The organism is Rickettsia endosymbiont of Polydrusus tereticollis (genome assembly GCF_964026385.1).
Lineage (GTDB): Bacteria > Pseudomonadota > Alphaproteobacteria > Rickettsiales > Rickettsiaceae > Rickettsia.
Genome location: NZ_OZ032142.1, coordinates 1,730,146 through 1,787,816, shown reverse-complemented (window position 1 = coordinate 1,787,816; position 57,671 = coordinate 1,730,146). Strand labels below are relative to the sequence as shown.

The window sequence follows — 57,671 nt, the reverse complement described above, 5'->3', positions numbered from 1 at the left end:
TTGTCGTCATCAGATGTTTGATTGGTGTGATATTCATAATATAAAATATATTGTAGGAATGCCCCAAAATAACAGACTAAATGAGTTACTGAAACCTACAATGGAGAAGTCAAAAGCAGCATTTATTATAACCCAAGAAAAGCAACGTCTTTTTAGTGAGTTTCCATATAAGGCTGGTAGTTGGAGTCATGAACGTAGAATAATTGGTAAGGCAGAAATGACAATGCTTGGAGAAAATCCAAGGTATATAGTAACTAATTTATCAGATAAACCTGAAGATTTATACGACAAAGTTTACTGTGGTCGTGGTGATATGGAAAACCGTATAAAAGAGCAACAACTAGAATTATTTGCAGATCGTACTTCTTGTCATAGATGGTGGGCTAATCAGCTCAGAATGATTTTATCGGGTCTTGCATACACTTTAGTAGAATATATCAGAGGTAATTTATTACAAGGTAGTGCATTAGCAAAAGCACAAATAGGTACAATACGTTTAAAATTATTAAAAATTGGGGTAGTAATTATCCGTAATACTAGGCGTATTAAGTTTTTGTTATCTTCATCATATCCTTACCGACAGGTATGGAATCATGTGATGAAGAAATTAGCATTAGAATAACCTAGATTAGCACTGTTCCCGGTGCTTAGAAAAAATGGGGTAAGGGGCATTACATCTAAAATTTGAAAATAACGGCTTCAAAGCACTTTTTGGCAAAATTTTTACAAAAGTATCATTGCTAATATTATAAATTACTCAATTTCTTACTTTAAATCTCACTTCATGCAATATCCGGGTTAACAATCCCTGACCTGTTAAATCTTTAAAACCTTGACGTTTTGTGTTTACCGCACCAAGAGACGTAAGTGTTAACCCTTCAACTCCTTTACTACTTGATGCAAGACCGCTTAACATACTACCGATAAAGGCATTTTTGATATGTCTATTGCTTGTGGCAATTACCTTGCCTTTAATACCGTTCATACCATCATCACCATGCACAACCCCTATTACGTCACTTGTAGTGACTAATTCCGTTTTTGGATCAATACAAATTAATTTCTCAGCCCGAATAATAACTCTCTCACTAGAGATATCCCCGTAACTACTACCTTGTATTCTACATTTGCTAATATCTACATTGATGTTTTTTGGTAAGTTGCCTCTACTGCTTAATCTTATTACTACCGGCGTTGCATTCTCACTTGCCGTATTAATCCCAGTAGAAGTCACAATTCCGCCTAAAGTATAACCGCTCACAAAACTAGTCTCTGGCACAAACTCGTGATCTGTCAACAGTTTTCCGGACAGTTTTTTACGCACATTTTTGTATTTTTTCGTATTGTACTGGTGATAGATAATCGTTAGCAGAATGCATTCTTATACGATTATAAAATACCTCTATATATTCAAATATAGCATGTTTTGCTTCCTCCCTAGTTTTAAATTTATGTTGATAAATTAATTCTGTTTTTATAGTATGAAAAAAGCTTTCAGCAACAGCATTATCCCAGCAATTTCCTTTACGACTCATACTCTGTATAATACCATGTTGTTTTATAAGTTTTAAATGACTATCAGAACAATATTGGCTACCTCTATCAGTATGCCAAATAAGCTTTTTAGGTGGTTTACGTTGCCATATTGCCATTAGCAAAGCATTATTAACTAAATCAGCTTTCATATTACTATTCATTGACCAGCCTATTACTTTTCTAGAAAATAGATCAATAACTGTTGCTAAATATAACCATCCTTCTCCAGTTGGGATATAGGTGATATCACCAACCCAATAACAATTAACATTAGAAACTTTAAACTGTCTATCCAATAAATTAGGAGCAACTTGCTTATTATGCTTAGAATCAGTAGTTGCTTTAAATTTATACTTAGTTTTACATACTAAGCCAGCTTCATTCATTAGTCTTGTAATTCTCCTACGACTAACAATTATGCCTTGCCTCAACAAAGCCTTTTTAATGGGTCTAGATCCATAATTTCGTCTACCTTCCTGAAAAATAGCTCTAACCTTACAGGTTAATTCTCTATTTTCTTTATCCCTATTGCATCCAGGGTTATTTAACCACTCATAATAACCGCTACGTGATACCTTCATACATTTGCACATAATTGCAATTGAGAAATCATCTTGATGCTTCTTTATCCATGCATACCTTACAGGGACTCTTTTGCAAAGTACGCTGCAGCCTTTTTTAGTATATCACGCTCCTGTGTTACTATCACCAGCTCTTTCTTTAATCTTTTTAATTCATCATACAGATGTTCATCTGTTCTTGTTATTGATTCTTCAAATTGTTTAGAATATTTATCTATCCAACTATATAAAGTATTCTTACTGATACCTAATTCTTTTGCAGTCTGAATAACAGGTCGCTTCGATTCAGTTGCCAATTTAACTGCTGATTCTTTAAATTCACTAGAATACATTTTTGTTTTTGTCATACTGTATTTCCTTTCTGTTAATATTGTCTCATACTAACTGTCCGGAATACTATAGCCACATCACTCGCGTATATTTTTTGGTTTATCCCACTGCACATTACTGCCAAATTTTATTGAATTGATCTCTCCTCCTCTAATTACTGCTTCTTGTTCATATCTATTACTTTCTTGCATATCACTGACTCTTTTTAACTCAAGTGCCGCACTTTTTAATTCATCCTGGGCAAATTTTAATTGCTCAGCCATTTTTTGCAGTTCTTGCTCCCGATGTTTTCTCTCCTCTGCTTCTTTCGCCTGCATTTCACGTATTAAACTTTCTACTTTCTCTTGCAGCTCATGCTGACTATTACGGAGCTTGTCTTCAAAATGATTCTGCCATATTTTATTCCCGTCCGTATTATCAAATGATAATGCTATATTACCTCTTTCGTCAGTCACTTTTTCCTCATGCTTAATCTTACCACTACTTCCGCCTTGTAACTTAATAGCAATGCCAAGCACTCCTAAAATACACAGACAGACATATAACCATCTCCTTTCCTGTGCTTTCCGAAACGTAGCAACAGTTGTGCTTTCAATTGCCTCACCTTCAGACGCTACGGCAACCGTTCTATTTTTTTTGATATTTTTAAATATTTCTTTTAAATTAATCACGCTCCACCTCCTTCAAGGCTACCAATACACCGCAATTACGCCCTGGGCGTAATATGCTACAATCCTTCCTGATCATTACATTCTCGCCTTCGAATATCTGCTTTAAAATACAATCAGTAAGCTCTATATTTTTGCCCTTTTTAAATATTCCTGCAGAGATGTTATAATGGTACCCAAAAACTAGACAAGAAAATAGAGAAAAGTAGGTATAATATCTCCTAGGAAAAGGAGCAAAAAATGAAAAAACAAGTTAAAAAATATAGTGCAGAAGAAAAAGCAAAAATAGCAATTGAAGCAATATCTGGAGAAATGACTATAGCTCAAATTACCAGCAAATATGGTGTTCACGCTAATCAGATTTATAAATGGAAGAAAGAAGCTTTAGATTTTATGGTTTCTGGATTTAAATCGAAATCTAAACAACAAGATACCGGCCAAGAAGATTTAATTAAATCATTATTTGAGCAAATAGGCCAGTTAACAGTTGAAAGAGACTGGCTTAAAAAAAAATCTAGTATCTTTGGATTTAGAGGTTAGGAAAAAAATGATAAGTTATGCTTCAAATTTAACCATAGCAAGACAATGCAAACTTTTAGATTTAAACCGCTCAAGTTACTACTACCGAGCTAGGAATACCTTAGATGATAAGGAGTATAGAGTACTGAACAGAATTGATGAGATTTTTACAGAGCATCCCTATTATGGTACTAGAAGAATGTCTCATGTCCTAAAATCCGAAGGGTTAAATGTTAGTCGTAAGATGATAAGAAAATATTATAAAATACTTGGTATTGAAGCAGTATACCCAAAGATTAATTTAAGCCGTAGGAATCAGGCTCATAAAGTATACCCATATCTATTAAATAATATAGAGGTGGTTTGCTCCAATCAAGTTTACTGTGCAGATATTACTTACATAAGATTAAAGCAAGGTTTTGTATATTTGGTTGCTATAATGGATTGGTATAGTCGTTATATTTTGAGTTGGCGGGTGTCGATTAGTTTAGAAAATGATTTTTGTATTGAAGCTCTAAATGAAGCAATATCTATACATGGCAAGCCTGACATTTTTAATACGGATCAAGGAGTACAATTTACATCAAAAGATTTTACTCAAATACTTGAGCAACAAGGCATAGCTATTAGTATGGACGGCAAAGGCAGAGCCTTAGATAATGTATTTATTGAACGTTTTTGGCGATCTTTGAAACAAGAGAAGATTTATCGTTTTGATCTTGAAACAGTACGTGAAGCAAAGATAGCTATCAGAGATTATATAGAATTTTATAATCAGCAAAGACCTCATCAATCGCTTGAATATAAGACACCTGAAATGATACATTTTGCAGAAAAACTAGAAAATTATCAAGAGGCTATATGACATAGAAAATGCAAACTTTACTTTGAAAAACCAATACATTAATACAGGAGAATTACACCTCTAAAATTTAAAAAATTTGTCTAGACAAAGGGTACCACCTCATGTTAGCTATAGTTAATTTGGCTCCTACATAAGGACCATATCTATAAGAAAAATCTTGTCTTATTTTTAGTCCTTGGGACTCTAATGTATGAATTTGTCTCTTATTGATATTTACAATGTATTTATCGACCTTGCCTGAATGCATATATCGCATTAATCTTGCTATTTCCCCCTTATCTGTACTCTTAGAATAACAATCTTTCTTCTCTTCTATAAAAATTAGCTGACCTGAACTATCTGATACCCTTAAACTTAAATCAATCGTACGGCCGCCAGCTTCTATGACAGCCATCTCTATATCTTCACCAATCGCTGCCAGTGGAGTGACAAACAAATTCATAGAAGATGCGTCTTGCAGTATCTTGTATTTTGTACTATCGCCTATTACTTCAATAATAGCTTTGCCTGAAAACCATATTCTATTTAAATGATCTTTGCTAACGACCGCTTTGATTTTTTGTCCTTGCTTATAACAATATATCTGCTCTGCAAATGAGCCTTGGCTTATTAAAATAATGAATGCATATATACTAAATACTACTACCTTAATTATTCTCATCACCCCCTCTTCTCTTATTTAGTTGCTCCTCTATTTTCTGCATATTATCCTCTTCAGCCTTTAATTCTTCTTCTTTTTTCTTAATATCTGCCTCGCTTTCAATATGATGAAACTCCTTTAATCTCAGCCTACTGCCTGCTAAATCAAAGCTCATAAAATATGATGCCTCTTTTATATCAAGGCCATGATCCCCAAACTTTGTAGTTAATACGCCTTTGGCAATTACACTGTTTTCTGATGAATTAACTGCTAAAGATTTAACCGAAAAATATGTAGATAAACCAAACTTCTTATATTGCTCCTTCGCATGCGAAAAATACTGTCTAATCGCTTTCATATATTTGGCACTACTATGACTTATATATTTGCTGATTAATGCTTCCTTATAACCTATGACATCTTTATTTAAATCAAGTAGCATTGATAGATACATTAAACTTATCTCCTCTATATAACTCTCTGATACTTTGCCTTCTCCGAGCCATACTTCTTGAGCAAGTCCCGGTACTAATATTGTCTTATCCCGGGTAGTGATTAGCTTCAATGTTAAACCACAACAAATGAAACTAAGCATCAAGGTTAAGATTAAAAATAAACCTCTTTGCTTAGTTAATATCTTCACTTGATCACTTAATATTTTTTCTTGCATTATGTTTTTTGTTTCTTATTTTTTGCGGATACTATTTGTTATTTAAAATATTCTTCGCTGGTATGATGAAGGTATATGCCCCCCAAGCACAAAACTTACTCCTAGCCACTTCCAATATAAATTCTTTTGGATATTGCCCCCCATATACTCCTTCATCAAAAAACTCCCGATAACTGCACCAACAACGCTCGCCGCCGCACCAAAAAGTAAATTCTTTAACGCCCAAACAGCAATACCTGTCACACAACTACCAAGAATTACTCCAATCGAGATGTTGAAAAATCGTATCTCTTTATTTAAGCATTCATTAAATCTTACTTTTTCCATATCTCTATGCTCCTGATATTGTCATACTATCTCTATATGCCGCTCATGGCTTTGATCACCTCAATTACACCGTAACCGCCTAAAAAACCAATGCCGGCTACTTTTGATCTTTCTCTTAAATCTCCTTGCGTTCCAAGAGCAAGACCTCCTCCTGCTGCCATCCCGATAATAACAGAAACCCAGTCTTTAAATGCTTTAGCTACAGGAGTTACTATACTATCCCCAAGCTGCTTACTTAAATCCCATGCTGCATTTGCATCAAAAGAAACTAATGCTATAAAACCTACCAATATTATATATTTTGCTATTTTCGTTGTTCTTTCCTCGCTACATAATGCTCTATTATTTTCTTTTTTTAGCTTTACACACATAGATTATCCTCTTTTAATTGTATTTTATTAATTTAATAAGTATTAATATGTTAGATATATATATTTACTAATGTCAATAGTAATATCTATTATATTAATAATCATTGTTAATTAAATTAAACTATCATGACCTTACCTAAAAAAATACAACAATTCTTATATAAAAAACTTTTTCAACTTAAATTAACACGTAAAGCTTTTGCTCAAGAATGTGGATTACCCTATACCTCACTTATTAATCTTATAAATGCTACACAAACTAATCCTGCTCTTAATTCTTTACTGAAAATTGCTAATTACCTTAATTGCTCTATTGATGAAATGGTAGGAAGGAAAAAATATGTACTTAAAAAATTTAATGAAATAATACAATTTCAAAATTTAACTATTGATGATTACAATACAAATTTAAGAAACTTTATTTGTCATAAAATGCAACAACATAATTTACCTGCCTATAAATTAGGCCTTAATATCGGCTTTAGTGCTGCCGTTATTGATAATTTTGTGAACCAAAATCGTAAAAATATACAGTCAAACTTAGGTACTGCTCCTATCGTAGCTCTTGCTGACTATTTTGCAATCTCAGTTGATGAAATGATTGGCAGAATATCCAGAAAAACCTAATTCGATACTTGCTATAGTCCTAAACTATAGCTGATTCCGCACAAAATACCCTGCAAAATATAGAATCACCCAAACAAGTTTCTGATCTACTCAAATCATATCCCAAATCTAATGCAGATATTGAGCAAGTTACCTCTAAAATTCCTAAAAAACCACAAAACAGAACTATTTAATAGGCAATTTGCATTATCGTTTGAATAGCTAAATCTCGATTAACATAATATACTTCCTCACTAGGTTCTAACTTAATTGCTTGTACAAAATCTTTTAATGCTTCCTTATATCTTCCTAGATCATACAAAGCTAAACCACGATAGTGCAAAACCTTCGCATTACTCGCATCAAGGGCTATTGATATATCATACGACATCACAGCTTCCTCAAGCCTTCTCATGGTAGATAAAATATCACCTCGTCCACTATAAAAATCTGCATTAGTTGCATCTATTGCAATCGCTTTATTAAACGACTCTAATGCCTCCTTATATCTCCCCAAATCATCTAATAAATATCCTCGATAGTAATAAACATAACCATTATCCGGCATTAAATTTATTAACTTACTGCATATAACAAGTCCCATATTTTGCTCCTGACATTGTGCGTGTTCTTGCAATAAGCTTTGAATTCCCTGACTAATCCCATCAATTATTCTTGGGTTGATATTGCCTCTTTGATTCTGCATATTTTACCTCATCCTTAAACCAAACTTCTTATTCTTATAATTTTATTACTTGTTAACTGATCTTACTTATTTTGATATTCTGTCTTAGGCTAAACATCTAACTTCTTTAATAAACACTTATTACCCTCCTTTTGTAACTCCTTATATATCAACCTTACATACATTTGTGTCTCCTCTGCATGAAACTTCATATGCAAGATATAATTCTCCTTCTTACTACTTATCTCTGATAATTCCTTAATCTCCTGAAATAATTTCTTTACCTCTTCTCTGCTACTGTCAAAAATTGCTGCAAATTCTTTACTAATCACATTGCTCCGGTGTAAATATTTTAGGGATATCAATACAACTACCAACTCTAAACTCATTAGTAAGGCTAGTATTATTTTGTATAACATTGTTCAATCTCCTTACCTTATTATTCGCATAAAGCCTGTCTTTTGCTTTGGAGCATTACTGCTAGCACTCCCAAGTAAACACAGTATTTCTGGGGCAACAGGTGGCATTGATGGTACTGGCGGATTTGATGGTACTAGATCAGGCAGAGGAAAACTAGGAACCACATCCGGTAATGCGTTACTTAAGCTAATTGTTTCAAATGTAGCTTCTTTCTTCCTACCTGCTGAGGCTTTGCTTTTCGGTAACTTGTCTCCTGCAAATACTTCTCCTGTTACCATTGATAAAAATATTAATGACACTGTAGCAACTTGCTTGAGACGTGATTTTAATGATTTGTGATTGGAAAAATTAGTGCAATATTGAGTAGTATTGTTTTGTACAGATGCTACTAGTTTATTGCGAATATTATCAAGATATGTTAGATTCATGGTACGATACCTTTGCTTAAGGTTAGTTACAGATCCAGCAAGTACATTAAACCGGCAAAAGTTAGATAGCACTTGCTAGGATCATTTAGTTATTTAGATTGATATTTCACATTACATCTAGTATTAATCTATTGTATTTAATATGTAGTGTCAATACAAAAATAATCCATGGCAGATTATTTTTAAATCTACTCTGGAGAATGTATGAATATTGCGTTTAATGTAAAAAAGTTTTTAGAGAAAAAATTCAAATTACATAAAATTAGTAGTAAGAATTTTGCAAAAGAAAGTAATATTAGTTATAACACTGTATGTTGTATACTAAATAGCAAACGTAATAACACTAAATTTGATACTATTATAAAAATAGCTAGCTATTTTTATAGCCCTATAGATGAAATCCTGAACCGTACAAATTACATCAATAATAATGAATATTATAATGTTAATTATGTATTAGAAAATTATAATCAAGAGATACATAATTTTTTATGTTTGAATATTGAGAAGCACAGTTTAAATCCTTATACATTATCTTGCGATCTTGGTTTTCATAACTCAGTAATTCAACAATTTATTACAGATACTACTGCAACAAGGACATTAACTACACCAGTCATTATTGCTGTAGCAGATTATTTTAAAATATCTATTGATGAAATGATTAACAGGATTTCTTCAGAAAACAGTATTAATAATTAATAAGTTTGTAGCATTATGTACAAGTCTGTACAATACAACACAATATAAACTAGTAACATAAAGCAAAATTATGGCTTATATAGTATCCGTTATACAAACTAAGGGTGGAGCAACTAAAACTACTACTAGTATTAATCTTCTTGGTGCCTTACTAGAATGTAGATACAAAGTGGTACTATGCGACATGGACAAAGATAAGCCGGATGCTATATATTGGTCTGACTTAGGAAATTCTTTAAGAGAACATGTGATACCATTATACGAAGATAATCCCAAAGACACGCTGCATAAATTAAGTTTAGAGTATGATTTTATAATAATAGATACTCCACCCAATATGCAGGCTGCATCACTAAAAGCTGCAATTCTCTCTGATTTCATTATAATACCATGCTCCGTTTCTGAACTAGATAAAAATTCATTGAACCAATCAGCATCTGTAGCAATAATGGCTAACAAGCCATATTCATTTTTAGCAAGTAGAACAACAAAAAATACCAAATCTACTAAAGAATTATTAAAACAGCTTGCTGAAACAAACTTATATTTTGAAACAGATATAAGTAATAGCGTAGATATGATAGAATGCCAGAAAAAAGGACAATGGATAGGAGAGTACAAACCTTTTTGCAATAATCATCTACAATATTCTTCTCTTATAAAAGAGTTGATAAGCAAAGTAAAAAACATCCCCGCTGCGGACAACAAGGTATTTTAGAAGAAAAATAACTGATAATCCTAATGTATGCAGTTTATTATATTCTTTGTCCTGACTAATTTCTCATTAATAACCGCTTATGTAGTTATATATGCGGTCATCCAGTAATCCTCCCTTTATATTATGTCACAAGCAGCGGAGAATACAGCCCAAAAGCGATTAAAGGTATAATTATATTGTACAAATGTGTATATTATTGTATTATACAGTACTTAATGAAACTGTTACAAAACGAATGTTTTGTTTCAAATTTTCTAATTTGAGAACGAAAGTATCAGGATTTCGGGGTCTATATTTTATAATGTTATCACAGTCTCTTAACACAAATACGAGGAGCTTATGTCAAACAGAGGTATAATTAGTACATTGAATATTGCAGAAAGACTAAAAGCTGCACAAAAAGAAATTGATAATCCAATAGAACATAAGGCTAACTCTTCCTTACAACCAATTTTATTTGTAAATGGCAGATTAAACAGAAAAAATTACCCTTATGTAGCTAAAAATTTTGCTATCTTAAAAGGAATAGAAGATGAAATAAAACATATATGCCGTGGACTTGACTTAGTAATACTCAATTATTTACTGTTTAGGGGTATAGAATCTATTAAAAAAGAAAAGGATTTATTATCTATAGATTATCCCGAGATTGAAAAATTATATAATTCTATAAAGGATAAAGTCGGGGATAATCTGCCGTAGATTATTTTGTATTGACACTACATATTAAATGCAATAGATTAATACTAGATGTAATGTGAAATATCAATCTAAATAACTAAATGATCCTAGCAAGTGCTATCTAACTTTTGCCGGTTTAATGTACTTGCTGGATCTGTAACTAACCTTAAGCAAAGGTATCGTACCATGAATCTAACATATATCCTTCACAAAATCAAGTCCCTGTTATCTTTTGAACATACCAAATTCTCAACAAATCATCTATTCAAGCAAAATTCTAACAATCTAGCATCTTTTACATCTAGATTACACTGTTGCTTACAATTAGTGCCTTTCATTTGTCGGTTCGTTTGCTTGAGCCATTCTTCGCAGTTTCAAGCTGCAGGAGGGTATTAATATGAGTCTTCCTGAAATCAACACCAAGTTACAGAATATAGAAAGCAGTATCCGTGCATTATCAGGTATGATGATGTCCTCCATGACTAGTACTGCTAACAATAATAGACGCTTTGAAACTTATTTAAGAATGATTGCTAAAACACAAATGGAGATGAAAAAAGATATTGGACTCCTTTTAGCTAATTTAGAGATCAGAAAAGCTTGGGATGAGGAAGAGGGATTGGATGAGTTCTTTAACAATTTTAACAAGGAGTTCAAATAATGAACTTATTACAAACTCAACTACCTATTTTACCAAATGATCCTGAATTATTCAGCTCTTTAAATCAAAATAGGAAAGAAACTCCTGATAATAATAAACAATATATCTCTATAATTCCTTGTTTATTTGAAGTGATCTTAAGGCAATACTCCAAAGAACTCTCACCTCGGGACATAGTATTTTTCTCTCAAGTGTTAGCTTTATATCAGTCAACCTTAAGCAAAGGTAAAGAATCGATCATCTATTCTTCAGAGAAAATAGCAGGACTTCTTGGATACAAGTCCAAGAATAAAAGCAATATGCGTAGTATTGCTTTAAGGATAACAAAAAAACTTGAACAGATAGGACTTTTGCAAGTTACTAGAGGCAAGACCAAAAAAGGCACAGATAAAATAAATGAAATAATCCCAATGCTGCCTGATGATCTATATGAGTACATTAAATATGAACCTGATAAGCATAACGGAGATAGTAGCAGACTTGCTAATGAATCTAATCTTGAGCATATCCTGCGCACTAAACTTTATGTACCTATTACCATAGAATTTGCTAAATCTTTATTTGATAATCCAATGTCAAATAAATATAAGCTCTTCTTCTTTAACTGTGTAATTACTGCTTATAAGAATTATAGGATTAATGGTAATTTATCTTTTGCTGCTACATCTCGCGAATTAATACAAAAAAATAATATCAGTAAACGTACTCTATTTAACATATTGCAATATATCAAAAACCAAGCTCCTGATTTTTTTATAACAGCAGAACACAAATATACAAATTCAGATGATATCGATAGCAATAGATATGATAAATCTATATTTACTATCTCTATTAATCCACTTGTAATACCTAATTGCCAAATTGAAGCTGCAGATTCTAAAAAATCTACTGAAAAACCTTATACTTATACAGCTTCTGAGACGGGAGTGCAAATTTGTAAGCCTAGTAGTGCAAATTTGTACGCCATAATAATAAAGAATAAAGAAAAAAGAATTAGTATTAAAAATATAGATTATATAAATGAGCAAACTAATGAAAATAATCTTGATAGTCCACCAACGTTAGAGCAAACATCAAATATTTGGCATTTAGAAAATGAGCTTTGCTCATTTCCATCTAAATTTTATAAAAATTCTATTAAGGATGTTATAGATACTTCACCTTCTTCATCCAACATTCACTCTGAGCTTGGTTCTAGAACCATCAATGATGATATAACAAAAGAAAGGAATAAAAGAAACAGAGTTTTCTGTAATGCTACAGACAAAACAAGAGACACGGCAATACGTACAGAAACAAACACCACAATAAAAAAAACCGCTGTAGAAAGTAATGCAAAGGCAAATAAGGTAAAACGTTACGATCAAAATAAAACCCTGAAATGTTACTATCCCCTAACCAAAGGAGAAGTATGTTCTATTAATTGGGATTCTGGTAGGGAATTCTCTACCAATTTTGCCAATCAGCTCATGCTGAAGCTTATCTCAAAATTCCCAGAGAATAAATTCGCCACGAAAAATCATATGAAAAAATACATGACCAAAGCTTTTAAATATGAATTACATCAAGGACCACTTGTTAACCACGAAACATTCAGACTTAGTTATAATTTGAATAATAATGCAACAAAAAACAATAATGAGCCTGATCTTAAAACTATAGAAAGATTCCTAACTGAAGTAGAAAATAGTTATGACACAAGTTATGAAATGCAACTCAAACGTAAAATAGCTGGTTTACTTGAAAATAAAAAAGCTTATGAAATACTAATAAATAGCTATTTTAGTTATTGTGACAGTGTCTTTAGTATCGAATTCCGTAACAAAATAGTCCTTACAACAAGAAAAGAAGAAATACTTAAAAATGCTATCAAATCAGTTTATGGAAACGATATTGATATTCAGATCATAAATCCAAATGAAATTAACGATAAATTCAATAGTATATCAGAAACAAACAAAAATAATTCTATCTTTAATTCATTTAAACGTAACAACTTAAGCTTGCGGGAATCAAAAGATAAAAGTAGCGATGAGACAAACCAATATCCATTAAGAGCAGTAGATAAGAATAGTTCTTGGTATAAGATTAGAAAAGGATTAATAGAGGAGCTAGGATTAGATATAGATAAAGCTTGGTTCTCTAAACTTATAGCAGAGGAAAATCTAGATACTAAAACTTTAATCTTAAAAGCTCCTACTAATTTTATGAGAGATTGGATAAGTGGCAAATATGGTTATGTAATTCGCAGATTATCTAATGAGTTCAATTTTCAATTTGTAGAATATAGTTATGATGATAATAGCTTATGAAAAAAACAAACTTTTTAAATCTTCTACATATATTATCAATTTTAACTTATCGTTAATAAAATGATAAAAATGTTACATATTTCCTTCTAACAGTGAAGCTCCTACTAAAAATTCTTATGTCATTGTACTATAATAGAATTAATATGGGTATATAAAATGTTTGAACGACTAATTGTACAAAAAACACCACAGGATAGTACTTTATGCAAACATATCATAAGATTGTGGAATCAATGATGAGAAGCTGAAAATGATGAAAATAACAGTAGATGTTAAAGAAGCAAATGATAATAGCCCTATGAATGTAGATCATATACCTAATCAACAGCCTAATAAACGTAAGTCATCTGAACATAGATCATCTTCAAAAAAGTTGAAAACATCAAATTTAAACATATCAAATTTATCAGATGAACAAACAAAAATTATTAAAGATCTAGTACAGAGCTTCAACTTCGATAATAGCAATATATCTATAGAAGAAATACCAAATTATGGTGAGTCTGCGAGATGAAAAATTTTTGATAAAATTATAAATATATACTTCTTTAACTTGAAAAGTTGGAAAATGAATATTTAGATGAGCGAATAATCAATGTTCTTATGGATAATTAATATCTAATACTACCAATTCTTCAGGTAAAAGAAGTATATACCCTAAAATCCTGATACTTTCGTTCTAAAATTAGAAAATTTTAAACAAAAAATTCATCTCGCAACAGTCCCATTGTCTGCGTTAATCTAATTTTATTTTGCAAAACTCATAATTATTTTGTTTCCAAAATATATTTTTTATGATTTTATTATATATGTTTAAAAAGTTCTGAAGGAGTAAATAATAAATTATCAAAGGTATGTGACTTTAACTGATATAATTTTTATTAACAAAGCTGGTGTATAATATTATTTATGACTAAGTAAGCACAGATAAAATTTAAAAAATAAAGAAAATTAATATTCAGCAACATTATCTAAGAGGATATAATGAAGAGAATAAGTATAGAAGATTTGAAAAAAGAGCAAGCTGCAAGTAAGTTATATAAAGAAGCCAAACAGATATCGCATGAAGCATGGGAATTTGCAATAGCTAAAGCTGATGATAAGTATGATAAAGAATTTGATGCAAAGTTTCAAAAATTCAAAAGTAAATTAGCTGAAGCAGATGCACTTATTCCTAGTAATAGTGAATATCAGAAGTGGACTATAGTCGAAAGGTTTTTAGCAAGTTCTGTAGCAGAGGATGATCCACATTGTGATGTAAAACGTTTTGAAATTAAAAAATGGTTTGAATATCATACACGTTTTCTTAATAAACAGATAAAACACCCAAGTGATTATATGGTTGAAACTATCTATAACATATTATCTGATAGTGAATGTTGGAATAATCTTGAGCTTAATAGAACTACTGTTGCAAAAAAATTAATGACATCTAAAATGTTAGATGGTGAAAAGTTGGAGGGTTTTGAGTTATACCATATTGCTTGTCAGTTTTGTTTAGAAGATGAGATTAATAATATATTTGAGGAAAGTAAAAAAGAAGGATATCCTATAGAAGAATATATACGTAGTGCTACTAAATTACCAAATCTGAAAATTTTTTGGTATTATCATGCAAATGTTATTAATGTTGAAAACCCTGATCCAGAGATGGTTAATAAGTTTAAGAAACTAGCAGGTAATATAGAAGATAAGCAAGTCTTGTATAGATATGGGATTGATTGTGCAGTAGAGCGTGGCAGCAAGGAAGCAGTAGAGTTTTTCTGGAATAAACTACCTAATAAAGATCCTGAAATTCTAATAGAGGCAGCAATAAAAACTAAAAATAGTAGTTATGCACCTAGTAATTCTTATATTGTAGCTTTTTGTGTTGATCAATTAGATTCTTATGGACAACCAGATATCTTTAGGAAGCTTATAAGAAAGGATTTGATAAAGAATAGTGATTATTATGATAGTTATTCTCATGTGATGGGTAATTTAAGGCCAGATCATTTTTATAAACATATAGAAAAAGTAATTAAACATTTAAATCCAAGTGATTTGCCTGAAAAAGAGTATGAGAAGTTAACTTGGAACACATGTGAGAGTATAGTTTCTGGTCCTAGGGCTGTATTTGACCAAGCAGTACATTTCTTAACTTGGCTATGGAATTTACCAGGTTATGAAAATCATCAACAACATTTTCACGATACTGTAGAAACAACATCTAGTATGTTAGGTGATCTTATAAAAATTGGGGTATTAGAACCTGTTCATAAAATCCTTGATCCAATGGATAGTTTTCATACTAAATTATTTACTCTAACGTGCCAAGAAGGAAATAATGTTTGTTACAGTTTATACACTCAAAATGAAGGAAAGTTATTACAAAAACTTTTAAGCTCTATTAAAACTACTGTTAAGAAACCTACTAAGAAGTTTTTAGAAAAACTAGACCAAGATGTACTGCAAAAATTAGAGAGCGTGTTATGTGATGATAAGAAACTAGCCTCCCATAAAGGAGAAGGTGATAGTTGTTCAAGTGATAATGTTTCAATTTCTTTACAAGCATTTAATTTTTACAAGCAATATGATAGGCAATCGCTAGAAAAACTATTATGTAATATACTTGGTGATGCTAAAGGAGGAAAACTTTTACACAAAATAGATCAAGTAATGTCAAATAAATTAGGTAATATGATTGCTAATACTCAGAAATCATATAAAGAGTCTCTATTTTATAACTCTAGTGATAGTGATCACCATGAAGATCTACAAGATGATAGTGATTCATTAGATTTTTCAGTATTAGTAATGGGAGAAGAAAATGTTGCTGAATTTACTAACAGTTAATAGTAAATAGTTTTAATAATGAGCTATTTTTATCTTTTCAGTAGATAGTGATTTTGTTTTCTTAATTTTAGTAAATACTATTTTTTCTTAAAAAATTAAGTTGTATTGTTATAGAATTTATGTGACACTCATATTAATAAGCATAACTTGTTGCATAAAGATATGGAGGTAGTTATGAAGACCATGGAGAGCAGTAGCTGGAATAAAAAATGGCAGCTAAAGGAAGGAAATATTGTCAATGATAATAAGGAGTTATCATTAAATCCCACCACAAAAAATAATCTCAATGATGACTTAGAATTTGCTGAGTCTCCAACACAAGAAAATCCACAAAATCTTATAAGGTATCGCCGTTCCAATGGTGATAACAATCAACCACCAAGCATATTTGTGCCTGTTGATGTACCAGGGGATGGTAGTTGTTTGTTTTGGGCTACTGCCTTAGCTTACTTAATTCCTGTTGAAGATAATTCTGTTGCTTTTGCAGAGAGGTTTAAAAGATTATTTGGAGAAGAAGAGTCTGGTAATATAGGGCATATAAGGGAGTTAATTAGAGAATATGGTCCACTTTCAAATAATGTTCGTAGTGATAGAATTTTTAATAGGTTAATTACAAGAATATTACGTAATAGGGTAGTTGATTATATATCATCTGATGCAGATAGATACAGAGAATTTATTACAGGTGATTTTAATCAGTACCTGAATAACATAAGAGATCGAAATAGTTGGGGTGGTGAGCCTGAAATCGAAGCCATGGGTCGTATGCTTGGTGCAACTATTAATGTAGATGCTGATGGAGTGGTGCATACTCGTGGGAATGGTAATATTCCAATAAGATTATATCATGTGAATGCAGCAAGAAGTGCGAGTCAAGGTAATGAAGGTAATCATTATAATTTTGGTTTAGAAAGCAATCTTCATCAACAAGTTACTAATGAGGTTGTGCCTGAATTAGTTGACCATCTTTTTCAAATAGATGAGAATAATAATTTTAAACAAAGGTTTCAATCATTTTTAGATCAAATACCAAGACCAAGTGGTGTAGGTGCAGCACCAGCAAAGAAAGGATTTTATGTGAATTTTTTTGCTGGGATGTTTACTACTTTAAAAAATACAGAACTTTTTGATAGGTTAGGATTAGCCGAACTTCATTTTAAGCTTTGTACTATAAGTGATGCTGATGAAGTACCATTTTTAAAAATTGTTGCTATTACTGAAGAACCTACTACTAAAAAATTAGAGGAATATGTTTTTGTTATTTCTGAGAAGAGATATAGCAGACAGATTATGGGAGCAATATTTAGTAGAGATGATAGAAGGTGGTTAGAGGAAAGTAGATTATTATTTAGTGAAGGAGATGATACGTATCATTTAAGATCTAGAGCTCACACAAAAGCTGATGATATAGAATTTAAATCTGGGGCTGCAATAATAATCAGTAAAAGAAATAACAAAGATAGAGTTAATGTAAGAGCAGAACAACTTACAGATCAGGAACTACCTGAAAGAATGAGAGTTAAATTTAGAAGAATAGAGCAGCATCGCAAGCATAAAATAGGTGAGTATAAATCAAATCTTTTAGAAGATATTGTTAAGAATCTTAGCAAAGAGACTATAAATGATCCTCGTAGAGATATAGACATTGTACAAGCAGTGCAAAGCAATGTTAAGAAACTATTTGAGTATATATATGATATTAATGGAATATATCATAAAAGATTACCTAATATTCAAGGAGCATTAGAGGCAGCTGATCATGGCTTTACAGCTGGTGCTTTAATAAACTTTAAATATCGCTATAATTTAGAGTTATATTTAGAACTATTATTAGGAATAGAGGGCTATATTGACATAGCTTTATTGGTACGTGGGAGTCAGCGTGTTAAGAAGGCCATGCCAATTCTTGTGGAAATAAAAACTGGGCAGGAACAAAATGGTAGGACAAATCCTCAGCAGGCGTTAAGAGAAGCTGAAAGTTATACGCAAGGTTTACAGCAGAATAATAGACCTTTTGTTACTCTTGCTGATCGAGTAGTGCGTGTTGGTTTTAATATGGATTATGCTAATCCTATTGAGACAAGTGTGGCTGAATTACAACCTCCAGCTCCTATTATTAGAAGCATCTTTAAAAGTGTTAATAGTATATTAAGAGGTCAAGAAAGACGTGATGATATAAAGACAAGTATTACAAATCAATTAAAGAAAATTTATAAGTTATCGCCAGCTATACAAGGTTCAAGTGAACCACAATATTTAAGTAGGCTGTTTATTGGACATTCAATTTTAAATTCAGTAGAAACTAGAGGAAAAAGAATAGATAAGCATATACTGACCTATAGGAAATTACAGGACACAACGAGGGGAACTCGTCGTAGCCATGATATTACTACATCCGTGTTTATTGAAAGAATAATAGCAGGAAGTAATACAGGAGATAGTAGGGTATTGGTTATACATTTTCATGAGGGAGGACGTGGTGACGTTGATATAAATGATCCAACACTAAGAGTTCCTCTTAATGGAATAATAAACCAGGCTAATTGCAAGGAAGTAATAGAAGTATATGTTGATGCTAGATCTGGTAATGATGGTTCTTTGAAATTTTTAGGAGAAGATAATGGTGTAGTAATTCAAGATTTTACTAATTCTGTAAATGATTATTTCCAGGCAAATGTTGTTAATCATTGGGAAATACATAATATGCCAGATTTCAATCAGGCTGGCAATCTAAAGAAAACACTTGATGCAACAGTGAGTTATCAACCTCAAAGAGGTCAGAACAATAAAGTAGATTTAGGGCCTTATGGTGATATGTTTACTAATATAGGAAAAAATCTATTCTCTGTTAAGTCTTTAATTACAAGTGAAGCGTATTTTGCAGCAGTTTTATCTGGATTGCTTAACAGTTACAGTGATATTGAATTTGATCAAGGGGACTTTAAAATTAACGTAAGACCTGAATTTCAAGTAGGGGGTGGTGAGAGAATTGATTTATTCATCAATGTGATGAGCAAGAACCCTGCTGATAGTGATGTGTTAATTGGTTTGGAATTAAAATATGGTGACGGTAGAGCCACTGTAGATAGTATGGATAGGGCACTTGAAAAAGCTGAAAAAGTGCAACTAAGAAGATATGGGATAAGTCGTAATATAAGAGCGATAACTGAAGGAGCCAATTTTTTTGTAACGTTACCTGTTGGTTTTGTTAGCCGTGCTGAAGCTCCTGATTCTTTAGTGATAACAAGGGAACAATTTGTTGCTTATGATATTGAGCGTAGTTTCCTTGGTCAGGTTCATCAACTAGGCAGAAGCGTACAGCGTAATGAACAAACTCTTGAAAGTGTGACATTACAACAAAATCCTGATTACAGATATTGGTTATCGGACCAGGACATTAGAAGGATTGCTCACCTAGATAATACATATAGCAATATGTTTGATGTACATGCGATGAATAATAATTATGACACTAGTGGTAGAGGAGTTGTTGTAGTTACAGACCGTGATCAAGGTATAAATACTGGAGAATTACGTGAGCAAATACGTCAATTTATAGATAATGTTGATAATAATAGAATAGTGCAGCAACAAGGGGTGCCAAGACGAACATTTATTGTTAACCAAGGAGGTGATCATTGGACTACTTTAGTTATTTCTCAGCAAAATGGACAATATCATGGATATTATGTGGACTCATTAGGTAGTGGGATACCAGACAATATTCGTCAAATTTTGCAACAAACCCAAATAGCTGATAATAATATTCATGATATTCAAATTAGTCAACAAGCAGATGGTTACAATTGTGGTCTTTGGGTACTCGAGAATGCTAGAGACATTAACACTATGTTGCAGGAGAATAGAGATGTGCAGTGGCTTAGAGCGCAACTAGCTCCTGAAAGACTTAGTAGAAATAGTGAACAATATTTTATAGACAAGAGAAAAGGATTTTCACAAGTCCTACATGATAATCAACCAAATGGAGATAGTTCTCAGAGTAGTGATACAGACTCTCCACCAACAAAGAAACGAAAATTAGACTTACAATGCTTACATGGAAGTAGGAGTAAGAGAAGTGTTAATGATTGTCTGTATTCATGGGAGGATGTAGATGAGTTTAATGCAGCAGAGCAAGAAGATAGGAGAAATAGAGACAAGATTAAAATTGATAGTGAGAAATTCTTGAATCACATAAGAAATACAGAAGATAATGATAAACGTGTTCAATTAGTTCAGTTTGCTGATGAGATAATTCATTCAGCAAGTGATGGTGAAGAGAAAGTTGTAGGTAGGTTCCAGAATCTAGTTAATAAACTTATTAATAATCATAAAGTTACTGATCATTTGGATAAAGTGGGAAGAATCTCAGGAATGACTATGTACGGAATGATGGGTAAACATGCTCTAGCTGATTTCTTTCAGGGAGACTATAAGGGAGTAGCAATTAACATAGGTTTTATTGCTGGTGGTCAAGGTTTAGCTAAAGTTTCTGAAATTGTGTCGATGAAAGGATTAAAATTAGTTTCAGGAGGAAAACTAATACTTGGAAGATCTCTAGGAGCAGCATCACCTTTTCTTGCCCGAGGAACTTCAGCCTTTGTTGTATACGATTTAGTGAATCAAGTTAAGGAACTAAAAGCTGGTAATAAAGATGCATTAGTTGGAGTAATAGGAGATAGTGTTTATTTAACTATTGATGTAGCTGAAGTTGGAGTAGAACTTGCTGAAGTTTTCGGGGCATTAGAAGGACTTTCATCAGTTACTGGTCCTGTTGGAGCCGCAGTAGGAGCTGTAGTGTTTGTTGGAACTGATATTTACTTTGCTGTAAAAAAAGTTGATAAAATTGATCAAGTAATCCATTTAACTCGATGGGAGAAGTTTAAAGAAGGATGGCGTGCATTTTTAGGTATGAATCCTGAGGGATATTTAGAAGAAGTAATAGAAGAAAAAGAGGCAAATAACCGGCTTGTTAGACAAAAAATTGAATTTTTAAAACAACATCCTGATATTCAAAGGTACGTTTTCCCTACTAATGAGGTCATTATAAATTGTAAAGAAGTTATAGATACAGAGTGGGATTGTAATGATCCTTGGGGTGGTGTTGGTACAGCTATGCAATCCTGTAGACCAATAGAAGTACCACATGAAAAATGTACGACCAAGATTCAGGAATACTTAGATAATACAGTTTTACTTGATGAAAAAAGAACTAATATAAAATGGATTAGAGCAAAACCTGATAATCCAAGTGGAGGAAAAATATTCTGTTATCCTGAAGGATATTACGAACAAGTACCAAGTGGTAGTGCTTATAAATGTAAAAATGCTATTGGTATTACTGATTCAGTAGTTAAATCAGGGAATTATACCCTTATTGATTTAGGAAAAGGTCATGATAAAGTAATAGGGTTCCCAGATAGTCCTAATATTTTTCTTATTGATGATGGAAGGAAGAATATATCTGGTGGCAATAAAAATGATGTTTTTATTCTACATGGAAATAGTACTGTAGGCTACATTAATGGAGGTAAAGGAGACAACGTTATAGATTTAAGTGATTTTGCCACAAGAGAAAAGGCGCTATTGGTTATGTTGTCTATTACTAGTTATCTATATACGTGGAATGATGATCATGATCTAAGTCTTGTTGAGGCATTGATATTAGAAAATAATCTAAGTCTTGATGAGGCATTGATATTAGAAAATATCAATAGTATTGTAGGTAGAAAAAATAAACGGGACATTATATACAGCGACAGCTGTGATACAAAATATATTAATAGCAGAGGTGGTAGTAGTTATGATGAAGAAGATACAATTATAATTGAATCTTTAAGTGGTTGTTTTCATAACATACAACTACAGTTAGAATATAACACTCAGGTGAATAACTATGCATTACAAGGAAACTTTTCTTATATTATTACAGCTGGAAATGGTGTAACTAATATTATTACAAATGGAACAAATTTAAGAAATAATTTCTTTTTTAATTATACATTGTTTGAGGTTCAGAATGTTACTAATACCAATAATAATATTACTATTTCTTTTTTAAATTGGTATAGAAATGATTCTTCCTTGAAAGTAAACATTTATCCGAATAGCAATAATAACTTTTATCGTTTAAGTGATAATACTGAAATGAAATTGAGTGGGAAAAATCTATATGCAATTCAAAACACTAATAAATCTGTAGACAAAATTATTCAAGAATATCCGGCTATAGCACATAGGCTAGAGATGTTTATGGTTGTAAGATCTTCTGTAAGTAATGAGACTGTGTCTATAGGACACGGAAACCATGAAGTAATTTCTAATGATGCTTTTCACAAGAGTCACTTAGTTGGTGGTAAAGGTGAAGATATATATGTTATTACTTCAGGTTATGGAAAACTTAATAGTACTGATGAACTAAGAATTCCTGAAACAACTATATATAGTTTTAATGGATCAAATCAAACAGATATCATAGATTTACGCCAACTGTCACAGCAGATAGAAAGATATCTGGGAGATGAGTTATTACTAGAGAGTGTGCGTAAAGATGGAAGAGATGTACTAATAGAACTATTTATACCAGGCAATGATCTTCAAGATATGAAGTATGTGACAGCAATTAGATTAAAGGATGCATTTGAAAGCAAGTGGTATGAAAAATTACAAGTAATTTTGAATAGTGTACCTATGAAGATAAATTATAGTGAAGATAAATTATCTTTAATACCAGAACCTATAGTTTTTGGCAATGATACACAAATTATTGTTATTACAGAAAGAGACATAGATAGAAACACGGAATTAGTAATACCAAAGAAAATAGGTCAATATAGTTTTTTTTATATTGAAGATAATTCACATAATTTTGAGAATGATTTGGTTGTAACTAATGTTTTTGATTCTAATATAGGAAAAGAAAACTGGTACACTATCTTATTAAGTAATTTTTATGAGAAACCTGATAAGATGCAGACACTGTACGTTAAATTTGTGGACAAAAGAATAGCATTAAAAGATGAACTCGAGAAAATAAATAATGCAACGGAATTTTTGGATCAGTTAGGTCAGTACGAGAGTGATATTTATAGTTCTATTTTTGATCAAATGGATAGTCAAATTGTTAATATTACGCCTGGTACTGCTGAATCTCATCACCATGGTGAAGGTAGTAATTACCGTCATTCTCGTGCAATAAGTGAAGGTGATGAAACTATTGCTCAATCTATGTCTTCTAGTGCATCTAGATTAGAATTTTGGCCGGTTAATTTAGTTAAAAGTATGTGGTCAACAGCGATAGATGCAGTGAACTATTTAAGTTCTAACTCTTCTGAAAAAAGAGCCCAATCTTTATCCAATACTAATGATACAACAAGATTAGGTAGCAGCTTTGAACCCTATCCAAGTAACATGGGGAATAATACAAAATCACAACAGAATAATATTACAACTCATCACCATCGTCATCTTCGAGCAATTAATGTAGCTGATGAATATGTCGCTAGTAGTTCAGCTATAACGCTCTCCTTACCTATAAATAGTAGGGTTAATTGGTTTAAAGAAGCAGGTATTGTGTTAATCAACGTAGTAAAACCAATAAATAGATGGTATAGTGTAGAGAATGATAATACAGAAGATAAAGTAAAAATTAATGGGAGTGCAAGTTTAGTAGAGAATAAAGCAGTAAAGGATATAAATGCAAACATGCCATTTTGGTGGACAAGTAATGTATATAAGGTAAAAGAGCAAATAGTTACACAACATCAACAATATGGACCAACTACCCTTGATATAGGTGATCAGTTAGTAAATCAGACCAATAAAAACGGTATTCTACAATTACTAGATTTATTTATCAGAAAATGGACTGGCCAAAAATTGCCGAGATGGAGAGTAGATGTTTCAGATTCTGCGGTAGAAGTTGTCGTACAAGCAGAGAGTATTATTGATGAGTTTATGCAACAAATTAAGGAAAGTGCAATGAGCTGCGGTATACAACCTACAGTCAAAAAAATTATCAATTCCTGTGATTTACAAGTTGTAAAAGCAAAAATACAGCAAAAGCTCAATGCTGGTCAAATAGAAGATATACCACAAATATTATATGACAAGATTGTACAAGCTAATATAGGAAGAATAGAGTTATATTCAACGCCAAAACAATCTAAAAAATTATCACAAGATATGCTTGGTAAGCTTTCTAAAATAAAACAATTATTATTAAACAAAGAAGTAGAGTTACCTATAACACAAAAAGCTATATTTGGTCACTGTACCCGTAATAGGTTTAATGGTTATATAGGAAGAAGGAGCCATAATAACCTATTGTCAGCTAAACTCAATAAAGATCAGCATGTTAAGCAAAATAACTCTATGAATATCAATAATGATGGTAATGATCAGGATAGTGATAGTATAATTTCAACAATCAAGAATAATGATTTGAAAATGCTAAAAGCATATCTTGAAGCAGGAAAAGATGCTAATACTTTTTCTCGTGGAGGTATGACTCTGCTTATGAGAGCTGTAAGTAATAATTGTAGTACTGATTTGGTAAAACTTTTAATAGAGTATGGAGCGGATGTTAATACAGAAGATAAAGATAGAGAAACTGCTATTAATATAGCTTCTTATAATGGGAATTTGGAGTTAATAAAAGTCTTGATATCTGAAGGAGCTATAATAAAAAATAAAACTGCAAGAAATTCTCCTTTCAATAGTGTTGCAGAAAGTTCTATGCCTCAAAATATTAAAAATAAAATAATAAAATTGCTATCTAATAATCTAAGCAGTGTAGATAGCAGTAATAATAAATTAAATAAAGATAATTATGTAATAAGTAATTTAGTAGAACAAATGTCAGCAATGAATAGTAGTAATGGTAACGTTGGATTCTCTACTGCAGAATCTACAAATGTAGTGCCACCATATTTAGGCCAGAACCCAAATTGTTATAATGAGGTTAAAGTATTTGCCTAGGTTTAGGTGTTATTAGCAAGCTAAGTAGCATGGGGGACAATATGATTTATATGTTACAGGTAGTATCAATAAATAAGGAGTACTGATCTTATTAGGTAGGTAATAGTTATAACAAAATGCTGTCAATATAACTTATGATTTATGGGGTGTATGACAGAAAATGTAAAAACAGCTATGGCATGTAGTAGGTTACTATTGCAGTTAGTGGGAATTAAGGTTACCGAGGATGTAATTCAGCACTCTAGTCAGAGTAGTGATTTGGGTTCTTCTCAGGATATCAGCACTAGTTTGACAAAGCTGAGTAAGACTTATAATGTAAAGCTACAACAGAAGAGACTAGTTTATAATAAATTAACTATTAAAAATTTACCGCTAGCATTTCTTGCTAATGATGGAGAGTACATAGTACTTGCTAAGATGGATCAAGATAATGCTTTAGTGCAACATCCATTTAAGTCTAATACTGAGTTATGGTCTAGGGAGCAACTATGCCATCAATGGAGTGGAGCAGTGATTATCTTATCTACTCCATCATTTAAATTCAATATATCATGGTTTGTACCAGTTTTTTGGCAATATCGTTATATTTTAGCTGAAATACTATTCTTGTCACTAGTACTACAGTTACTGGGATTGGTGTTACCTTTATTCTTTCAAATAGTGATGGATAAGGTTCTGGCTTATCAGGTTGTAGCTACACTAGATGTATTAGTGTTTGGTTTAGTAATTACTAGTATTTTTGAGGTTTTATTAAAGGGATTACGGGAGTATCAATATAATCATACAGCAAAACGTATTGATATTTTACTTGGTATAAAACTAGTAAAACATCTTCTTGGACTGCCGTTAATTTATTTCAAAAATCGCTCAGTTGGTTCATTAGTAGCTCGTGTTCGTGAATTAGATAGTATCAGGGAATTTTTAAGTAGCTCACTATTTACTCTATTTGTTGATATTAGCTTTATGGGTATATTTTTAGCGGTAATGTGGTTAATATCCCCAGCATTAACTGTAATAGTGCTTATTTCTATACCTTTTTATGTAATAGTAGCTTGGTGGTTTACTAAGCCGTTGCAAGCAAAATTAGAGACTCAGTTTCGCTATAGTGCAGCTAATACTGCCTTTCTCACAGAAACTATCGCTGGAGCTGAAACAGTTAAAAGTTTAGCAATAGAGTCACGTTTAACAAGACGTTGGGAGGAGCAAACTCGAAACTTAGTAAGTACTAGTTATCAAACGCAAATCTTCTCTTCTTTATCTGAACATTTAGTTCAGGGAGTTGGTAAAGTAACAAGTGCTCTAATTTTATGGTGTGGAGCTAGAGCAGTGATTAATCTCGAGATTACTCTTGGTCAATTAATTGCATTTAACATGCTATCGCAGCATTTTGCTCAGCCTTTAGCTAAATTAGTTGAGTTATGGCGTAAATTTATCCAAGCACGAGTAGCAATAGATATACTTGGTGATACTTTGAATTTACCAGTAGAACAAGAATCTGAAGGTAAGAAAACTAATTTACAAGGTGAAATTACCCTAAAGCAAATTAGTTTTCGTTATCAACCAACCGCTCCCTTGGTATTACAAGACATTTCATTATATATTCCATCTGGTGAGCAAATCGGTATAGTAGGTGAATCAGGCTCTGGTAAAAGTACACTAGCTCATTTATTATTACGACTCTTTTTACCAGAACAAGGACAAATATTATTGGATAAAGAGCTATTAAATAATTTAGATGCTTACCATTTGCGAAAACAAATGGCAGTAGTACAGCAGGAAAATTACCTCTTTAATAGTACTGTTCGTGATAATATAGCAATATCACAGCCACAAGCTTCTTTAGAGGCAGTAATTAGATCTGCTAAACTTGCTGGAGCTCATGAGTTTATTTTACGTTTGCCACTTGGTTATGATACAGTTATTGCTGAAGGTGGTAGTTCGTTATCAGGAGGACAGCGTCAACGCATTGCTATTGCTAGAGCCTTATTAATTGAACCTAAAATACTAATTTTTGATGAAGCAACAAGTAGTTTAGATGATGAATCACAATCTGTGATCCAAACTAATATGGCTAAAATAGCTTATGGTCGTACAGTAATTACTATTGCTCATCGCTTATCTACCGTACAACGATGTGATCGCATCATAGTATTACAGCAAGGAAGAATTATCGAGCAGGGGACACATCAGGAGCTGTTAATATTAGGTGGTAAATATGCTTATTTGTGGCAACTGCAACAAGATTTACGACAGGCAGTCTGATGAATATAATAAAACAATTATTATTGTTAAAAAATTACTGTCAGCAAGCTAAACTAAATAATAGGCTTAAAAATATCACTAGCAAAATTAAATTTTGTTGGTACCGAGCTAGGTCTTATTTTCAGACTCATGATGTAAAATATGAGTTTTTACCGTCTTATCTTGAGTTAATGGAATGTCCTCCTTCTGCTACTGCTAGAATTACAGCAATGGCAATAAGCATATTAGTATTATTAGCATTAATTTGGGCTTATTTTGGTCAGTTAGATATTCATGCCACTGCTACAGGTAGATTAATTTTACCCAGCCGTTCTCAGACTATTCAAGTCTATGAATTAAGTGAGGTAGCAGAGATTTTGGTCAAGAATGGACAATATGTTAAGAGTGGTGATAAGTTGTTGGTGCTTAACATAGTAGGTATTACGCAAGAAATTCGTCGTCTTCAAGAACAAAGATCTTTTCAGCAACTGGAATTAGCCCGTTATCAAGCATTACTTAGTGATGAGCCATTAAATGCACTGACAATGCAGGATAATATTGAAGAATCAGCTGCAATAAGGTCTAGAGCTCATCTTATTAGTATCTGGCAGGAACATCAAGCAATCTTAGCTAAATTTGATGCTGAATTAGCAGCTAATCAATCTGAACAAGTCGCTAATCACGCTAGTATAGTTGGGCTACAAAAATTGCTACATAATATTCAACAACGCCTTGCTCCAAGTCGTGAGTTGTTAAAGTCTAAATTTGTATCTAAAACTGAGTTATTAGCGAAAGAAAAAGAAGCATTAGAGACTGAATTATCAATTACAGTTAAGCAGCAGGAATTGGAAGTATTACAGGCTCGTGCTAACACCATACGGGAGAATAAAGCTAGCTATATTGCTCAAAAATATCGTGAGTGGCATGATAATTTAAATAAATCTCAATCTGTTTTGTTAATAACAGAACAAGAGCTAGCTAAAGCCAAGGAGCGAGATCGCTTACAAATCTTACGAGCACCAATGGATGGTATAGTACAACAACTAGCTGTTCATACTGTTGGTGGGATTGTGCAAGGTGCTCAGAAATTAATGATAATTACTCCTCATGATGCACCGCAACAAGCAGAAGTCAATATTGCTAATAAAGATGTAGGTTTTATTAGCCCTGGGCAACCTGTAACAGTTAAAATTGAAGCATTCCCATATAGCCGTTATGGTACTATTAGTGGTCAAGTACAAAGTATCTCTCTTGATTCAGTTAAACTTAATGAGTCAAGTGCTGAGTTAGTATTTCCAGCTCAGATTGAATTAGCTCAAGATCATGTCATGATAGATAATAGTTTAGTTACTTTAACCCCTGGTATGTCTGTTGTTGCTGAGATTAAAATTGGTAAACGCCGAGTTATTGACTATTTATTGAGTCCAATTCGAGAATATAAATCAGAAGCTTGGAGAGAACCATAATGGGTCAAAAGATGATTACTGGTACACATGGTATACCAGCAATTATTAGAGCTGTTAAACAGTTTCAAATATTAGTAACTGAGGAGTTGTTACGTCATAAACTTGGTATAGATTGCCAAGAATTAACATGGATAGATGTTTGCCGAGCAGCTCGAGCAGTAGGATTGCGGGCAAAATATTATGAAGAAATTAGTGGTGATCTGCAAACATTACCCTTACCTATATTGGTTTGTTTAGCTAATCAATGGAGTGTGATTGAAAAAGTTGAAACAGAATATTGGTGGCGTTATGATGTAGCTACTGGGGAGCTTAGTAAGGAGCTACTTCCTACAGCTAATAATAGTAAATATAACCTATCAATAATATTATTAGCAGAGCAAGAAGTGCAAATTACAGATGTTAAATTTGGCTTTAATTGGTTTTTGCCTTCGATATTGCGGCATATAAATCAGTTACGTGATGTATTAGCTTTATCATTAATGTTGCAGTTGATTGCTTTAGTAGGTCCTAAATTATTCCAAAATGTTATAGATCGAGTATTAGTTAGTCGTGGTATTTCAAGTTTAAAGGTACTAGCTATTGCTATATTAGCACTTGCTCTAGCTGAGCCTTTATTTAGTTATTTACGAGGTAAAATCTTTAGCAATTTAGCTAGTAAGATTAACTCTGAACTTTCCGGTAAATTATATCGTCACTTGTTAGTTTTACCACTAAGCTATTTTAGTAATCGACAAACTGGTAAGATTGTTGCTCGTGTGCGTGAAATGAACCAGATTCGCCAGTTTTTAACTGGTTCAGCTTTAATGTTGGTATTAGATATTATTTTTATTCTGATGTTTTTAGTAGTAATGTTTAGTTATGCTAAAATGTTAACTTGGATAGTACTTGGATCCCTAGTGTTATATGTCGTATTTTGGTTAAGTATTGGGCCGATATTAAGACAACGAGTTACCAAAGAATATGACGCAAGTAGTCTTGCTACAGCTTATTTAACTGAAACTATTACTGGCATTGAAGTATTAAAAACTACTGCTACAGAATCAGCTTTTTTAAAGCGTTGGCAGCAAGTTTTAGCTTGCCAGTTACGAGTAATATTTTCAGCTAAGAAGGTATCAATAATTGCTAGTCAGGGAATTAGCTTAATACAAAAATTAACTTCAGCATTGCTATTATGGTTTGGCGTTAAGATTGTACTACAACATGAGTTAACAGTTGGAGGGTTAGTAGCTTTTAATATGCTGGCTAATCATATAACTCAACCAATTCTAAGATTGGCACAAATATGGCAAGAGTTTCAGCATAGTTTAATAGCGTTACGTCGTATTGGAGATATTTTGGATACTAAGTCAGAAGCAGTTGGTAAGGGAGTTGCTACTATGCCAAAATTAACCGGAAAAGTAGAATTTCAATATGTGCGTTTTCGCTATCAAGCTGATACACCGGAAATATTAAGAGATTTATCCTTTATAATACAACCAGGAGAATTTATCGGCATTACCGGTCCATCTGGTTCAGGTAAAAGTACACTAACTAGATTATTACAACGCCTCTATATTCCTCAGCATGGTCAGATTTTAGTAGATGGTATGGATATAGCCATAGCTGATCCTACTTCATTACGTTGCAATATGAGTGTGGTATTACAGGATAATATGTTATTTGCCGGCTCAATATTAGAAAATATTAAGCTCTGTTGCCCAGAAGCTGGTGAAGAAGAAATTGTACAAGCAGCGAGGCTAGCTGGTGCAGATGATTTTATTAGACGATTACCGCAAGCTTATCAAACCATGATCGGCGAAAAAGGCAGTGGTCTATCTGGCGGCCAGCGTCAGCGAATAGCTATTGCTAGAGCTTTGTTAGTAAATCCAAGGATTTTAATTTTAGATGAAGCAACTTCAGCACTTGATTATGAATCTGAGGCAGCTATTATGGCTAATATGGATCAAATCTGCCGTAATCGTACAGTAATTAGTATTGCTCATAGATTGAATACTATTAAGTATGCTAATCGCATTCTGGTGCTAGATCAAGGCATGATTGTCCAACAAGGCAGTCACGCGGAACTATTACAGCAGCAAGGTATATATGCTAAGCTTTGGCACACTCAAACTAATAGTAAACCCATGGCATAATCTTAGTGTGGTAGCTCATGTATCTATTAAATCTAAACTTCTACACATGATTAGCCCTTTTCTTCCTGTTTATTAGTAGCTAAGCTTACGAAGCGTTGGCCTGAAGTATCTAGGGCTCGGCACGCTATAGATTGTACTTGTTGTGTTGCATTATCAGCTTTGGCAGTTAGCTCTTGGATAGTATTTTCCTGCTTCTTGATTTTATCTTCAAGATAGATTATGAAATGACAGATATGATTGCCGCGGGGTGACAGGAATCTTTGCCGCTGATAAAGTAGGCATCTGAACTAATTTTGGATTAAACAGATGCCCGGTAAAAGAATAACACACCAACAATGCAAGGTATATATGACATTAAGAAAAACAGGTTTAAATCAAACAATTTGTGCGGCTAAAGCAGGGTTTTCGCCACGCAGTGGTAGGAATGTAGAACATAAAGATATTTTATCTTTTGAATCGCAAAAAAAGGTTTTAAAAAAACATAACGATCCATTAGAAGGAGTATGGCAAGCAACACTAGTACCTTTATTAGAGCAAGTACCGTACTTAACCTCATGGACATTACTTGAGCATCTTCAAGATCAATATCCTGGACAATATCCAGACAGTATTTTAAGGACAGTGCAACGACGTACCAGTAAGTGGAGAGCATTATATGGTCCAGAGAGGGATATTATCTTCCGGCAACTGCATGCACCCGGTCGTCAAGGTTTATCAGATTTTACCAGCTTAAAAGACATAGAGATCACCATTAGCGGTCAATCATTCAAGCATCTTTTGTATCATTTTCGTCTAGCTTATAGTAACTGGTCATTTATAAAAGTGATTCAAGGCGGAGAAAGTTTTACTGCACTCTCTAAATCGCTACAGGAGGCATTATGGAGTTTTGATCTGTCAACAGTTTTCCGGACAGTTTTTTACGCACATTTTTGTATTTTTTCGTATTGTACTGGTGATAGATAATCGTTAGCAGAATGCATTCTTATACGATTATAAAATACCTCTATATATTCAAATATAGCATGTTTTGCTTCCTCCCTAGTTTTAAATTTATGTTGATAAATTAATTCTGTTTTTATAGTATGAAAAAAGCTTTCAGCAACAGCATTATCCCAGCAATTTCCTTTACGACTCATACTCTGTATAATACCATGTTGTTTTATAAGTTTTAAATGACTATCAGAACAATATTGGCTACCTCTATCAGTATGCCAAATAAGCTTTTTAGGTGGTTTACGTTGCCATATTGCCATTAGCAAAGCATTATTAACTAAATCAGCTTTCATATTACTATTCATTGACCAGCCTATTACTTTTCTAGAAAATAGATCAATAACTGTTGCTAAATATAACCATCCTTCTCCAGTTGGGATATAGGTGATATCACCAACCCAATAACAATTAACATTAGAAACTTTAAACTGTCTATCCAATAAATTAGGAGCAACTTGCTTATTATGCTTAGAATCAGTAGTTGCTTTAAATTTATACTTAGTTTTACATACTAAGCCAGCTTCATTCATTAGTCTTGTAATTCTCCTACGACTAACAATTATGCCTTGCCTCAACAAAGCCTTTTTAATGGGTCTAGATCCATAATTTCGTCTACCTTCCTGAAAAATAGCTCTAACCTTACAGGTTAATTCTCTATTTTCTTTATCCCTATTGCATCCAGGGTTATTTAACCACTCATAATAACCGCTACGTGATACCTTCATACATTTGCACATAATTGCAATTGAGAAATCATCTTGATGCTTCTTTATCCATGCATACCTTACAGGGACTCTTTTGCAAAGTACGCTGCAGCCTTTTTTAGTATATCACGCTCCTGTGTTACTATCACCAGCTCTTTCTTTAATCTTTTTAATTCATCATACAGATGTTCATCTGTTCTTGTTATTGATTCTTCAAATTGTTTAGAATATTTATCTATCCAACTATATAAAGTATTCTTACTGATACCTAATTCTTTTGCAGTCTGAATAACAGGTCGCTTCGATTCAGTTGCCAATTTAACTGCTGATTCTTTAAATTCACTAGAATACATTTTTGTTTTTGTCATACTGTATTTCCTTTCTGTTAATATTGTCTCATACTAACTGTCCGGAATACTATAGCCACATCACTTTTATAAAAGGCGTAATTGTTAGCAGTATTTTTATAAAAAAATAAACAGTGGAAAAATAGTTTTGGACTTTTTCAACAGCCCCGAACGTTTCCGTACACCCCTTGTTCCTATGTCCATAAATTATATTGACTTACTTTAGTACAGACCTTATATTCAGGACACCCTTTTTAATACAATTTACACTATCTTCTATGTCTCGTACTTTTGCATATGCCCGCGTTTCTAAACTCGAACAAATACCTGAAAATCAAATCAGGGAAATTGAATCAGCTGGATTTATTATTGCACCACATCGTATAATTACTGAAACGGTTTCTGGTTCTATGCCTATAGCTAAGCGTCAAGGTTTTGCACATCTGTTAAATAAGATGGAAAATGGCGATGTTCTAGTTGTTACCAAGTTAGACCGATTAGGACGTGATGCTATTGATGTCAGCATCACAGTTAACAAATTAGAGAAAATAGGAATTAAAGTTCATTGTCTTGCACTTGGGGGTGTTGATCTTACCAGTTTAGCTGGGAAAATGACTATGGGAGTAATTAATGCTGTTGCTCAATTTGAGCGTGATTTGTTAATAGAGTGTACTCAATCTGGGCTTGCGAGAGCTAAAGCAAATGGTAAAACTCTCGGACGACCACAAATTTTAGCAGAATTACAAAAAAAACAGGTTATACAGCAACTACAAGTTGGCAAAACTATCACATCTATTGCAAGACATTTTAATACAAGCAGGCAAACCATTATGCGTATCAGAGATAATAACCTCTAATACTTGCTTGTACCGCTTTACATTCATTGATGATAATAAACACCCAAGATTATGTAAAACAAATTTATAACTTACTTATCTTCTATTTTGTGCTATAATATGTTAATGTATATACAAATATTAGTAACTAATTATGGCAGTTTCAAAGTTCCTCGATCCTAAAAATGATGTCGCCTTCAAGAAAATCTTTGGTTCTGAAAAGAACAAAGACATTCTTATTCACTTTATTAATGATATCATGGAATTTAAAGATGATGAACAAATAAAGGATGTTACTTTCCTAAGTCCTGTCCAAGACCCTGATATTGCTTATAAAAAACAATCTCTTGTTGATGTTCTATGTAAAGCTCAAAATGGCACACAAGTCATTGTAGAAATGCAAGTCTCCCCTTCTAAAGGCTTTGAGAAAAGAGCTCAATATTATGCTGCTAAAGCCTATTCTCGACAACTATCCCAAGGACAAAAACAAGACGGTCTCTATGCTAACCTCAAGGAAGTCATCTTTATTGCTATTAGTGATTATATTATCTTCCCTGATAAAGCTGATTATATCTCTCATCATGTCATCCTTGATAAAGTTACTTTTGAACATGACTTAAAGGATTTCTCTTTTAGCTTTATTGAACTACCTAAATTTAATATAGATAAAATTGAAGACTTAAAAACTATTACCGAAAAATGGTGCTATTTCTTTAAGTATGCTGCTAACACAAGTGAAGCTGACCTGCAGAAAATTATAGGTAGTGATCTTGTAGTAGGGCGTGCTTATGAAGCATTAAATCAGTTTAACTGGAATGAAGCAGAACTCCTTGCTTATGAGCAGGAAATTAAACGCATCATGGATAACAAAGCAGTAGAACAATATGCTCTAGAACAAGCTGAAGCTAGAGGGGAAGCCAAAGAAAAAATAGCCATAGCAAGAAACTTGAAAAGATCAGGAGTGGCAATTACGATAATATCTGAGTCTACTGGCTTAACTAAAAAGCAAATTGAAGAATTAGATGATTAAATTTAAGTTGAGTTTACTATAAAGTAAGTGCATATTTAAATAACAGACCAGCCATTGGAATTACTAAGAATCAGTTAACTATATTGGTATAGAATACATTGAATGGCATGACCCAATATGGTTTGTAAGCGTCTGGTGAAGGCTTAGCATTACCCATAAGTTTCTATATCTCTATTCCAACTAAAATCTTGTAATCACTAACCATATTCATCAACCTAGTCCACCCACGCCATAAGCTTATAATACCAGGTGGATGATCACGGTTTCTACCAATATACCCACCCAATTTAGCAATCAATTTAATTGCTTCTTTAGCTGATAACTCTTTAGGTGGATTAGCACCATTATTAAACCTTTTAAATAACAACTTCTGTTCTAAAGGAGTGTAGAAGTCAAGATTTAATCTTACAGACACTATAAATTTTATATCTGAATGTCTGATAAGTTATGACTGTCAGACGAGTACTCAAGATATAAGATTTTGTTATTCTTTTCAACAGCTAATTTTTTACTATCCTTGAAAGTTTGCATAGGAGTTTTTCCATAACAATATTTTCCAGCATGTGGTCTTTCATTATTATAATGTTCTAACCAAATGTCAATATCTAGTTGTAGATCGTCAAGATCAGTATAAATCTTTTTCCGCATAGCTGTATCAAAGAATTCTTGTTTTATAGTTTTATTAAAACGCTCACACATACCGTTTGTTTGAGGAGAATATGCTTTAGTAGTAGTATGCTCTATACCTTCGATACTTAGAAACAATTCAAAAGCATGATGCTCTATATTGCCCTTATATTCACTACCTCTATCAGTTAGAATACGAAGTATTGGTATTTGTTGACTCTCATACCATGGTAATACCCGATCATTAAGCATATCAGCAGCGGTAAGTGCTGTTTTATCAGTATATAGTTTAGCATCAGCGACTCTGCTGTAACTATCAATAAATACCTGAGAATAAACCTTACCTATACCTTTAAAATTGCCCACATAATATGTATCCTGACACCCTAAATAACCCGGATGCTGCGTATCAATCTCTCCATGTGCTTCTTTCTCATTACGACGCTTCTCTAGCACTTGTAACTGAGCCTCGGTAAGAACAACACCATCCTGAGCCATCTTAGCTTCTAATGCTTTAAGTCTTTTACTGATATTATTTAAATCATTACGCAACCAAATTGATCTTACTCCTCCAGGCGATACAAGAATACCAGTCTTTTTAAGTTCATTTGATACTCTCATCTGACCATAAGCCGGGTATTCTATTGCCATATCTAGTACTGCTTTCAAGATCAAAACGATAAATCTTCTCTTGTTTCAAAGATCTCCAAAAACGTTCAATAAATACATTATCTAAGGCTCTGCCTTTGCCGTCCATACTAATAGCTATGCCTTGTTGCTCAAGTATTTGAGTAAAATCTTTTGATGTAAATTGTACTCCTTGATCCTATTAAAAATGTCAGGCTTGCCATGTATAGATATTGCTTCATTTAGAGCTTCAATACAAAAATCATTTTCTAAACTAATCGACACCCGCCAACTCAAAATATAACGACTATACCAATCCATTATAGCAACCAAATATACAAAACCTTGCTTTAATCTTATGTAAGTAATATCTGCACAGTAAACTTGATTGGGGCAAACCACCTCTATATTATTTAATAGATATGGGTATACTTTATGAGCCTGATTCCTACGGCTTAAATTAATCTTTGGGTATACTGCTTCAATACCAAGTATTTTATAATATTTTCTTATCATCTTACGACTAACATTTAACCCTTCGGATTTTAGGACATGAGACATTCTTCTAGTACCATAATAGGGATGCTCTGTAAAAATCTCATCAATTCTGTTCAGTACTCTATACTCCTTATCATCTAAGGTATTCCTAGCTCGGTAGTAGTAACTTGAGCGGTTTAAATCTAAAAGTTCGCATTGTCTTGCTATGGTTAATTTTGAAGCATAACTTATCATTTTTTTCCTAACCTCTAAATCCAAAGATACTAGATTTTTTTTTGAGCCAGTCTCTTTCAACTGTTAACTGGCCTATTTGCTCAAATAATGATTTAATTAAATCTTCTTGGCCGGTATCTTGTTGTTTAGATTTCGATTTAAATCCAGAAACCATAAAATCTAAAGCTTCTTTCTTCCATTTATAAATCTGATTAGCGTGAACACCATATTTGCTGGTAATTTGAGCTATAGTCATTTCTCCAGATATTGCTTCAATTGCTATTTTTGCTTTTTCTTCTGCACTATATTTTTTAACTTGTTTTTTCATTTTTTGCTCCTTTTCCTAGGAGATATTATACCTACTTTTCTCTATTTTCTTGTCTAGTTTTTGGGTACCATTATACTTATAGAAATGATGGACTGGTCCATGACCTTTTCCTACGCTTTGATCTTCTGCTGCCTGAATTGCTTCAAATAAATATTGCTTGGCAAGTTTGCAAGCTTCAAGAAGCCCTACGCCTTGAACTAGAAAGCTGCTAATTGCAGCAGATAATGTACACCCTGTACCATGTGTATTTTTTGAAATAATGCGTTTTGAAGATAGGATGTGCAAGCCATCATTACGGTCTAAGAATATATCATCAGATGTTGAACCACTTTCATGCCCACCTTTAAGAAGTACAGCGCTGCATCCTAAGTTTAGTAAATGATTTGCTAACACTTGCTTCTTATGCTCTCCTGCAATTAAAGTTCGAGCTTCGGGTAGGTTTGGTGTAATTATTGTAGCAAGCGGGATGAGTATTGATTTTAAGGCTTCCACTGCATTTTCTTGCAACAATAAATCGCCGCTCTTGGCTATCATGACAGGATCTAAAACAATGGGAATATTCTTAGCTCGCTCACGTAAGCACTTTGCAACAAGCTCAATGATCTCAGACGAAAATAACATACCGATTTTTATTGCATCCGGCACAATATCATCAAAAATAGCTTCTAATTGTTCCTTGATACAGGTTAGTGAAATATTATAGCAGCCTCTAACCCCACATGTATTTTGTACAGGTAAGGCTGTTAGAACGGTCATGCCGTAACAACCAAGAGCAGAGAAGGTTTTAAGATCTGCTTGGATACCAGCACCACCTGATCCGTCAAATCCAGCAATGGATAAGCATTTATATTTCATAATTTTTCTCCGAAATGGATAAATGGCTGGATAAGCCAATTTATAAATTCGTTATTTTCTCTGAAAGATACAGATGTCAACCCCGGTCGAAAAATGATACAGATTTTTAATATGAGCCGACTGAAAATTAATACAGTATCATAAAAAAATTATCCGATATTTAAATCATAAGATTATCCTCCTGTTTGTTAATGATTCCCGTTGGTACAAAACCAGCTTTCTTTTTATCCTTAAGCCTGAAACTATCACCTTTAATATTGAGTATAGTAGAGTGGTGAAGTAGACGATCTAAGATAGCAGCTGTAAGAGCAGCATCCTGAGCAAGACTATTATGCCATTGCCCAAATGGAAGATTGCTTGTTAGGATTATGCTCCCCTTTTCGTAACGCTTTGCTATAACCTGAAATAACAGATTGACCTGTTCCTGTTTTAACGGCAGATACCCAAACTCGTCTATTATAAGTAATTTATATGGTAGTATTACTCTTTTGAATATGGAGTCCAGGGTTCCCTGATTTGTAGAAGTCAAGATTTGATCTTACAGACGCTATAAATTTTGCACCTGATTGTCAGTTAAATTTTGACTGTCAGACGAGTATTCAAGATACAAGATCTCATTATTTTTTTCAATAGCTAATTTCTTACTATCTTGAAAAGTTTTCATAGGAGTTTTACCATAACAATATTTTCCTGAATGTGGTCGCTCATTATTGAAATGCTCTAACCAAATATCAAGATCTAATTGTAAATCATCAAGATATGTATAAATCTTTTTCCGCTTGGTTACGTAATGATTTAAACAATATCAGTAAAAGGCTTAAAGCATTAGAAGCAAAGATGGCTCAAGATGGGATTGTTCTTACTGAAGCTCAGTTACAAGTACTAGAGAAGCGTCGTAATGAAAAAGAAGCACATGGAGAAATTGAGACGCAGCATCCAGGTTATCTAGGATGTCAGGATACGTATTATGTAGGTAATTTTAAAGGTATAGGTAAGGTTTATTCTCAGGTATTTATTGATAGCTATACTAGGGTAGCGGATGCTAAACTATATACTGATAAAACAGCAATTACTGCTGCTGATATGCTTAATGACCGGGTGTTACCATGGTATGAGAGCCAAGGGATACCAATACTGCGTATTCTTACAGATCGTGGGTCAGAATATAAGGGCAATATAGAGCATCATGCTTTTGAGTTATTTCTTAGCATAGAAGGTATAGAACATACTACAACTAAGGCATATTCTCCCCAAACAAATGGTATGTGTGAGCGTTTTAATAAAACCATGAAACAAGAATTCTTTGATACAGCAATGCGGAAAAAGATTTATACATATCTTGATGATTTACAATTAGATCTTGATATTTGGTTAGAGCATTTCAATAATGAGCGACCACATTCAGGAAAATATTGTTATGGTAAAACTCCTATGAAAACTTTTCAAGATAGTAAGAAATTAGCTATTGAAAAAAATAATGAGATCTTGTATCTTGAATACTTGTCTGACAGTCAAAATTTAACTGACAATCAGGTGCAAAATTTATAGCGTCTGTAAGATCAAATCTTGACTTCTACACTCATACTTAACTCTTTTTTGGGCTTGAAGTAGTTATTATGAGCTCGATCTGCTTTAGGTTTATTACTTAGTACAATCTGAATATCAATATCGTTTCCATAGACAGATTTGATAGCATTTTTAAGTATTTCTTCTTTTCTTGTAAAAGGACTATTTTGTTACGGAATTCGATTCTAAAAACACCGTTTAAATAGCTAAAAACACTATTTGGACCAGTGTTAAGGTAGCTGCGATGAGCCGCCACATTTAATGTAAAGTTCCAACATTTTAAGTTCCTAAAAGAATATTGTTGACACTTTTTAGTATTTATATTAAAAGATACAGCTAATAATATTTGATTATAGGTAGTATTGTTCGTAAATAGTACCGACATTAGGTATTCTAGGAACATACAAAATAATATATGTCAAATTTACTATCATTAGAAGATTTTAATCTATGCAACACAAAAACTGGTAAAATCAATCAACTAGCTTTTGGAGTAATGTTAATTTATTTTCGGTCTCACATTAAATTCCCTGCAGCAGAAGAAAAACCAATATCATTAAAATTAATATCAGCCATTGCTTCAGAGTTGGATATTGAAGAGTCTATTCTTTCAAAATTTAATTGGAGCGGTAGAACAGCAGAAAGATATCATCAGGATATTAGAAAATATCTGGGATATCGCCAAGCAAATAATAATGATGTTTTAATATTTACAGAATATCTAACAAATAATATTCTACCTCATTATCCATCTAATGAATTATTAATGGAGCAGACTAGGTTATTTTTTGACCAAAATAAAATTGTACTATTCAAGAAAAAACAGTTGGATCGTTATGTTGCTTCAGCAAAGCATCAATTTGAACAAAAACTTTTTGAAAAGATATTTAACCCGGATATTGCATGAAGTGAGATTTAAAGTAAGAAATTGAGTAATTTATAATATTAGCAATGATACTTTTGTAAAAATTTTGCCAAAAAGTGCTTTGAAGCCGTTATTTTCAAATTTTAGATGTAATGCCCCTTACCCCATTTTTTCTAAGCACCGGGAACAGTGCTAATCTAGGTTATTCTAATGCTAATTTCTTCATCACATGATTCCATACCTGTCGGTAAGGATATGATGAAGATAACAAAAACTTAATACGCCTAGTATTACGGATAATTACTACCCCAATTTTTAATAATTTTAAACGTATTGTACCTATTTGTGCTTTTGCTAATGCACTACCTTGTAATAAATTACCTCTGATATATTCTACTAAAGTGTATGCAAGACCCGATAAAATCATTCTGAGCTGATTAGCCCACCATCTATGACAAGAAGTACGATCTGCAAATAATTCTAGTTGTTGCTCTTTTATACGGTTTTCCATATCACCACGACCACAGTAAACTTTGTCGTATAAATCTTCAGGTTTATCTGATAAATTAGTTACTATATACCTTGGATTTTCTCCAAGCATTGTCATTTCTGCCTTACCAATTATTCTACGTTCATGACTCCAACTACCAGCCTTATATGGAAACTCACTAAAAAGACGTTGCTTTTCTTGGGTTATAATAAATGCTGCTTTTGACTTCTCCATTGTAGGTTTCAGTAACTCATTTAGTCTGTTATTTTGGGGCATTCCTACAATATATTTTATATTATGAATATCACACCAATCAAACATCTGATGACGACAAAATCCACTATCACCACGAAAAATAATCTTTACCTCTGGCCAAGCTTGGCGAAAACGTTTTACTAACAATGATAATATTGCCCAAGAATGTTTTGCTTGATCCTGCTTTGACGTCCTAAGATAACTAACTAACAGATGCTTTCCACAAAAAACATACAAAGGTAAAAAGCAATTATGACCGTAATAACCATGATAAAACTTACCTTCCTGTTGCCCATGAATTTCATCATCCGTAGCATCAAAATCAAGTATTAGCTGCTTTGGTACTATTTTATGAGACTTAATAAATTTATCAAGCATTAGTTCATGCACTTTAATTGCAAAGTGTCTATCAGCATTGTTTTCTATACGACATAAGGTAGAACTACTTGCCATATCATCAATTGTTTCCATAGCTGTTTGCATAGCAGGACATTTTCGTAGATAATTGTGGTCATTTAAATCTTCATAACCTAATGCAATACCATAAATTCGTTGCCTCAGCATTGTTGCCATATTATGGGTAATTTTACTACCATCTCGTCTATCAGGAAATATTTTAGCAAGCTCCTCTGTTATACCAAGCCTTTTATCTGCTTCTCTTAATAACAACACACCTCCATCGCTACTAATATCACCTCCAGTGAAATTTATCTCTATTGTCCGATTTTTTACTTTGGAAAACTGGTAACTATATGCTATACAATTTGTCATGACAAAATCCTTTGTATTATTCTAATGAAATACCAGTATTATACAGCTTTACGAGGATTTTGTCTCCTATATCTCATGCAATATCCGGGTTAAAAGTTTAAGTCAAGATAACTGTTATTTGATTGACCAAATCCTTGAACAAAGCGAACAGTCAAAGAATGGTATTATAGAATTATCAGAGTTAAAAAATGATATACCTGGGGTTAGGCTAAAAAATGTTAATTTTGCTTTGGATAAGATCGCTTTATTAAAAAAAATTACTTTGCCCAAATCGATTGTAGATTTAGTAGATAGAAAATTACTGCTGAAATATTATGATCGTATCATGGTTTTATCGCCTAGTAATATTTTAGAGTTTAGCCCTGTGGCAAAATATGCGACTATGGCAATATTCTGTTATATAAGATTGCAGCTAATATTAGATAGTTTAGCTGATACATTAATTAAGCTTATAAAACGTATACGTTCTAGTTCTGAAAAATACGTAGATAACTATATTGTAAAGGAGGTTAAGCGTGTTGATGGAAAATTTGATATTCTAGAGAAATTAGCATCTTTATCAGTTAACAATCCTAAAAGTACAATTGAAGATAAGATTTACCCTGAAGTTTCTAAAGAAAAACTAGAAGCAATAATTACTGATTTACAGCAACGCGGTAAATGGTATCAACAACAGGTACAAAATAAGATTCATTCAAAGTATGCGTATGGAAGTAGAACCACACTACTACCAATACTACAAACTTTTCAGTTAAAAGAAGATCACTCTAGTTATCAACCGATTTTGAAAGCTGTTGAATTTATTAATAAGTACTGGAATGAATCAGACTCAGAGTATTATGAAACGGAGCCGCCTATTGAAGGTATAATACCTACAAATTGGCATCCAATGGTTGTTCAAGTAGATAAAGATGTGATTAAAGTTAATAAATATAACTATGAGCTTGCCGTTTTAGAAGAATTGAAGCGTTTTTTAAACTTCAAAGCAATATGGATTAAAAGAAGTTATCGATATAGAAATCCTGAAGAAGATATACCAAAAGATTTTGAACAAAAAAAGCAACAATATTATCAAGAACTTGGTCTACCTTTAGATGATAAGGAGTTTATTACAAAGTTACAAAATGCCTTAGAAAGGGGTTTAGAAAATCTAAATAGCAAAATACCTAATAATAATCTTGTTAAAATCAAGACAAGTACTGTTGGGAAGAATATTACTATTACCCCATCAGAAGCACAAAAAGATCCAAATAACATCATTGCACTACAAAAGGAAATTACAGGTAGGTGGTCAAGTATAAACCTTATTGATATTTTAAAAGAAACTGATCTACTTACCAATTTTACACGGCAAATGGAAACTATTGCTAAAAGTAGTAGTATTGAACCGTCAGGCCTTAGAAAAAGACTTTTATTGTGTTTATATGGTATAGGTAGCAATACAGGATTGAAGAGAATAAGTATTGCCAATGGTGATGTTAATTACAGCGATTTACGTTATATTAAGAAGAGGTATATTAATGCTACAAATGTTAGAAACTCTATTCGTCTAATTATTAACAATATTCTCAAAATACGTAATCCAGATATTTGGGGAGAAGCAACAACATCAGTAGCATGCGATTCAACAAAGATAAGTAGTTGGGATCAAAATCTTATTAATGAGTGGCATCACCGTTATCAAGGTCGAGGAGTAATGATTTATTGGCATGTCGATAAGAAATCATTATGTATTTATTCACAATTAAAAAGTTGTTCATCTTCAGAAGTAGGGTCAATGATTAAAGGTATAATTGATCATGATACAGAGATGAACATGAACAGAGTATTTGTTGATACTCATGGTCAAAGTGTGATAGGTTTTGCTATTAGCTACTTACTTGATTTTGATTTACTACCTAGATTAAAAGCAATAAATAAACAAAAACTTTATGGGGTTGCATCTGGAGATAAATGGAAATACCAATATATTTCTGAAATAATTAAAGGTGGTATCAATTGGAAATTAATTGAGGAGAATTACAATGAAGCCGTTAAACATCTTGTAGCATTAAAATTGGGTATTGTAGAACCTGATGTACTAGTAAAACGTTTTAGTAATAATAATTACGAACATCCTGTATATAGAACTTTGTTAGAAATTGGTAAAGCAAATAAAAGTATTTTTCTATGTAAATACCTAGATTCAGAAGATCTTAGAATTGAAATCAATGAAGGGTTGAATGTAGTAGAACGCTTAAATTATATAATGGATTTTATTTTCTATGGGAAACTAGGAGAGCTCACAACAAACAATATTGGTGATCAAGAATTATCAATATTATGTCTACATTTATTACAAGCTTGTATTGTCTATATTAATACTCTTATTATTCAGCAAGTATTATCTGAGCCTCACTGGCAAAACAAACTGACTCCTGAAGATTACAGGGCATTAACACCGTTACTTTCAACGCATATTAATCCATACGGCTTGTTTCCAATTGATTTTAACCAACGTATATTAATATATTCGCAAGCTGGGTCGGGGTATTACCGATGACAATAATAAACCGTACTCCTGTAAGAGAAAAAGCCAGATACTTTTTGAAGGATTTAAAAAAGGAACAACCAGATTATAATTACTTGAGAGAATTATTTAGACATATTCGTAAAGAACTCGATGTAAAAGTAGACAATAGCACCACAAAGAAATTACCTTATGTACCAACAGAAGAGGAAATTAGTAAGTATTATAAGGCTGTATGGAAATCAAGAAATATGAAGCATGTAGTAATTATTAAGACGTTACTTTATACTGGGGTACGAGTATCGGAATTGGTAAAAATAAAAATATCAGATATAGATTTAGATAGTTGTCAAATTAGAATTAACCACGGAAAGGGTAGTAAAGATAGAATAGTTCCGTTTCCTAATGCATTTACAGAAGTATTAGCTGTACACATTGAAAATGCAAAGAAAAATAAGACAGTTTACCTATTTGAATCTAGTTGGAAGAAACCGTATTCTGATCGAGGTATTAGGAAAATATTAATGAATTACACAAAAGAAGCTGGCATTGAGAACTCAATATCACCACATAAATTACGGCATTTTCTTTTTACATGGATGAAGAAAAAAGGCGTGGATGATGCATTAATCCAACCTTATTCGGGGCATGAGAGTCGTCAATCACTTGAAATATATTCAAAATTATCACTCGTAGACTGCCAACCAGAGTATGAAAAAAAGATTAAAGAATTCCCTGTTTAAATATGGCGGCTCATCGCAGCTACCTTAACACTGGTCCAAATACCGGTACTAAATATTCTCCTTCAACCACAGGAAAAGTTTTTTAAGTAGGTTAGTATTTTCGTTTAATTCAATATAAAAAGATTCTTTTTGTTGTTTTAAGGCATGAATTTTTAGCATACCGATAATTGTAGAATAAATAGCCGGGTTATAATCTTCGGCAAAGCCGTCGATAATATCCGGTTTGCCGATTCTAGCTTGTCTCTCAAAAATTCTACTAGCAAGTTCCTTTACTCCTCTAAGCATTGACCCGCCGCCGGTGATAATAGTCCGAGAAACAACCATTTGACCTTTTGTTGCTTTATCATATTCTATTTTTACCATGGTTAATATTTCTTCTACCCTAGGACCGATTACTTCGGTAAGCTTGTAAATAGTGATTGCCGTATTAAGATTATAAGGATTATCAATTTGTAAATCTTCTAAATTGATAATAGAGTCTTTGTCAAATGAAGATAATATTGCATTACCGTAGAGAATTTTTAATTTTTCTGCCGTGATAATATCCACCCCAAAAACTTTGGCGATGTCGGAGCTAATATGAAAACTCCCTAGATCTACGTGAGCCGTATATATTAATTTGCCGGCAAAAAAAATACCGAAGGAAGTGGTTTTATCTCCCATATCTATAATAAGAGAGCCGAGTTTTTTCTCATCTTCCGAAAGACAAGCAATTCCTGAGGCATAAATTGCGAGTATGATGTTAGTAACCTCAACGTGACATTTAGCAAAACAATTAACGATATTTGAAAGCATATTGCTATTTGCGGCTATAACATGCAGTTCGCAAGCTAATTCTTTACCGTACATGCCGATAGGGTTTTCAACCGCATTATTATCAAGGGTGAATTCTATAGGAAAATAATGGATAATTTCTTGATCTTTAATTTTAAATTCTAATAATGCTTTTTGTAGTAATTTTTTAACGTCTTGGTCTGAAACAATTGTATTTGCAAGTTTTATTTTATAATTCACATAATATGATTTAGTAGCGGCTCCCGATAAAGAGACAATTACTTTTTTGATATTTTTACCGCAGTCTTTTTCCAAAGCGTAAATTGCTCCAATAAGGCTGCTCTCTGCGTTTTTTAAATCTAATATAATACCTGACTTAATGCCTCTAGAATGATGTAAATTTTGGCTAACTATCTTAGTTTCGCCTTTTTTACCGATATAAGCGGCAATACAGGCAATTTTACTACTGCCGAAATCCAACGCCACAAAATTCGATATTTTATCTTTCATGTCCTAAACATCTAAATTTACTACATTTAAAGCATTCGCTTGGATAAATTGACGTCTCGGTTCAACTATATCTCCCATTAACGTTGAAAAAATTTCTTCGGCACTGTCAATTTCCGTTACTCTTACCTGTAATAAAGTCCTGGTAGTAGGGTCAAGGGTAGTTTCCCATAATTGTTCGGAATTCATTTCACCAAGACCTTTAAAGCGTTGGACGGTTATACCTTTCTTACCGTATTCCATAATAACATTTAACAGCTGATGGGGAGTTAATATATTAAATTCCTGATTTTTAGTTACAAATTTTAAGGGATTTTTGAAAATATTAGAGAAAGCAAGAGCCATTTTAGATATTTGCCCAAATTCAAAAGACTCTAATTGTTCCCGCAATAATATTTTACTTTCCTTCAAGCCTCGACTAAAACGGAAAAATTCTACACTATTTTCATGAACTAGAACTTCCCAAACAGTTTTATCAAGTGAGATTTGCGTAGCATTTAAGATATCTAAGGCTTTTTTAAGATCAGCTGCCCTTTCTGTATTAAATATTTCGTTATTTAGTAAATTATTAATGGCTAAACTTTCGGCAATCGGGCGATTAAATTTTTTGCTGGCATGATCAAGCAAACCGTTAAATTTAATTACCTTGGCAATAAACTCTTCCAAATCTAGAGCTGTTAGTTGCTCTTGATCAGATAAGATCAGAGAGGCATCGTTAATGGTTGATTTTATTAGATAATCTTGCAGTGCTTGTTCATTTTTTAAATAAAGTTCTTGGCTGCCTTTTTTTACTTTATAAAGCGGTGGCTGTGCTATATACAAATATCCTTTATTAATAAGTTCCGGCATATGACGATAAAAAAATGTTAGCAACAAGGTTCTAACCCGGATATTGCATGAGATATAGGAGACAAAATCCTCGTAAAGCTGTATAATACTGGTATTTCATTAGAATAATACAAAGGATTTTGTCATGACAAATTGTATAGCATATAGTTACCAGTTTTCCAAAGTAAAAAATCGGACAATAGAGATAAATTTCACTGGAGGTGATATTAGTAGCGATGGAGGTGTGTTGTTATTAAGAGAAGCAGATAAAAGGCTTGGTATAACAGAGGAGCTTGCTAAAATATTTCCTGATAGACGAGATGGTAGTAAAATTACCCATAATATGGCAACAATGCTGAGGCAACGAATTTATGGTATTGCATTAGGTTATGAAGATTTAAATGACCACAATTATCTACGAAAATGTCCTGCTATGCAAACAGCTATGGAAACAATTGATGATATGGCAAGTAGTTCTACCTTATGTCGTATAGAAAACAATGCTGATAGACACTTTGCAATTAAAGTGCATGAACTAATGCTTGATAAATTTATTAAGTCTCATAAAATAGTACCAAAGCAGCTAATACTTGATTTTGATGCTACGGATGATGAAATTCATGGGCAACAGGAAGGTAAGTTTTATCATGGTTATTACGGTCATAATTGCTTTTTACCTTTGTATGTTTTTTGTGGAAAGCATCTGTTAGTTAGTTATCTTAGGACGTCAAAGCAGGATCAAGCAAAACATTCTTGGGCAATATTATCATTGTTAGTAAAACGTTTTCGCCAAGCTTGGCCAGAGGTAAAGATTATTTTTCGTGGTGATAGTGGATTTTGTCGTCATCAGATGTTTGATTGGTGTGATATTCATAATATAAAATATATTGTAGGAATGCCCCAAAATAACAGACTAAATGAGTTACTGAAACCTACAATGGAGAAGTCAAAAGCAGCATTTATTATAACCCAAGAAAAGCAACGTCTTTTTAGTGAGTTTCCATATAAGGCTGGTAGTTGGAGTCATGAACGTAGAATAATTGGTAAGGCAGAAATGACAATGCTTGGAGAAAATCCAAGGTATATAGTAACTAATTTATCAGATAAACCTGAAGATTTATACGACAAAGTTTACTGTGGTCGTGGTGATATGGAAAACCGTATAAAAGAGCAACAACTAGAATTATTTGCAGATCGTACTTCTTGTCATAGATGGTGGGCTAATCAGCTCAGAATGATTTTATCGGGTCTTGCATACACTTTAGTAGAATATATCAGAGGTAATTTATTACAAGGTAGTGCATTAGCAAAAGCACAAATAGGTACAATACGTTTAAAATTATTAAAAATTGGGGTAGTAATTATCCGTAATACTAGGCGTATTAAGTTTTTGTTATCTTCATCATATCCTTACCGACAGGTATGGAATCATGTGATGAAGAAATTAGCATTAGAATAACCTAGATTAGCACTGTTCCCGGTGCTTAGAAAAAATGGGGTAAGGGGCATTACATCTAAAATTTGAAAATAACGGCTTCAAAGCACTTTTTGGCAAAATTTTTACAAAAGTATCATTGCTAATATTATAAATTACTCAATTTCTTACTTTAAATCTCACTTCATGCAATATCCGGGTTAACAATCCCTGACCTGTTAAATCTTTAAAACCTTGACGTTTTGTGTTTACCGCACCAAGAGACGTAAGTGTTAACCCTTCAACTCCTTTACTACTTGATGCAAGACCGCTTAACATACTACCGATAAAGGCATTTTTGATATGTCTATTGCTTGTGGCAATTACCTTGCCTTTAATACCGTTCATACCATCATCACCATGCACAACCCCTATTACGTCACTTGTAGTGACTAATTCCGTTTTTGGATCAATACAAATTAATTTCTCAGCCCGAATAATAACTCTCTCACTAGAGATATCCCCGTAACTACTACCTTGTATTCTACATTTGCTAATATCTACATTGATGTTTTTTGGTAAGTTGCCTCTACTGCTTAATCTTATTACTACCGGCGTTGCATTCTCACTTGCCGTATTAATCCCAGTAGAAGTCACAATTCCGCCTAAAGTATAACCGCTCACAAAACTAGTCTCTGGCACAAACTCGTGATCTGTCAACAGTTTTCCGGACAGTTTTTTACGCACATTTTTGTATTTTTTCGTATTGTACTGGTGATAGATAATCGTTAGCAGAATGCATTCTTATACGATTATAAAATACCTCTATATATTCAAATATAGCATGTTTTGCTTCCTCCCTAGTTTTAAATTTATGTTGATAAATTAATTCTGTTTTTATAGTATGAAAAAAGCTTTCAGCAACAGCATTATCCCAGCAATTTCCTTTACGACTCATACTCTGTATAATACCATGTTGTTTTATAAGTTTTAAATGACTATCAGAACAATATTGGCTACCTCTATCAGTATGCCAAATAAGCTTTTTAGGTGGTTTACGTTGCCATATTGCCATTAGCAAAGCATTATTAACTAAATCAGCTTTCATATTACTATTCATTGACCAGCCTATTACTTTTCTAGAAAATAGATCAATAACTGTTGCTAAATATAACCATCCTTCTCCAGTTGGGATATAGGTGATATCACCAACCCAATAACAATTAACATTAGAAACTTTAAACTGTCTATCCAATAAATTAGGAGCAACTTGCTTATTATGCTTAGAATCAGTAGTTGCTTTAAATTTATACTTAGTTTTACATACTAAGCCAGCTTCATTCATTAGTCTTGTAATTCTCCTACGACTAACAATTATGCCTTGCCTCAACAAAGCCTTTTTAATGGGTCTAGATCCATAATTTCGTCTACCTTCCTGAAAAATAGCTCTAACCTTACAGGTTAATTCTCTATTTTCTTTATCCCTATTGCATCCAGGGTTATTTAACCACTCATAATAACCGCTACGTGATACCTTCATACATTTGCACATAATTGCAATTGAGAAATCATCTTGATGCTTCTTTATCCATGCATACCTTACAGGGACTCTTTTGCAAAGTACGCTGCAGCCTTTTTTAGTATATCACGCTCCTGTGTTACTATCACCAGCTCTTTCTTTAATCTTTTTAATTCATCATACAGATGTTCATCTGTTCTTGTTATTGATTCTTCAAATTGTTTAGAATATTTATCTATCCAACTATATAAAGTATTCTTACTGATACCTAATTCTTTTGCAGTCTGAATAACAGGTCGCTTCGATTCAGTTGCCAATTTAACTGCTGATTCTTTAAATTCACTAGAATACATTTTTGTTTTTGTCATACTGTATTTCCTTTCTGTTAATATTGTCTCATACTAACTGTCCGGAATACTATAGCCACATCACTCGCGTATATTTTTTGGTTTATCCCACTGCACATTACTGCCAAATTTTATTGAATTGATCTCTCCTCCTCTAATTACTGCTTCTTGTTCATATCTATTACTTTCTTGCATATCACTGACTCTTTTTAACTCAAGTGCCGCACTTTTTAATTCATCCTGGGCAAATTTTAATTGCTCAGCCATTTTTTGCAGTTCTTGCTCCCGATGTTTTCTCTCCTCTGCTTCTTTCGCCTGCATTTCACGTATTAAACTTTCTACTTTCTCTTGCAGCTCATGCTGACTATTACGGAGCTTGTCTTCAAAATGATTCTGCCATATTTTATTCCCGTCCGTATTATCAAATGATAATGCTATATTACCTCTTTCGTCAGTCACTTTTTCCTCATGCTTAATCTTACCACTACTTCCGCCTTGTAACTTAATAGCAATGCCAAGCACTCCTAAAATACACAGACAGACATATAACCATCTCCTTTCCTGTGCTTTCCGAAACGTAGCAACAGTTGTGCTTTCAATTGCCTCACCTTCAGACGCTACGGCAACCGTTCTATTTTTTTTGATATTTTTAAATATTTCTTTTAAATTAATCACGCTCCACCTCCTTCAAGGCTACCAATACACCGCAATTACGCCCTGGGCGTAATATGCTACAATCCTTCCTGATCATTACATTCTCGCCTTCGAATATCTGCTTTAAAATACAATCAGTAAGCTCTATATTTTTGCCCTTTTTAAATATTCCTGCAGAGATGTTATAATGGTACCCAAAAACTAGACAAGAAAATAGAGAAAAGTAGGTATAATATCTCCTAGGAAAAGGAGCAAAAAATGAAAAAACAAGTTAAAAAATATAGTGCAGAAGAAAAAGCAAAAATAGCAATTGAAGCAATATCTGGAGAAATGACTATAGCTCAAATTACCAGCAAATATGGTGTTCACGCTAATCAGATTTATAAATGGAAGAAAGAAGCTTTAGATTTTATGGTTTCTGGATTTAAATCGAAATCTAAACAACAAGATACCGGCCAAGAAGATTTAATTAAATCATTATTTGAGCAAATAGGCCAGTTAACAGTTGAAAGAGACTGGCTTAAAAAAAAATCTAGTATCTTTGGATTTAGAGGTTAGGAAAAAAATGATAAGTTATGCTTCAAATTTAACCATAGCAAGACAATGCAAACTTTTAGATTTAAACCGCTCAAGTTACTACTACCGAGCTAGGAATACCTTAGATGATAAGGAGTATAGAGTACTGAACAGAATTGATGAGATTTTTACAGAGCATCCCTATTATGGTACTAGAAGAATGTCTCATGTCCTAAAATCCGAAGGGTTAAATGTTAGTCGTAAGATGATAAGAAAATATTATAAAATACTTGGTATTGAAGCAGTATACCCAAAGATTAATTTAAGCCGTAGGAATCAGGCTCATAAAGTATACCCATATCTATTAAATAATATAGAGGTGGTTTGCTCCAATCAAGTTTACTGTGCAGATATTACTTACATAAGATTAAAGCAAGGTTTTGTATATTTGGTTGCTATAATGGATTGGTATAGTCGTTATATTTTGAGTTGGCGGGTGTCGATTAGTTTAGAAAATGATTTTTGTATTGAAGCTCTAAATGAAGCAATATCTATACATGGCAAGCCTGACATTTTTAATACGGATCAAGGAGTACAATTTACATCAAAAGATTTTACTCAAATACTTGAGCAACAAGGCATAGCTATTAGTATGGACGGCAAAGGCAGAGCCTTAGATAATGTATTTATTGAACGTTTTTGGCGATCTTTGAAACAAGAGAAGATTTATCGTTTTGATCTTGAAACAGTACGTGAAGCAAAGATAGCTATCAGAGATTATATAGAATTTTATAATCAGCAAAGACCTCATCAATCGCTTGAATATAAGACACCTGAAATGATACATTTTGCAGAAAAACTAGAAAATTATCAAGAGGCTATATGACATAGAAAATGCAAACTTTACTTTGAAAAACCAATACATTAATACAGGAGAATTACACCTCTAAAATTTAAAAAATTTGTCTAGACAAAGGGTACCACCTCATGTTAGCTATAGTTAATTTGGCTCCTACATAAGGACCATATCTATAAGAAAAATCTTGTCTTATTTTTAGTCCTTGGGACTCTAATGTATGAATTTGTCTCTTATTGATATTTACAATGTATTTATCGACCTTGCCTGAATGCATATATCGCATTAATCTTGCTATTTCCCCCTTATCTGTACTCTTAGAATAACAATCTTTCTTCTCTTCTATAAAAATTAGCTGACCTGAACTATCTGATACCCTTAAACTTAAATCAATCGTACGGCCGCCAGCTTCTATGACAGCCATCTCTATATCTTCACCAATCGCTGCCAGTGGAGTGACAAACAAATTCATAGAAGATGCGTCTTGCAGTATCTTGTATTTTGTACTATCGCCTATTACTTCAATAATAGCTTTGCCTGAAAACCATATTCTATTTAAATGATCTTTGCTAACGACCGCTTTGATTTTTTGTCCTTGCTTATAACAATATATCTGCTCTGCAAATGAGCCTTGGCTTATTAAAATAATGAATGCATATATACTAAATACTACTACCTTAATTATTCTCATCACCCCCTCTTCTCTTATTTAGTTGCTCCTCTATTTTCTGCATATTATCCTCTTCAGCCTTTAATTCTTCTTCTTTTTTCTTAATATCTGCCTCGCTTTCAATATGATGAAACTCCTTTAATCTCAGCCTACTGCCTGCTAAATCAAAGCTCATAAAATATGATGCCTCTTTTATATCAAGGCCATGATCCCCAAACTTTGTAGTTAATACGCCTTTGGCAATTACACTGTTTTCTGATGAATTAACTGCTAAAGATTTAACCGAAAAATATGTAGATAAACCAAACTTCTTATATTGCTCCTTCGCATGCGAAAAATACTGTCTAATCGCTTTCATATATTTGGCACTACTATGACTTATATATTTGCTGATTAATGCTTCCTTATAACCTATGACATCTTTATTTAAATCAAGTAGCATTGATAGATACATTAAACTTATCTCCTCTATATAACTCTCTGATACTTTGCCTTCTCCGAGCCATACTTCTTGAGCAAGTCCCGGTACTAATATTGTCTTATCCCGGGTAGTGATTAGCTTCAATGTTAAACCACAACAAATGAAACTAAGCATCAAGGTTAAGATTAAAAATAAACCTCTTTGCTTAGTTAATATCTTCACTTGATCACTTAATATTTTTTCTTGCATTATGTTTTTTGTTTCTTATTTTTTGCGGATACTATTTGTTATTTAAAATATTCTTCGCTGGTATGATGAAGGTATATGCCCCCCAAGCACAAAACTTACTCCTAGCCACTTCCAATATAAATTCTTTTGGATATTGCCCCCCATATACTCCTTCATCAAAAAACTCCCGATAACTGCACCAACAACGCTCGCCGCCGCACCAAAAAGTAAATTCTTTAACGCCCAAACAGCAATACCTGTCACACAACTACCAAGAATTACTCCAATCGAGATGTTGAAAAATCGTATCTCTTTATTTAAGCATTCATTAAATCTTACTTTTTCCATATCTCTATGCTCCTGATATTGTCATACTATCTCTATATGCCGCTCATGGCTTTGATCACCTCAATTACACCGTAACCGCCTAAAAAACCAATGCCGGCTACTTTTGATCTTTCTCTTAAATCTCCTTGCGTTCCAAGAGCAAGACCTCCTCCTGCTGCCATCCCGATAATAACAGAAACCCAGTCTTTAAATGCTTTAGCTACAGGAGTTACTATACTATCCCCAAGCTGCTTACTTAAATCCCATGCTGCATTTGCATCAAAAGAAACTAATGCTATAAAACCTACCAATATTATATATTTTGCTATTTTCGTTGTTCTTTCCTCGCTACATAATGCTCTATTATTTTCTTTTTTTAGCTTTACACACATAGATTATCCTCTTTTAATTGTATTTTATTAATTTAATAAGTATTAATATGTTAGATATATATATTTACTAATGTCAATAGTAATATCTATTATATTAATAATCATTGTTAATTAAATTAAACTATCATGACCTTACCTAAAAAAATACAACAATTCTTATATAAAAAACTTTTTCAACTTAAATTAACACGTAAAGCTTTTGCTCAAGAATGTGGATTACCCTATACCTCACTTATTAATCTTATAAATGCTACACAAACTAATCCTGCTCTTAATTCTTTACTGAAAATTGCTAATTACCTTAATTGCTCTATTGATGAAATGGTAGGAAGGAAAAAATATGTACTTAAAAAATTTAATGAAATAATACAATTTCAAAATTTAACTATTGATGATTACAATACAAATTTAAGAAACTTTATTTGTCATAAAATGCAACAACATAATTTACCTGCCTATAAATTAGGCCTTAATATCGGCTTTAGTGCTGCCGTTATTGATAATTTTGTGAACCAAAATCGTAAAAATATACAGTCAAACTTAGGTACTGCTCCTATCGTAGCTCTTGCTGACTATTTTGCAATCTCAGTTGATGAAATGATTGGCAGAATATCCAGAAAAACCTAATTCGATACTTGCTATAGTCCTAAACTATAGCTGATTCCGCACAAAATACCCTGCAAAATATAGAATCACCCAAACAAGTTTCTGATCTACTCAAATCATATCCCAAATCTAATGCAGATATTGAGCAAGTTACCTCTAAAATTCCTAAAAAACCACAAAACAGAACTATTTAATAGGCAATTTGCATTATCGTTTGAATAGCTAAATCTCGATTAACATAATATACTTCCTCACTAGGTTCTAACTTAATTGCTTGTACAAAATCTTTTAATGCTTCCTTATATCTTCCTAGATCATACAAAGCTAAACCACGATAGTGCAAAACCTTCGCATTACTCGCATCAAGGGCTATTGATATATCATACGACATCACAGCTTCCTCAAGCCTTCTCATGGTAGATAAAATATCACCTCGTCCACTATAAAAATCTGCATTAGTTGCATCTATTGCAATCGCTTTATTAAACGACTCTAATGCCTCCTTATATCTCCCCAAATCATCTAATAAATATCCTCGATAGTAATAAACATAACCATTATCCGGCATTAAATTTATTAACTTACTGCATATAACAAGTCCCATATTTTGCTCCTGACATTGTGCGTGTTCTTGCAATAAGCTTTGAATTCCCTGACTAATCCCATCAATTATTCTTGGGTTGATATTGCCTCTTTGATTCTGCATATTTTACCTCATCCTTAAACCAAACTTCTTATTCTTATAATTTTATTACTTGTTAACTGATCTTACTTATTTTGATATTCTGTCTTAGGCTAAACATCTAACTTCTTTAATAAACACTTATTACCCTCCTTTTGTAACTCCTTATATATCAACCTTACATACATTTGTGTCTCCTCTGCATGAAACTTCATATGCAAGATATAATTCTCCTTCTTACTACTTATCTCTGATAATTCCTTAATCTCCTGAAATAATTTCTTTACCTCTTCTCTGCTACTGTCAAAAATTGCTGCAAATTCTTTACTAATCACATTGCTCCGGTGTAAATATTTTAGGGATATCAATACAACTACCAACTCTAAACTCATTAGTAAGGCTAGTATTATTTTGTATAACATTGTTCAATCTCCTTACCTTATTATTCGCATAAAGCCTGTCTTTTGCTTTGGAGCATTACTGCTAGCACTCCCAAGTAAACACAGTATTTCTGGGGCAACAGGTGGCATTGATGGTACTGGCGGATTTGATGGTACTAGATCAGGCAGAGGAAAACTAGGAACCACATCCGGTAATGCGTTACTTAAGCTAATTGTTTCAAATGTAGCTTCTTTCTTCCTACCTGCTGAGGCTTTGCTTTTCGGTAACTTGTCTCCTGCAAATACTTCTCCTGTTACCATTGATAAAAATATTAATGACACTGTAGCAACTTGCTTGAGACGTGATTTTAATGATTTGTGATTGGAAAAATTAGTGCAATATTGAGTAGTATTGTTTTGTACAGATGCTACTAGTTTATTGCGAATATTATCAAGATATGTTAGATTCATGGTACGATACCTTTGCTTAAGGTTAGTTACAGATCCAGCAAGTACATTAAACCGGCAAAAGTTAGATAGCACTTGCTAGGATCATTTAGTTATTTAGATTGATATTTCACATTACATCTAGTATTAATCTATTGTATTTAATATGTAGTGTCAATACAAAAATAATCCATGGCAGATTATTTTTAAATCTACTCTGGAGAATGTATGAATATTGCGTTTAATGTAAAAAAGTTTTTAGAGAAAAAATTCAAATTACATAAAATTAGTAGTAAGAATTTTGCAAAAGAAAGTAATATTAGTTATAACACTGTATGTTGTATACTAAATAGCAAACGTAATAACACTAAATTTGATACTATTATAAAAATAGCTAGCTATTTTTATAGCCCTATAGATGAAATCCTGAACCGTACAAATTACATCAATAATAATGAATATTATAATGT

General features: G+C 32.8%; 54 protein-coding genes and 5 pseudogenes (2 of these 59 only partly in view). 27 read left to right on the top strand and 32 right to left on the bottom strand.

Going from position 1 to position 57,671, the window contains the following annotated elements; all coding sequences use genetic code 11:
* Positions 1–622: the final stretch of an IS1380 family transposase gene (locus AAGD48_RS08625; RefSeq protein ID WP_341789277.1), read on the top strand. The gene continues 692 nt to the left of window position 1, outside the view; only the last 622 of its 1,314 coding nucleotides appear in the window; its start codon lies beyond the left edge, outside the window; the stop codon is at positions 620–622.
* A gap of 135 nt (positions 623–757) precedes the next feature.
* On the opposite strand, the gene AAGD48_RS08620 is transcribed toward AAGD48_RS08625, so the two are convergent.
* The 3 genes from AAGD48_RS08620 to AAGD48_RS08610 form a co-directional block, all read right to left on the bottom strand.
* Positions 758–1,297: a TraB/VirB10 family protein gene (locus AAGD48_RS08620; RefSeq protein WP_341789691.1), complete on the bottom strand. Its 540-nt coding sequence runs from the start codon at positions 1,295–1,297 to the stop codon at positions 758–760.
* A 19-nt stretch (positions 1,298–1,316) separates the two neighbouring features.
* Positions 1,317–2,464 (bottom strand): IS3 family transposase gene (locus AAGD48_RS08615; RefSeq protein WP_410526007.1). Its coding sequence is split into 2 segments (ribosomal slippage): positions 1,317–2,218 and positions 2,218–2,464, totalling 1,149 coding nucleotides; the frame shifts between segments, so codons are not numbered across the junction.
* Between the two features lie 60 nt (positions 2,465–2,524).
* Positions 2,525–3,118 carry a hypothetical protein gene (locus tag AAGD48_RS08610; protein ID WP_341789722.1) on the bottom strand — a complete coding sequence of 198 codons (594 nt, stop codon included), beginning with the start codon at positions 3,116–3,118 and terminating at the stop codon, positions 2,525–2,527.
* A gap of 237 nt (positions 3,119–3,355) precedes the next feature.
* On the opposite strand from AAGD48_RS08610, the gene AAGD48_RS08605 reads away from it, so the two are divergent.
* A complete protein-coding gene (locus AAGD48_RS08605; RefSeq protein WP_045812944.1) occupies positions 3,356–3,655 on the top strand; it encodes a transposase in 300 nt (99 codons plus the stop codon).
* Positions 3,656–3,662: 7 nt separating this feature from the next.
* Positions 3,663–4,499 (top strand): IS3 family transposase, encoded by an 837-nt coding sequence (locus tag AAGD48_RS08600; protein WP_341789327.1) that lies wholly within the window; start codon positions 3,663–3,665, stop codon positions 4,497–4,499.
* 67 nt (positions 4,500–4,566) lie between these two features.
* Here the strand turns inward: AAGD48_RS08600 and AAGD48_RS08595 are convergent, their stop codons facing one another.
* The 4 genes from AAGD48_RS08595 to AAGD48_RS08580 are packed head-to-tail and all read right to left on the bottom strand — an operon-like array spanning position 4,567 to position 6,507.
* Positions 4,567–5,160, bottom strand: a complete 594-nt coding sequence (locus tag AAGD48_RS08595) for a type-F conjugative transfer system secretin TraK (protein ID WP_341789721.1) — start codon at positions 5,158–5,160, stop codon at positions 4,567–4,569.
* On the bottom strand, positions 5,147–5,809 hold the full coding sequence (locus tag AAGD48_RS08590) for a TraE/TraK family type IV conjugative transfer system protein (protein WP_341789720.1): 663 nt from the start codon (positions 5,807–5,809) through the stop codon (positions 5,147–5,149). Before AAGD48_RS08590 ends, AAGD48_RS08595 begins: the two co-directional genes overlap by 14 nt.
* A 42-nt stretch (positions 5,810–5,851) precedes the next feature.
* Positions 5,852–6,136 (bottom strand): hypothetical protein, encoded by a 285-nt coding sequence (locus AAGD48_RS08585; RefSeq protein WP_341789719.1) that lies wholly within the window; start codon positions 6,134–6,136, stop codon positions 5,852–5,854.
* A 32-nt stretch (positions 6,137–6,168) separates the two neighbouring features.
* Positions 6,169–6,507, bottom strand: coding sequence for a hypothetical protein (locus AAGD48_RS08580; RefSeq protein WP_341789718.1), 339 nt, complete (start codon positions 6,505–6,507; stop codon positions 6,169–6,171).
* Between the two features lie 126 nt (positions 6,508–6,633).
* On the opposite strand from AAGD48_RS08580, the gene AAGD48_RS08575 reads away from it, so the two are divergent.
* Positions 6,634–7,134, top strand: coding sequence for a helix-turn-helix transcriptional regulator (locus AAGD48_RS08575; protein WP_341789717.1), 501 nt, complete (start codon positions 6,634–6,636; stop codon positions 7,132–7,134).
* A gap of 169 nt (positions 7,135–7,303) precedes the next feature.
* On the opposite strand, the gene AAGD48_RS08570 is transcribed toward AAGD48_RS08575, so the two are convergent.
* The 3 genes from AAGD48_RS08570 to AAGD48_RS08560 form a co-directional block, all read right to left on the bottom strand.
* A complete protein-coding gene (locus AAGD48_RS08570; protein WP_341789716.1) occupies positions 7,304–7,819 on the bottom strand; it encodes a tetratricopeptide repeat protein in 516 nt (171 codons plus the stop codon).
* 89 nt (positions 7,820–7,908) lie between these two features.
* Positions 7,909–8,130, bottom strand: coding sequence for a hypothetical protein (locus AAGD48_RS08565; protein WP_341789715.1), 222 nt, complete (start codon positions 8,128–8,130; stop codon positions 7,909–7,911).
* A 99-nt stretch (positions 8,131–8,229) separates the two neighbouring features.
* A complete protein-coding gene (locus tag AAGD48_RS08560; protein ID WP_341789714.1) occupies positions 8,230–8,646 on the bottom strand; it encodes a hypothetical protein in 417 nt (138 codons plus the stop codon).
* 204 nt (positions 8,647–8,850) lie between these two features.
* Between AAGD48_RS08560 and AAGD48_RS08555 the strand changes: the two genes are divergently transcribed.
* From AAGD48_RS08555 to AAGD48_RS08500, 12 genes are all read left to right on the top strand, one after another.
* Positions 8,851–9,348 carry a hypothetical protein gene (locus tag AAGD48_RS08555; protein ID WP_341789713.1) on the top strand — a complete coding sequence of 166 codons (498 nt, stop codon included), beginning with the start codon at positions 8,851–8,853 and terminating at the stop codon, positions 9,346–9,348.
* Between the two features lie 70 nt (positions 9,349–9,418).
* Positions 9,419–10,066 carry a ParA family protein gene (locus AAGD48_RS08550; RefSeq protein ID WP_341789712.1) on the top strand — a complete coding sequence of 216 codons (648 nt, stop codon included), beginning with the start codon at positions 9,419–9,421 and terminating at the stop codon, positions 10,064–10,066.
* 339 nt (positions 10,067–10,405) lie between these two features.
* The gene (locus tag AAGD48_RS08545) at positions 10,406–10,768 is read left to right on the top strand and encodes a hypothetical protein (RefSeq protein WP_341789711.1); all 363 of its coding nucleotides are present in this window, start codon (positions 10,406–10,408) and stop codon (positions 10,766–10,768) included.
* A 376-nt stretch (positions 10,769–11,144) separates the two neighbouring features.
* Positions 11,145–11,408, top strand: a complete 264-nt coding sequence (locus AAGD48_RS08540; RefSeq protein ID WP_341789710.1) for a hypothetical protein — start codon at positions 11,145–11,147, stop codon at positions 11,406–11,408.
* A complete protein-coding gene (locus AAGD48_RS08535) occupies positions 11,408–13,723 on the top strand; it encodes a DnaA N-terminal domain-containing protein (RefSeq protein ID WP_341789709.1) in 2,316 nt (771 codons plus the stop codon). Before AAGD48_RS08540 ends, AAGD48_RS08535 begins: the two co-directional genes overlap by 1 nt.
* A gap of 253 nt (positions 13,724–13,976) precedes the next feature.
* The gene (locus tag AAGD48_RS08530) at positions 13,977–14,237 is read left to right on the top strand and encodes a hypothetical protein (protein WP_341789708.1); all 261 of its coding nucleotides are present in this window, start codon (positions 13,977–13,979) and stop codon (positions 14,235–14,237) included.
* A gap of 470 nt (positions 14,238–14,707) precedes the next feature.
* Entirely contained in the window at positions 14,708–16,558 is a 1,851-nt protein-coding gene (locus tag AAGD48_RS08525; RefSeq protein ID WP_341789707.1) for a hypothetical protein, read from the top strand.
* Positions 16,559–16,732: 174 nt separating this feature from the next.
* The gene (locus AAGD48_RS08520) at positions 16,733–25,537 is read left to right on the top strand and encodes an ankyrin repeat domain-containing protein (RefSeq protein ID WP_341789706.1); all 8,805 of its coding nucleotides are present in this window, start codon (positions 16,733–16,735) and stop codon (positions 25,535–25,537) included.
* A 150-nt stretch (positions 25,538–25,687) separates the two neighbouring features.
* The gene (locus AAGD48_RS08515) at positions 25,688–27,799 is read left to right on the top strand and encodes a type I secretion system permease/ATPase (protein ID WP_341789705.1); all 2,112 of its coding nucleotides are present in this window, start codon (positions 25,688–25,690) and stop codon (positions 27,797–27,799) included.
* Positions 27,799–29,244: an HlyD family type I secretion periplasmic adaptor subunit gene (locus AAGD48_RS08510; RefSeq protein WP_341789704.1), complete on the top strand. Its 1,446-nt coding sequence runs from the start codon at positions 27,799–27,801 to the stop codon at positions 29,242–29,244. The genes AAGD48_RS08515 and AAGD48_RS08510 overlap by 1 nt, the downstream gene beginning before the upstream one ends.
* Positions 29,244–31,376 (top strand): type I secretion system permease/ATPase, encoded by a 2,133-nt coding sequence (locus AAGD48_RS08505; RefSeq protein ID WP_341789703.1) that lies wholly within the window; start codon positions 29,244–29,246, stop codon positions 31,374–31,376. Before AAGD48_RS08510 ends, AAGD48_RS08505 begins: the two co-directional genes overlap by 1 nt.
* A 306-nt stretch (positions 31,377–31,682) precedes the next feature.
* The gene (locus AAGD48_RS08500; protein ID WP_341789702.1) at positions 31,683–32,339 is read left to right on the top strand and encodes a hypothetical protein; all 657 of its coding nucleotides are present in this window, start codon (positions 31,683–31,685) and stop codon (positions 32,337–32,339) included.
* On the opposite strand, the gene AAGD48_RS08495 is transcribed toward AAGD48_RS08500, so the two are convergent.
* Positions 32,294–33,441 (bottom strand): IS3 family transposase gene (locus AAGD48_RS08495; protein WP_410526007.1). Its coding sequence is split into 2 segments (ribosomal slippage): positions 32,294–33,195 and positions 33,195–33,441, totalling 1,149 coding nucleotides; the frame shifts between segments, so codons are not numbered across the junction. The genes AAGD48_RS08500 and AAGD48_RS08495 overlap by 46 nt on opposite strands.
* 257 nt (positions 33,442–33,698) lie before the next feature.
* Between AAGD48_RS08495 and AAGD48_RS08490 the strand changes: the two genes are divergently transcribed.
* Together AAGD48_RS08490 and AAGD48_RS08485 are read left to right on the top strand one after the other, a co-directional pair.
* Positions 33,699–34,277, top strand: coding sequence for a recombinase family protein (locus tag AAGD48_RS08490; RefSeq protein ID WP_341789701.1), 579 nt, complete (start codon positions 33,699–33,701; stop codon positions 34,275–34,277).
* 133 nt (positions 34,278–34,410) lie between these two features.
* Entirely contained in the window at positions 34,411–35,286 is an 876-nt protein-coding gene (locus AAGD48_RS08485; protein ID WP_341789700.1) for an Rpn family recombination-promoting nuclease/putative transposase, read from the top strand.
* Positions 35,287–35,449: 163 nt separating this feature from the next.
* Here AAGD48_RS08485 and AAGD48_RS08480 read toward each other — a convergent pair whose 3' ends face one another.
* The 8 genes and pseudogenes from AAGD48_RS08480 to AAGD48_RS08445 form a co-directional block, all read right to left on the bottom strand.
* Complete coding sequence (locus AAGD48_RS08480; protein ID WP_341789699.1) at positions 35,450–35,701, bottom strand: hypothetical protein; 252 nt, start codon at positions 35,699–35,701, stop codon at positions 35,450–35,452.
* Between the two features lie 8 nt (positions 35,702–35,709).
* Positions 35,710–36,585 (bottom strand): annotated as a pseudogene (locus AAGD48_RS08475) (IS481 family transposase); the annotation flags it as partial.
* Positions 36,518–36,670 (bottom strand): hypothetical protein, encoded by a 153-nt coding sequence (locus AAGD48_RS08470; protein ID WP_341789698.1) that lies wholly within the window; start codon positions 36,668–36,670, stop codon positions 36,518–36,520. The gene AAGD48_RS08470 and the pseudogene AAGD48_RS08475, both read right to left, overlap by 68 nt.
* An 8-nt stretch (positions 36,671–36,678) precedes the next feature.
* Positions 36,679–37,272: an IS3 family transposase gene (locus tag AAGD48_RS08465; protein WP_341789697.1), complete on the bottom strand. Its 594-nt coding sequence runs from the start codon at positions 37,270–37,272 to the stop codon at positions 36,679–36,681.
* A gap of 7 nt (positions 37,273–37,279) precedes the next feature.
* Positions 37,280–37,579: a transposase gene (locus AAGD48_RS08460; protein ID WP_045812944.1), complete on the bottom strand. Its 300-nt coding sequence runs from the start codon at positions 37,577–37,579 to the stop codon at positions 37,280–37,282.
* A gap of 15 nt (positions 37,580–37,594) precedes the next feature.
* Positions 37,595–38,434 (bottom strand): bifunctional hydroxymethylpyrimidine kinase/phosphomethylpyrimidine kinase, encoded by an 840-nt coding sequence (gene thiD, locus AAGD48_RS08455; protein ID WP_341789696.1) that lies wholly within the window; start codon positions 38,432–38,434, stop codon positions 37,595–37,597.
* A gap of 160 nt (positions 38,435–38,594) precedes the next feature.
* Positions 38,595–38,951: pseudogene (locus AAGD48_RS08450) on the bottom strand (ATP-binding protein); the annotation flags it as partial.
* Between the two features lie 30 nt (positions 38,952–38,981).
* Positions 38,982–39,212 (bottom strand): annotated as a pseudogene (locus tag AAGD48_RS08445) (IS481 family transposase); the annotation flags it as partial.
* Between AAGD48_RS08445 and AAGD48_RS08440 the strand changes: the two are divergent.
* Positions 39,209–39,982, top strand: a pseudogene (locus AAGD48_RS08440) (integrase core domain-containing protein); the annotation flags it as partial. The pseudogenes AAGD48_RS08445 and AAGD48_RS08440 sit on opposite strands and share 4 nt — an antisense overlap.
* A 433-nt stretch (positions 39,983–40,415) precedes the next feature.
* Positions 40,416–40,907 carry a DUF4158 domain-containing protein gene (locus AAGD48_RS08435; protein WP_341789695.1) on the top strand — a complete coding sequence of 164 codons (492 nt, stop codon included), beginning with the start codon at positions 40,416–40,418 and terminating at the stop codon, positions 40,905–40,907.
* A 160-nt stretch (positions 40,908–41,067) separates the two neighbouring features.
* Here the strand turns inward: AAGD48_RS08435 and AAGD48_RS08430 are convergent, their stop codons facing one another.
* Entirely contained in the window at positions 41,068–42,381 is a 1,314-nt protein-coding gene (locus tag AAGD48_RS08430; RefSeq protein ID WP_341789277.1) for an IS1380 family transposase, read from the bottom strand.
* Between the two features lie 118 nt (positions 42,382–42,499).
* Between AAGD48_RS08430 and AAGD48_RS08425 the strand changes: the two genes are divergently transcribed.
* Complete coding sequence (locus tag AAGD48_RS08425) at positions 42,500–44,923, top strand: Tn3 family transposase (RefSeq protein ID WP_341789694.1); 2,424 nt, start codon at positions 42,500–42,502, stop codon at positions 44,921–44,923.
* The gene (locus AAGD48_RS08420; RefSeq protein ID WP_341789693.1) at positions 44,920–45,633 is read left to right on the top strand and encodes a tyrosine-type recombinase/integrase; all 714 of its coding nucleotides are present in this window, start codon (positions 44,920–44,922) and stop codon (positions 45,631–45,633) included. The genes AAGD48_RS08425 and AAGD48_RS08420 overlap by 4 nt, the downstream gene beginning before the upstream one ends.
* 48 nt (positions 45,634–45,681) lie before the next feature.
* Here the strand turns inward: AAGD48_RS08420 and ftsA are convergent, their stop codons facing one another.
* Both ftsA and AAGD48_RS08410 read right to left on the bottom strand, forming a co-directional pair.
* The gene (gene ftsA, locus AAGD48_RS08415) at positions 45,682–46,917 is read right to left on the bottom strand and encodes a cell division protein FtsA (protein WP_341789692.1); all 1,236 of its coding nucleotides are present in this window, start codon (positions 46,915–46,917) and stop codon (positions 45,682–45,684) included.
* A 3-nt stretch (positions 46,918–46,920) separates the two neighbouring features.
* Positions 46,921–47,799 (bottom strand): annotated as a pseudogene (locus AAGD48_RS08410) (DNA gyrase subunit B); the annotation flags it as partial.
* 88 nt (positions 47,800–47,887) lie between these two features.
* Between AAGD48_RS08410 and AAGD48_RS08405 the strand changes: the two are divergent.
* The gene (locus AAGD48_RS08405) at positions 47,888–49,201 is read left to right on the top strand and encodes an IS1380 family transposase (protein ID WP_341789277.1); all 1,314 of its coding nucleotides are present in this window, start codon (positions 47,888–47,890) and stop codon (positions 49,199–49,201) included.
* Positions 49,202–49,336: 135 nt separating this feature from the next.
* Here the strand turns inward: AAGD48_RS08405 and AAGD48_RS08400 are convergent, their stop codons facing one another.
* The 3 genes from AAGD48_RS08400 to AAGD48_RS08390 form a co-directional block, all read right to left on the bottom strand.
* Positions 49,337–49,876, bottom strand: a complete 540-nt coding sequence (locus AAGD48_RS08400; RefSeq protein WP_341789691.1) for a TraB/VirB10 family protein — start codon at positions 49,874–49,876, stop codon at positions 49,337–49,339.
* A gap of 19 nt (positions 49,877–49,895) precedes the next feature.
* Positions 49,896–51,043, bottom strand: a protein-coding gene (locus tag AAGD48_RS08395) for an IS3 family transposase (RefSeq protein WP_410526007.1) whose coding sequence is annotated in 2 segments (ribosomal slippage) — positions 49,896–50,797 and positions 50,797–51,043 — 1,149 coding nt in all. Because the reading frame shifts where the segments join, the coding sequence is not laid out codon by codon here.
* A gap of 60 nt (positions 51,044–51,103) precedes the next feature.
* Positions 51,104–51,697: a hypothetical protein gene (locus AAGD48_RS08390; RefSeq protein ID WP_341789722.1), complete on the bottom strand. Its 594-nt coding sequence runs from the start codon at positions 51,695–51,697 to the stop codon at positions 51,104–51,106.
* Positions 51,698–51,934: 237 nt separating this feature from the next.
* On the opposite strand from AAGD48_RS08390, the gene AAGD48_RS08385 reads away from it, so the two are divergent.
* Together AAGD48_RS08385 and AAGD48_RS08380 are read left to right on the top strand one after the other, a co-directional pair.
* Entirely contained in the window at positions 51,935–52,234 is a 300-nt protein-coding gene (locus AAGD48_RS08385; protein WP_045812944.1) for a transposase, read from the top strand.
* A 7-nt stretch (positions 52,235–52,241) separates the two neighbouring features.
* Complete coding sequence (locus AAGD48_RS08380) at positions 52,242–53,078, top strand: IS3 family transposase (RefSeq protein WP_341789327.1); 837 nt, start codon at positions 52,242–52,244, stop codon at positions 53,076–53,078.
* Between the two features lie 67 nt (positions 53,079–53,145).
* On the opposite strand, the gene AAGD48_RS08375 is transcribed toward AAGD48_RS08380, so the two are convergent.
* The 4 genes from AAGD48_RS08375 to AAGD48_RS08360 are packed head-to-tail and all read right to left on the bottom strand — an operon-like array spanning position 53,146 to position 55,086.
* Positions 53,146–53,739: a type-F conjugative transfer system secretin TraK gene (locus AAGD48_RS08375; RefSeq protein WP_341789721.1), complete on the bottom strand. Its 594-nt coding sequence runs from the start codon at positions 53,737–53,739 to the stop codon at positions 53,146–53,148.
* Entirely contained in the window at positions 53,726–54,388 is a 663-nt protein-coding gene (locus AAGD48_RS08370; protein WP_341789720.1) for a TraE/TraK family type IV conjugative transfer system protein, read from the bottom strand. Before AAGD48_RS08370 ends, AAGD48_RS08375 begins: the two co-directional genes overlap by 14 nt.
* A gap of 42 nt (positions 54,389–54,430) precedes the next feature.
* Complete coding sequence (locus tag AAGD48_RS08365; RefSeq protein WP_341789719.1) at positions 54,431–54,715, bottom strand: hypothetical protein; 285 nt, start codon at positions 54,713–54,715, stop codon at positions 54,431–54,433.
* Between the two features lie 32 nt (positions 54,716–54,747).
* Positions 54,748–55,086 carry a hypothetical protein gene (locus tag AAGD48_RS08360; RefSeq protein WP_341789718.1) on the bottom strand — a complete coding sequence of 113 codons (339 nt, stop codon included), beginning with the start codon at positions 55,084–55,086 and terminating at the stop codon, positions 54,748–54,750.
* A gap of 126 nt (positions 55,087–55,212) precedes the next feature.
* Between AAGD48_RS08360 and AAGD48_RS08355 the strand changes: the two genes are divergently transcribed.
* A complete protein-coding gene (locus tag AAGD48_RS08355) occupies positions 55,213–55,713 on the top strand; it encodes a helix-turn-helix transcriptional regulator (RefSeq protein WP_341789717.1) in 501 nt (166 codons plus the stop codon).
* A gap of 169 nt (positions 55,714–55,882) precedes the next feature.
* On the opposite strand, the gene AAGD48_RS08350 is transcribed toward AAGD48_RS08355, so the two are convergent.
* The 3 genes from AAGD48_RS08350 to AAGD48_RS08340 form a co-directional block, all read right to left on the bottom strand.
* Positions 55,883–56,398 carry a tetratricopeptide repeat protein gene (locus AAGD48_RS08350; RefSeq protein WP_341789716.1) on the bottom strand — a complete coding sequence of 172 codons (516 nt, stop codon included), beginning with the start codon at positions 56,396–56,398 and terminating at the stop codon, positions 55,883–55,885.
* 89 nt (positions 56,399–56,487) lie between these two features.
* Entirely contained in the window at positions 56,488–56,709 is a 222-nt protein-coding gene (locus AAGD48_RS08345; protein ID WP_341789715.1) for a hypothetical protein, read from the bottom strand.
* Between the two features lie 99 nt (positions 56,710–56,808).
* Positions 56,809–57,225, bottom strand: coding sequence for a hypothetical protein (locus AAGD48_RS08340; protein WP_341789714.1), 417 nt, complete (start codon positions 57,223–57,225; stop codon positions 56,809–56,811).
* A 204-nt stretch (positions 57,226–57,429) separates the two neighbouring features.
* Between AAGD48_RS08340 and AAGD48_RS08335 the strand changes: the two genes are divergently transcribed.
* Positions 57,430–57,671: the beginning of a hypothetical protein gene (locus tag AAGD48_RS08335; protein WP_341789713.1), read on the top strand. Its footprint extends 256 nt past the window's final position; 242 of the gene's 498 nt are visible here — the first part of the coding sequence; it begins with the start codon at positions 57,430–57,432; its stop codon lies beyond the right edge, outside the window.

Coding starts and splice junctions, on each gene's coding strand:
- AAGD48_RS08605 (WP_045812944.1), top strand. CDS start 3,356: ATGAAAAAACAAGTTAAAAAATATAGTGCAGAAGAAAAAGCAAAAATA.
- AAGD48_RS08600 (WP_341789327.1), top strand. CDS start 3,663: ATGATAAGTTATGCTTCAAATTTAACCATAGCAAGACAATGCAAACTT.
- AAGD48_RS08595 (WP_341789721.1), bottom strand. CDS start 5,160: ATGAGAATAATTAAGGTAGTAGTATTTAGTATATATGCATTCATTATT.
- AAGD48_RS08590 (WP_341789720.1), bottom strand. CDS start 5,809: ATGCAAGAAAAAATATTAAGTGATCAAGTGAAGATATTAACTAAGCAA.
- AAGD48_RS08585 (WP_341789719.1), bottom strand. CDS start 6,136: ATGGAAAAAGTAAGATTTAATGAATGCTTAAATAAAGAGATACGATTT.
- AAGD48_RS08580 (WP_341789718.1), bottom strand. CDS start 6,507: ATGTGTGTAAAGCTAAAAAAAGAAAATAATAGAGCATTATGTAGCGAG.
- AAGD48_RS08575 (WP_341789717.1), top strand. CDS start 6,634: ATGACCTTACCTAAAAAAATACAACAATTCTTATATAAAAAACTTTTT.
- AAGD48_RS08570 (WP_341789716.1), bottom strand. CDS start 7,819: ATGCAGAATCAAAGAGGCAATATCAACCCAAGAATAATTGATGGGATT.
- AAGD48_RS08560 (WP_341789714.1), bottom strand. CDS start 8,646: ATGAATCTAACATATCTTGATAATATTCGCAATAAACTAGTAGCATCT.
- AAGD48_RS08555 (WP_341789713.1), top strand. CDS start 8,851: ATGAATATTGCGTTTAATGTAAAAAAGTTTTTAGAGAAAAAATTCAAA.
- AAGD48_RS08550 (WP_341789712.1), top strand. CDS start 9,419: ATGGCTTATATAGTATCCGTTATACAAACTAAGGGTGGAGCAACTAAA.
- AAGD48_RS08545 (WP_341789711.1), top strand. CDS start 10,406: ATGTCAAACAGAGGTATAATTAGTACATTGAATATTGCAGAAAGACTA.
- AAGD48_RS08540 (WP_341789710.1), top strand. CDS start 11,145: ATGAGTCTTCCTGAAATCAACACCAAGTTACAGAATATAGAAAGCAGT.
- AAGD48_RS08535 (WP_341789709.1), top strand. CDS start 11,408: ATGAACTTATTACAAACTCAACTACCTATTTTACCAAATGATCCTGAA.
- AAGD48_RS08530 (WP_341789708.1), top strand. CDS start 13,977: ATGAAAATAACAGTAGATGTTAAAGAAGCAAATGATAATAGCCCTATG.
- AAGD48_RS08525 (WP_341789707.1), top strand. CDS start 14,708: ATGAAGAGAATAAGTATAGAAGATTTGAAAAAAGAGCAAGCTGCAAGT.
- AAGD48_RS08520 (WP_341789706.1), top strand. CDS start 16,733: ATGAAGACCATGGAGAGCAGTAGCTGGAATAAAAAATGGCAGCTAAAG.
- AAGD48_RS08515 (WP_341789705.1), top strand. CDS start 25,688: ATGACAGAAAATGTAAAAACAGCTATGGCATGTAGTAGGTTACTATTG.
- AAGD48_RS08510 (WP_341789704.1), top strand. CDS start 27,799: ATGAATATAATAAAACAATTATTATTGTTAAAAAATTACTGTCAGCAA.
- AAGD48_RS08505 (WP_341789703.1), top strand. CDS start 29,244: ATGGGTCAAAAGATGATTACTGGTACACATGGTATACCAGCAATTATT.
- AAGD48_RS08500 (WP_341789702.1), top strand. CDS start 31,683: ATGCCCGGTAAAAGAATAACACACCAACAATGCAAGGTATATATGACA.
- AAGD48_RS08490 (WP_341789701.1), top strand. CDS start 33,699: ATGTCTCGTACTTTTGCATATGCCCGCGTTTCTAAACTCGAACAAATA.
- AAGD48_RS08485 (WP_341789700.1), top strand. CDS start 34,411: ATGGCAGTTTCAAAGTTCCTCGATCCTAAAAATGATGTCGCCTTCAAG.
- AAGD48_RS08470 (WP_341789698.1), bottom strand. CDS start 36,670: ATGGACGGCAAAGGCAGAGCCTTAGATAATGTATTTATTGAACGTTTT.
- AAGD48_RS08465 (WP_341789697.1), bottom strand. CDS start 37,272: ATGATAAGTTATGCTTCAAAATTAACCATAGCAAGACAATGCGAACTT.
- AAGD48_RS08460 (WP_045812944.1), bottom strand. CDS start 37,579: ATGAAAAAACAAGTTAAAAAATATAGTGCAGAAGAAAAAGCAAAAATA.
- thiD (WP_341789696.1), bottom strand. CDS start 38,434: ATGAAATATAAATGCTTATCCATTGCTGGATTTGACGGATCAGGTGGT.
- AAGD48_RS08435 (WP_341789695.1), top strand. CDS start 40,416: ATGTCAAATTTACTATCATTAGAAGATTTTAATCTATGCAACACAAAA.
- AAGD48_RS08430 (WP_341789277.1), bottom strand. CDS start 42,381: ATGACAAATTGTATAGCATATAGTTACCAGTTTTCCAAAGTAAAAAAT.
- AAGD48_RS08420 (WP_341789693.1), top strand. CDS start 44,920: ATGACAATAATAAACCGTACTCCTGTAAGAGAAAAAGCCAGATACTTT.
- ftsA (WP_341789692.1), bottom strand. CDS start 46,917: ATGAAAGATAAAATATCGAATTTTGTGGCGTTGGATTTCGGCAGTAGT.
- AAGD48_RS08405 (WP_341789277.1), top strand. CDS start 47,888: ATGACAAATTGTATAGCATATAGTTACCAGTTTTCCAAAGTAAAAAAT.
- AAGD48_RS08385 (WP_045812944.1), top strand. CDS start 51,935: ATGAAAAAACAAGTTAAAAAATATAGTGCAGAAGAAAAAGCAAAAATA.
- AAGD48_RS08380 (WP_341789327.1), top strand. CDS start 52,242: ATGATAAGTTATGCTTCAAATTTAACCATAGCAAGACAATGCAAACTT.
- AAGD48_RS08375 (WP_341789721.1), bottom strand. CDS start 53,739: ATGAGAATAATTAAGGTAGTAGTATTTAGTATATATGCATTCATTATT.
- AAGD48_RS08370 (WP_341789720.1), bottom strand. CDS start 54,388: ATGCAAGAAAAAATATTAAGTGATCAAGTGAAGATATTAACTAAGCAA.
- AAGD48_RS08365 (WP_341789719.1), bottom strand. CDS start 54,715: ATGGAAAAAGTAAGATTTAATGAATGCTTAAATAAAGAGATACGATTT.
- AAGD48_RS08360 (WP_341789718.1), bottom strand. CDS start 55,086: ATGTGTGTAAAGCTAAAAAAAGAAAATAATAGAGCATTATGTAGCGAG.
- AAGD48_RS08355 (WP_341789717.1), top strand. CDS start 55,213: ATGACCTTACCTAAAAAAATACAACAATTCTTATATAAAAAACTTTTT.
- AAGD48_RS08350 (WP_341789716.1), bottom strand. CDS start 56,398: ATGCAGAATCAAAGAGGCAATATCAACCCAAGAATAATTGATGGGATT.
- AAGD48_RS08340 (WP_341789714.1), bottom strand. CDS start 57,225: ATGAATCTAACATATCTTGATAATATTCGCAATAAACTAGTAGCATCT.